The 54487-nt window shown below is 73.5% G+C and carries 53 protein-coding genes (2 of these 53 running past the window's edge); 28 read left to right on the top strand and 25 right to left on the bottom strand.

Going from position 1 to position 54487, the window contains the following annotated elements; genetic code table 11:
• The 5 genes from Q7A36_RS07425 to Q7A36_RS07405 form a co-directional block, all read left to right on the top strand.
• Window positions 1-452, top strand: the 3' portion of a protein-coding gene (locus Q7A36_RS07425) for a carbohydrate ABC transporter permease (protein WP_305103032.1). It extends 370 nt beyond the left edge of the window; only the last 452 of its 822 coding nucleotides appear in the window; the start codon falls outside the window, past its left edge; its stop codon occupies window positions 450-452.
• Window positions 453-462: 10 nt separating this feature from the next.
• Window positions 463-1560 carry an ABC transporter ATP-binding protein gene (locus tag Q7A36_RS07420; RefSeq protein WP_305103031.1) on the top strand — a complete coding sequence of 366 codons (1098 nt, stop codon included), beginning with the start codon at window positions 463-465 and terminating at the stop codon, window positions 1558-1560.
• 5 nt (window positions 1561-1565) lie between these two features.
• On the top strand, window positions 1566-2513 hold the full coding sequence (locus tag Q7A36_RS07415) for a carbohydrate kinase family protein (protein ID WP_305103030.1): 948 nt from the start codon (window positions 1566-1568) through the stop codon (window positions 2511-2513).
• Window positions 2514-2649: 136 nt separating this feature from the next.
• Window positions 2650-4122: a xylulokinase gene (gene xylB / locus Q7A36_RS07410; RefSeq protein WP_305103029.1), complete on the top strand. Its 1473-nt coding sequence runs from the start codon at window positions 2650-2652 to the stop codon at window positions 4120-4122.
• Window positions 4119-4889, top strand: a complete 771-nt coding sequence (locus tag Q7A36_RS07405) for an L-iditol 2-dehydrogenase (RefSeq protein ID WP_305103028.1) — start codon at window positions 4119-4121, stop codon at window positions 4887-4889. Before xylB ends, Q7A36_RS07405 begins: the two co-directional genes overlap by 4 nt.
• 61 nt (window positions 4890-4950) lie before the next feature.
• On the opposite strand, the gene Q7A36_RS07400 is transcribed toward Q7A36_RS07405, so the two are convergent.
• The 3 genes from Q7A36_RS07400 to Q7A36_RS07390 all read right to left on the bottom strand — a co-directional run bounded on the left by Q7A36_RS07400 (window position 4951) and on the right by Q7A36_RS07390 (window position 7362).
• On the bottom strand, window positions 4951-6288 hold the full coding sequence (locus Q7A36_RS07400) for a putative bifunctional diguanylate cyclase/phosphodiesterase (protein WP_305103027.1): 1338 nt from the start codon (window positions 6286-6288) through the stop codon (window positions 4951-4953).
• A gap of 64 nt (window positions 6289-6352) precedes the next feature.
• Window positions 6353-6661, bottom strand: a complete 309-nt coding sequence (locus tag Q7A36_RS07395) for an AzlD family protein (RefSeq protein ID WP_305103026.1) — start codon at window positions 6659-6661, stop codon at window positions 6353-6355.
• Complete coding sequence (locus Q7A36_RS07390; RefSeq protein WP_305103025.1) at window positions 6658-7362, bottom strand: AzlC family ABC transporter permease; 705 nt, start codon at window positions 7360-7362, stop codon at window positions 6658-6660. Before Q7A36_RS07390 ends, Q7A36_RS07395 begins: the two co-directional genes overlap by 4 nt.
• A 106-nt stretch (window positions 7363-7468) precedes the next feature.
• Between Q7A36_RS07390 and Q7A36_RS07385 the strand changes: the two genes are divergently transcribed.
• Window positions 7469-8290, top strand: coding sequence for an SDR family NAD(P)-dependent oxidoreductase (locus Q7A36_RS07385; RefSeq protein ID WP_305103024.1), 822 nt, complete (start codon window positions 7469-7471; stop codon window positions 8288-8290).
• 22 nt (window positions 8291-8312) lie between these two features.
• Here the strand turns inward: Q7A36_RS07385 and Q7A36_RS07380 are convergent, their stop codons facing one another.
• From Q7A36_RS07380 to Q7A36_RS07355, 6 genes are all read right to left on the bottom strand, one after another.
• Entirely contained in the window at window positions 8313-9953 is a 1641-nt protein-coding gene (locus tag Q7A36_RS07380) for an alpha-amylase family glycosyl hydrolase (RefSeq protein WP_305103023.1), read from the bottom strand.
• Window positions 9954-10112: 159 nt separating this feature from the next.
• On the bottom strand, window positions 10113-10679 hold the full coding sequence (locus tag Q7A36_RS07375; protein WP_305103022.1) for an EF-hand domain-containing protein: 567 nt from the start codon (window positions 10677-10679) through the stop codon (window positions 10113-10115).
• Window positions 10680-10790: 111 nt separating this feature from the next.
• Window positions 10791-10985 carry a heavy-metal-associated domain-containing protein gene (locus tag Q7A36_RS07370; RefSeq protein WP_305103021.1) on the bottom strand — a complete coding sequence of 65 codons (195 nt, stop codon included), beginning with the start codon at window positions 10983-10985 and terminating at the stop codon, window positions 10791-10793.
• A gap of 119 nt (window positions 10986-11104) precedes the next feature.
• Complete coding sequence (gene cueR, locus Q7A36_RS07365) at window positions 11105-11524, bottom strand: Cu(I)-responsive transcriptional regulator (RefSeq protein WP_305103020.1); 420 nt, start codon at window positions 11522-11524, stop codon at window positions 11105-11107.
• Window positions 11521-13944, bottom strand: a complete 2424-nt coding sequence (locus Q7A36_RS07360) for a heavy metal translocating P-type ATPase (protein ID WP_305103019.1) — start codon at window positions 13942-13944, stop codon at window positions 11521-11523. The genes cueR and Q7A36_RS07360 overlap by 4 nt, the downstream gene beginning before the upstream one ends.
• 249 nt (window positions 13945-14193) lie before the next feature.
• Entirely contained in the window at window positions 14194-16041 is a 1848-nt protein-coding gene (locus tag Q7A36_RS07355) for a multicopper oxidase family protein (RefSeq protein ID WP_305103018.1), read from the bottom strand.
• A gap of 262 nt (window positions 16042-16303) precedes the next feature.
• Between Q7A36_RS07355 and Q7A36_RS07350 the strand changes: the two genes are divergently transcribed.
• Both Q7A36_RS07350 and Q7A36_RS07345 read left to right on the top strand, forming a co-directional pair.
• Window positions 16304-17074 (top strand): hypothetical protein, encoded by a 771-nt coding sequence (locus tag Q7A36_RS07350; protein ID WP_305103017.1) that lies wholly within the window; start codon window positions 16304-16306, stop codon window positions 17072-17074.
• Between the two features lie 35 nt (window positions 17075-17109).
• Window positions 17110-18150, top strand: coding sequence for a trypsin-like peptidase domain-containing protein (locus Q7A36_RS07345; RefSeq protein WP_305103016.1), 1041 nt, complete (start codon window positions 17110-17112; stop codon window positions 18148-18150).
• A gap of 63 nt (window positions 18151-18213) precedes the next feature.
• Here the strand turns inward: Q7A36_RS07345 and Q7A36_RS07340 are convergent, their stop codons facing one another.
• Entirely contained in the window at window positions 18214-19329 is a 1116-nt protein-coding gene (locus Q7A36_RS07340; protein ID WP_305103015.1) for an MFS transporter, read from the bottom strand.
• A gap of 221 nt (window positions 19330-19550) precedes the next feature.
• On the opposite strand from Q7A36_RS07340, the gene Q7A36_RS07335 reads away from it, so the two are divergent.
• The 6 genes from Q7A36_RS07335 (at window position 19551) to Q7A36_RS07310 (ending at window position 24086) form a co-directional block, all read left to right on the top strand.
• A complete protein-coding gene (locus Q7A36_RS07335) occupies window positions 19551-20348 on the top strand; it encodes an enoyl-CoA hydratase-related protein (RefSeq protein ID WP_305103014.1) in 798 nt (265 codons plus the stop codon).
• Window positions 20345-20839 carry a hydroxyphenylacetyl-CoA thioesterase PaaI gene (gene paaI, locus Q7A36_RS07330; RefSeq protein WP_305103013.1) on the top strand — a complete coding sequence of 165 codons (495 nt, stop codon included), beginning with the start codon at window positions 20345-20347 and terminating at the stop codon, window positions 20837-20839. The genes Q7A36_RS07335 and paaI overlap by 4 nt, the downstream gene beginning before the upstream one ends.
• Window positions 20836-22176: a phenylacetate--CoA ligase PaaK gene (gene paaK / locus Q7A36_RS07325; RefSeq protein WP_305103012.1), complete on the top strand. Its 1341-nt coding sequence runs from the start codon at window positions 20836-20838 to the stop codon at window positions 22174-22176. Before paaI ends, paaK begins: the two co-directional genes overlap by 4 nt.
• Window positions 22176-22802, top strand: coding sequence for a TetR/AcrR family transcriptional regulator (locus Q7A36_RS07320; RefSeq protein WP_305103011.1), 627 nt, complete (start codon window positions 22176-22178; stop codon window positions 22800-22802). The genes paaK and Q7A36_RS07320 overlap by 1 nt, the downstream gene beginning before the upstream one ends.
• A gap of 141 nt (window positions 22803-22943) precedes the next feature.
• Window positions 22944-23525: a hypothetical protein gene (locus Q7A36_RS07315; protein ID WP_305103010.1), complete on the top strand. Its 582-nt coding sequence runs from the start codon at window positions 22944-22946 to the stop codon at window positions 23523-23525.
• A 228-nt stretch (window positions 23526-23753) separates the two neighbouring features.
• Window positions 23754-24086, top strand: coding sequence for a hypothetical protein (locus Q7A36_RS07310; RefSeq protein ID WP_305103009.1), 333 nt, complete (start codon window positions 23754-23756; stop codon window positions 24084-24086).
• A 100-nt stretch (window positions 24087-24186) separates the two neighbouring features.
• Here the strand turns inward: Q7A36_RS07310 and Q7A36_RS07305 are convergent, their stop codons facing one another.
• The 5 genes from Q7A36_RS07305 to Q7A36_RS07285 all read right to left on the bottom strand — a co-directional run bounded on the left by Q7A36_RS07305 (window position 24187) and on the right by Q7A36_RS07285 (window position 27184).
• Window positions 24187-24807: an HAD family hydrolase gene (locus tag Q7A36_RS07305; RefSeq protein ID WP_305103008.1), complete on the bottom strand. Its 621-nt coding sequence runs from the start codon at window positions 24805-24807 to the stop codon at window positions 24187-24189.
• A 160-nt stretch (window positions 24808-24967) separates the two neighbouring features.
• Window positions 24968-25546 (bottom strand): hypothetical protein, encoded by a 579-nt coding sequence (locus tag Q7A36_RS07300; protein ID WP_305103007.1) that lies wholly within the window; start codon window positions 25544-25546, stop codon window positions 24968-24970.
• A 98-nt stretch (window positions 25547-25644) separates the two neighbouring features.
• Window positions 25645-25986: a hypothetical protein gene (locus tag Q7A36_RS07295; RefSeq protein WP_305103006.1), complete on the bottom strand. Its 342-nt coding sequence runs from the start codon at window positions 25984-25986 to the stop codon at window positions 25645-25647.
• An 80-nt stretch (window positions 25987-26066) separates the two neighbouring features.
• Window positions 26067-26501, bottom strand: a complete 435-nt coding sequence (locus Q7A36_RS07290; RefSeq protein ID WP_305103005.1) for a hypothetical protein — start codon at window positions 26499-26501, stop codon at window positions 26067-26069.
• 65 nt (window positions 26502-26566) lie between these two features.
• Window positions 26567-27184 (bottom strand): hypothetical protein, encoded by a 618-nt coding sequence (locus Q7A36_RS07285; RefSeq protein ID WP_305103004.1) that lies wholly within the window; start codon window positions 27182-27184, stop codon window positions 26567-26569.
• A 182-nt stretch (window positions 27185-27366) separates the two neighbouring features.
• Here Q7A36_RS07285 and Q7A36_RS07280 point away from each other — a divergent pair, with 182 nt between their 5' ends.
• From Q7A36_RS07280 to Q7A36_RS07265, 4 genes are all read left to right on the top strand, one after another.
• Window positions 27367-28767 (top strand): mechanosensitive ion channel family protein, encoded by a 1401-nt coding sequence (locus Q7A36_RS07280; protein WP_305103003.1) that lies wholly within the window; start codon window positions 27367-27369, stop codon window positions 28765-28767.
• A gap of 110 nt (window positions 28768-28877) precedes the next feature.
• A complete protein-coding gene (locus Q7A36_RS07275; protein ID WP_305103002.1) occupies window positions 28878-29609 on the top strand; it encodes an OmpA family protein in 732 nt (243 codons plus the stop codon).
• A 6-nt stretch (window positions 29610-29615) separates the two neighbouring features.
• On the top strand, window positions 29616-29951 hold the full coding sequence (locus Q7A36_RS07270) for a hypothetical protein (protein WP_305103001.1): 336 nt from the start codon (window positions 29616-29618) through the stop codon (window positions 29949-29951).
• Window positions 29952-30014: 63 nt separating this feature from the next.
• Window positions 30015-31898 carry an adenylate/guanylate cyclase domain-containing protein gene (locus tag Q7A36_RS07265; RefSeq protein WP_305103000.1) on the top strand — a complete coding sequence of 628 codons (1884 nt, stop codon included), beginning with the start codon at window positions 30015-30017 and terminating at the stop codon, window positions 31896-31898.
• A 255-nt stretch (window positions 31899-32153) separates the two neighbouring features.
• On the opposite strand, the gene Q7A36_RS07260 is transcribed toward Q7A36_RS07265, so the two are convergent.
• Both Q7A36_RS07260 and Q7A36_RS07255 read right to left on the bottom strand, forming a co-directional pair.
• A complete protein-coding gene (locus Q7A36_RS07260; protein ID WP_305102999.1) occupies window positions 32154-32858 on the bottom strand; it encodes a Crp/Fnr family transcriptional regulator in 705 nt (234 codons plus the stop codon).
• 129 nt (window positions 32859-32987) lie between these two features.
• Window positions 32988-33605, bottom strand: a complete 618-nt coding sequence (locus Q7A36_RS07255) for a hypothetical protein (RefSeq protein ID WP_305102998.1) — start codon at window positions 33603-33605, stop codon at window positions 32988-32990.
• Window positions 33606-33923: 318 nt separating this feature from the next.
• Here Q7A36_RS07255 and Q7A36_RS07250 point away from each other — a divergent pair, with 318 nt between their 5' ends.
• Both Q7A36_RS07250 and Q7A36_RS07245 read left to right on the top strand, forming a co-directional pair.
• Window positions 33924-35444 carry a DUF4384 domain-containing protein gene (locus tag Q7A36_RS07250; RefSeq protein ID WP_305102997.1) on the top strand — a complete coding sequence of 507 codons (1521 nt, stop codon included), beginning with the start codon at window positions 33924-33926 and terminating at the stop codon, window positions 35442-35444.
• The gene (locus Q7A36_RS07245; RefSeq protein ID WP_305102996.1) at window positions 35441-38053 is read left to right on the top strand and encodes an SUMF1/EgtB/PvdO family nonheme iron enzyme; all 2613 of its coding nucleotides are present in this window, start codon (window positions 35441-35443) and stop codon (window positions 38051-38053) included. Before Q7A36_RS07250 ends, Q7A36_RS07245 begins: the two co-directional genes overlap by 4 nt.
• A gap of 56 nt (window positions 38054-38109) precedes the next feature.
• On the opposite strand, the gene Q7A36_RS07240 is transcribed toward Q7A36_RS07245, so the two are convergent.
• Together Q7A36_RS07240 and Q7A36_RS07235 are read right to left on the bottom strand one after the other, a co-directional pair.
• Window positions 38110-38649, bottom strand: a complete 540-nt coding sequence (locus Q7A36_RS07240) for a DUF4399 domain-containing protein (RefSeq protein ID WP_305102995.1) — start codon at window positions 38647-38649, stop codon at window positions 38110-38112.
• Between the two features lie 11 nt (window positions 38650-38660).
• The gene (locus tag Q7A36_RS07235) at window positions 38661-39095 is read right to left on the bottom strand and encodes a DUF4399 domain-containing protein (RefSeq protein WP_305102994.1); all 435 of its coding nucleotides are present in this window, start codon (window positions 39093-39095) and stop codon (window positions 38661-38663) included.
• A gap of 190 nt (window positions 39096-39285) precedes the next feature.
• Here Q7A36_RS07235 and Q7A36_RS07230 point away from each other — a divergent pair, with 190 nt between their 5' ends.
• Complete coding sequence (locus Q7A36_RS07230) at window positions 39286-40431, top strand: DUF4384 domain-containing protein (RefSeq protein ID WP_305102993.1); 1146 nt, start codon at window positions 39286-39288, stop codon at window positions 40429-40431.
• Between the two features lie 297 nt (window positions 40432-40728).
• Window positions 40729-41274 carry a PEP-CTERM sorting domain-containing protein gene (locus Q7A36_RS07225; RefSeq protein ID WP_305102992.1) on the top strand — a complete coding sequence of 182 codons (546 nt, stop codon included), beginning with the start codon at window positions 40729-40731 and terminating at the stop codon, window positions 41272-41274.
• Between the two features lie 120 nt (window positions 41275-41394).
• On the opposite strand, the gene Q7A36_RS07220 is transcribed toward Q7A36_RS07225, so the two are convergent.
• The 6 genes from Q7A36_RS07220 to Q7A36_RS07195 all read right to left on the bottom strand — a co-directional run bounded on the left by Q7A36_RS07220 (window position 41395) and on the right by Q7A36_RS07195 (window position 48300).
• A complete protein-coding gene (locus Q7A36_RS07220; RefSeq protein ID WP_305102991.1) occupies window positions 41395-42120 on the bottom strand; it encodes a hypothetical protein in 726 nt (241 codons plus the stop codon).
• A 79-nt stretch (window positions 42121-42199) separates the two neighbouring features.
• Window positions 42200-43456: an aminopeptidase gene (locus tag Q7A36_RS07215; protein ID WP_305102990.1), complete on the bottom strand. Its 1257-nt coding sequence runs from the start codon at window positions 43454-43456 to the stop codon at window positions 42200-42202.
• 34 nt (window positions 43457-43490) lie between these two features.
• Window positions 43491-44231 (bottom strand): ABC transporter ATP-binding protein, encoded by a 741-nt coding sequence (locus Q7A36_RS07210; protein ID WP_305102989.1) that lies wholly within the window; start codon window positions 44229-44231, stop codon window positions 43491-43493.
• Window positions 44224-45453, bottom strand: a complete 1230-nt coding sequence (locus Q7A36_RS07205; RefSeq protein WP_305102988.1) for an ABC transporter permease — start codon at window positions 45451-45453, stop codon at window positions 44224-44226. The genes Q7A36_RS07210 and Q7A36_RS07205 overlap by 8 nt, the downstream gene beginning before the upstream one ends.
• The gene (locus Q7A36_RS07200; RefSeq protein ID WP_305102987.1) at window positions 45450-46775 is read right to left on the bottom strand and encodes an efflux RND transporter periplasmic adaptor subunit; all 1326 of its coding nucleotides are present in this window, start codon (window positions 46773-46775) and stop codon (window positions 45450-45452) included. The genes Q7A36_RS07205 and Q7A36_RS07200 overlap by 4 nt, the downstream gene beginning before the upstream one ends.
• Window positions 46776-47016: 241 nt before the next feature.
• Complete coding sequence (locus Q7A36_RS07195) at window positions 47017-48300, bottom strand: thiolase family protein (protein ID WP_305102986.1); 1284 nt, start codon at window positions 48298-48300, stop codon at window positions 47017-47019.
• 392 nt (window positions 48301-48692) lie between these two features.
• On the opposite strand from Q7A36_RS07195, the gene Q7A36_RS07190 reads away from it, so the two are divergent.
• From Q7A36_RS07190 to boxB, 6 genes are all read left to right on the top strand, one after another.
• Window positions 48693-48890 (top strand): hypothetical protein, encoded by a 198-nt coding sequence (locus tag Q7A36_RS07190; RefSeq protein WP_305102985.1) that lies wholly within the window; start codon window positions 48693-48695, stop codon window positions 48888-48890.
• The gene (locus Q7A36_RS07185; protein ID WP_305102984.1) at window positions 48890-49147 is read left to right on the top strand and encodes an ATP-binding cassette domain-containing protein; all 258 of its coding nucleotides are present in this window, start codon (window positions 48890-48892) and stop codon (window positions 49145-49147) included. The genes Q7A36_RS07190 and Q7A36_RS07185 overlap by 1 nt, the downstream gene beginning before the upstream one ends.
• An 81-nt stretch (window positions 49148-49228) precedes the next feature.
• Complete coding sequence (locus Q7A36_RS07180; RefSeq protein ID WP_305102983.1) at window positions 49229-50797, top strand: benzoate-CoA ligase family protein; 1569 nt, start codon at window positions 49229-49231, stop codon at window positions 50795-50797.
• Window positions 50794-51582 carry an alpha/beta fold hydrolase gene (locus tag Q7A36_RS07175; RefSeq protein ID WP_305102982.1) on the top strand — a complete coding sequence of 263 codons (789 nt, stop codon included), beginning with the start codon at window positions 50794-50796 and terminating at the stop codon, window positions 51580-51582. Before Q7A36_RS07180 ends, Q7A36_RS07175 begins: the two co-directional genes overlap by 4 nt.
• 86 nt (window positions 51583-51668) lie before the next feature.
• Window positions 51669-53318: a 2,3-epoxybenzoyl-CoA dihydrolase gene (gene boxC / locus Q7A36_RS07170; RefSeq protein WP_305102981.1), complete on the top strand. Its 1650-nt coding sequence runs from the start codon at window positions 51669-51671 to the stop codon at window positions 53316-53318.
• 13 nt (window positions 53319-53331) lie between these two features.
• Window positions 53332-54487, top strand: partial view of a benzoyl-CoA 2,3-epoxidase subunit BoxB gene (gene boxB / locus Q7A36_RS07165; RefSeq protein WP_305102980.1) — the 5' portion only. Its footprint extends 296 nt past the window's final position; 1156 of the gene's 1452 nt are visible here — the first part of the coding sequence; the start codon lies at window positions 53332-53334; the stop codon falls past the right edge of the window.

Raw genomic sequence — 54487 nt, 5'->3', positions numbered from 1 at the left:
TCTACCTGCTCTTCCGCACCCTCGGCATCCTCGACACCCGCAGCGGCCTCGTCGTCATCTATGCGCTGATGAACCTGCCCATCGTGGTCTGGATGCTCTTCACCTTCTTCAAGGAGGTGCCGGGGGAGATCCTGGAGGCCGGCCGCATGGACGGCGCCCGCACCGGGTCGGAGTTCTGGCACCTGCTGCTGCCGCTCTCGGTGCCCGGCATCGCCTCCACCGGCCTGCTCTCCCTCATCCTCTGCTGGAACGAGGCCTTCTGGAGCCTGAACCTCACGTCGTCGGAGGCGGCGCCGCTGCCCGCCTTCATCGCCTCCTTCTCCTCGCCGCAGGGGCTGTTCTTCGCGAAGCTCTCCGCCGCCTCCACCATCGCGGTCGCGCCCATCCTGGTCTTCGGCTGGCTCAGCCAGCGCCAGCTCGTCCGCGGGCTGACCTTCGGCGCCGTGAAATAAGGGGACTGCCATGGCCACGCTCCAGCTCCGCAACATCCGCAAGAGCTACCTGGCGCATGAGGTCATCAAGGGCGTCGACCTCGATGTGGCGGACCGCGAGTTCGTCGTCTTCGTCGGCCCCTCCGGCTGCGGCAAATCGACCCTGCTGCGCATGATTGCGGGGCTGGAGGAGATCTCCTCGGGCGACCTGCTGATCGACGGCCAGCGGGTGAACGAGGTGGGGCCGGCCGATCGCGGCCTCGCCATGGTGTTCCAGTCCTATGCGCTCTACCCGCACATGACGGTGCGGCAGAACATGGCCTTCGCGCTGCGCATGGCAGGCGTGGCCAAGCCGGAGCGGGAGCGCAAGGTCGCCGAGGCCGCGCGCATCCTGCAGCTCGAGCCCTATCTCGACCGAAGGCCGAAGGAGCTCTCGGGCGGCCAGCGCCAGCGCGTCGCGATTGGCCGGGCCATCGTGCGCAACCCGCGCATCTTCCTCTTCGACGAGCCGCTCTCGAACCTCGATGCGGCGCTGCGCGGCCAGATGCGGATCGAGCTGGCGCGGCTGCACGAGGACCTGCAGGCCACCATGATCTACGTCACCCACGACCAGGTCGAGGCGATGACGCTCGCCGACAAGATCGTCGTGCTGCAGGCGGGCAAGGTGGAGCAGGTGGGCTCGCCGCTCGAGCTCTACCACCACCCCGCCAACCTCTTCGTCGCCGGCTTCATCGGCTCGCCGCGCATGAACTTCCTCAAGGCGCGCGTGCAGGGCGCCGATGGCGGCGGGGTGACGGTGGAGGCGGCGGGCGCGCGGCTGACGGTGCCCGCTGCCGGCACGGCGCGGCCGGGGGCGGAGGTCACGCTCGGCATTCGGCCGGAGGCGCTGCGGCCCGACCCGGCCGGCGCCTTCGCCGGGGAGGTGCGGCTGGTCGAGCGCCTCGGCGGCCTGACGCTGCTGCACGTCACGCTCGCGGGCGGCGAGGCGGCCATCGTGCAGATCGAGGGCAGCGACCCCACCCCGGCGCATGCGCCCATCCGCCTCACGGCCGATGCCGCGGCCTGCCACGTCTTCGACGCCGAGGGCCAGGCCCTGCCGGCGCTGGGGCGGCATCCGCTGGCGGCCTGACGCCGATGATCCTGGTCTGCGGCGAGGCGCTGATCGACCTCTTCGTCCAGGGGCCCGCCGCTGGCGCGACGCTGCCCGCGCTGGCCGCCGCCGGCGGCTCGCCCTTCAACCTCGCGGTCGGGCTGGCGCGGCTCGGCGTGCCGGCGGGCTTCCTCGGCGGGCTCTCGCAGGACGGGTTCGGGGATTTCCTGGCGGGGCGGCTGGCGGCGGAGGGCGTCGACACCGCGCTCGCCCGGCGCAGCCCGAAGCCGACGCCGCTGGTCGTCGTCTCGCCCGGGCCCGACGGGCACCCGCACTACACCTTCCACGCCCAGGACTGCGCCGAGCGCGACCTGAGCGCGGCCGACCTGCCGCCGGCGCTCGGCCCTGATGTGGAAGCGATCGCGCTTGGCTCCTATGTCCTCGCGGTCGAGCCGATCGGCAGCGCGCTGCTGGCGCTGGCCGAGCGCGAGGGGGCGCGGCGCGTGGTCAGCCTCGACCCCAATCTCCGCCCGGTGCTGGCGGGCGACCTCACCCGCTGGCGGGCGCGCTTCGACCGCTTCGTCGCCACCGCCGCCATCGTCAAGCTGAGCGAGGAGGACCTCGAGGCCGCCTATGGCGCCGGGGCCGATCCGGCGGCGCATGCCGCGCGCTGGCGCGCCGCGGGCGTCGGCCTGGTGGTGCTGACGCGCGGCGGCGCGGGCGCCACCGCCTTCCATGCCTGCGGCACCTTCGAGGAGGCGGGCCGCCCGGTCGCGGTCGCCGACACGGTCGGCGCCGGCGACACCTTCCATGCCGCGCTGCTCGCCCGCCTGCGCCACCACGGGCGGCTGACGCGGGAGGGCATTGCCGCGCTCGATGCCGACACCCTGCGGGACGTGCTGCGCTATGCCGGCGCCGCGGCCGCCATCACCTGCACGCGCCGCGGCGCCGACCTGCCGCGCGCGGCGGAGGTCGCGGCGGCGCTCGGCTGAGCGCGCCCTAAGCAGACTTTCGCGGGTTGGGCCACACTTCGTGCAGCCCAACCCTTTGCAGCGAAAGCCTGCTCAGGGTTTTGTTGCAGCGCAAACCCCGAGGGGTTTGCTTAGGCGGGCAGCAGAGGGAGGGCGCATGTTCCTCGGCTTCGATCTCGGCACCTCGGCGGTCAAGGCGCTGCTGGTGGATGGCGATCAGCGCGTGCTGGCCGAGGCCGCGGCGCCGCTCGCCGTCTCCCGCCCGCATCCCGGCTGGAGCGAGCAGGACCCGGAATCCTGGTGGCAGGCCGTGCTCGACTGCGTCGCGGCGCTGCGCGCGGCGCGGCCGGCGGACTGGGCGGCGGTGCGGGGCATCGGCCTCTCCGGCCAGATGCATGGCGCGGTGCTGCTGGACGAGCACGACACGGTGCTGCGGCCCTGCATCCTCTGGAACGACACCCGCAGCATGACGGAATGCCGCGCGCTGGAGGCCGCGGTGCCGGACCTGCACGCCATCGCCGGCAACCTCGCCATGCCCGGCTTCACCGCGCCGAAGCTGCTCTGGGTGCGGCGGCACGAGCCCGAAATCTTCGCCCGCACGCGCCATGTCCTGCTGCCCAAATCCTGGGTCGCGCAGCGCATGACGGGCGAGCGGGTGGAGGAGATGTCGGACGCCTCCGGCACCCTCTGGCTGGATGTCGGACAGCGCGACTGGTCGGAGGCGCTGCTGGCGGCGACCGGCCTGTCGCGCGCCGCCATGCCGCGGCTGGTGGAGGGCAGCGCGCCCGCCGGCCGGATGCGCGCGGCGCTGGCGGCGGAGTGGGGCTTCGCCGCGCCGCCGCTGCTGGCCGGCGGCGCCGGCGACAATGCGGCGGGCGCGGTCGGGCTCGGCGCCATCCGCGCCGGCGACGCCTTCGTCTCGCTCGGCACCTCCGGCGTGGTCTTCGCCACCACCGACCGCTACCGCCCCTGGCCGCAGGGGGCGGTGCACGCCTTCTGCCATGCCTTGCCCGGCACCTGGCACCAGATGGGCGTCACGCTCTCGGCCGCTGCCTCGCTGGCCTGGTGGGCGGGCGTCGCCGGCCTGCCGGAGGCCGCGCTGCTGCAGGAACTGCCGCCCCTGCGCGAACCCAGCCTGGCGCTCTTCCTTCCCTACCTGTCGGGTGAGCGGACGCCGCACAACGACGCCGCCATCCGCGGCGCCTTCGCCGGCCTGTCGCACGAGGCCGGGCGTGCCGCGCTGACCCAGGCGGTGCTGGAGGGCGTCGCCTTCTCCCTGCGCGACTGCGCCGATGCCCTCGCCGCCTCCGGCACCGCGCTGCGGGAGGCGACGGTGATCGGCGGCGGCGCCCGGTCCCGCGACTGGGTGGCGATCCTCGCCGCGGCGCTCGGCATCCCGCTGCACCGCCTCGCCGCGGGCGAGTTCGGCGGCGCCTTCGGCGCGGCGCGCCTGGCGCGGCTGGCCGTCACCGGCGAGGCCGCCGCGGCGGTCTGCACGCCCCCGGCCCGGGCGGAGACGGTCGAACCCGACCCCGCCCTCGCCGCCGCCTATGCCGCGCGCCTGCCGCGCTGGCGCGGGCTCTACCACGCCCTGTCCAAGGTTTCGTCCTCTGGGGAGACCACCGCATGATGCTCGCCGGCAAGTCGGCCCTGATCACCGGCGCGGCGCGCGGCATCGGCCGCGCCGTTGCCGAGCGCTATGTGCGGGAGGGCGCGCGGGTGATGATCGGCGACCTCAACGAGGCCGGCGCCGAGGAGGCCGCGGCCGCCATCGGGGAGGGCGCGCAGGCCATCCAACTCGACGTCACCCGCCAGGAGAGCATCGACGCCGCCATCGCCGGCACGGTCGCCGCCTTCGGCCGGCTCGACATCCTGGTCAACAATGCCGGCATTTTCGACCTCGCGCCGATCGTCGACATCACGCGGGAGAGCTACCAACGCGTCTTCGCGGTGAACGTGGAGGGGCTGCTCTTCACCCTGCAGGCCGCGGCGAAGCAGATGATCGCGCAGGGGCAGGGCGGGAAGATCATCAACTTTGCCTCCCAGGCCGGGCGGCGGGGGGAGGCGCTGGTCGCCGTCTACTGCGCCTCCAAGGCCGCGGTCATCAGCCTGACGCAGAGCGCGGGCCTCGACCTCATCCGGCACGGCATCAACGTCAATGCCATCGCGCCGGGCGTGGTGGACAACGAGCACTGGGACGACGTGGACAGGCGCTTCGCGCGCTACGAGAACCTGCCGCCCGGCGAGAAGAAGCGCCGCGTCGGCGCTGCGGTGCCCTTCGGCCGGATGGCGCGGCCGGAGGAGATCGGCGGCCTCGCCGCCTTCCTCGCCAGCGCTGATGCCGACTACATCGTCGCCCAGACCTACAACATCGACGGCGGCAATTGGATGAGCTGACCGCCGGCCGATCAGGCCGGCGCCCTGCGCCGGAGCGCGCCGCGCAACAGGCCGGTCTCCCTCATGCGGCCTCTCCCATGCCGGACGTGGGCGGCGCGCCGAGGCGGCCGATGATCTCCGGCAGGTCGGCGGCCGGCGCGGGACGGCCGAGCAGGTAGCCCTGCGCCTCCGTGCAGCCCTCGGCGCGGATGCGCTCGAGCTGCGCCGCCGTCTCCACCCCCTCCGCCGTCGTGCGCATGCCGAGGCTGGCGCCGAGCGCCGCGACGGCCCGCACCACCGCCGCGTCGTCGGCGAAGCTGCGGTCGATCTTCACACGGTCGAAGGGGAAGCTGCGGAGCTGCGAAAGCGAGGAATAGCCGGTGCCGAAATCGTCGAGCGAGATGCGCACGCCGAGCGCCTTCAGCGCCTGCAACTGCCCCATGGTGCCCCAGCCGCCATCCTCGAGCAGCGCGCTCTCCGTCACCTCGAGCTCCAGCCGCGCCCCGGCCAGGCCGGCGGAGGCGAGCGCCGCCTGCACCGTCCCGACCAGCCTGCCGTCCTGGAACTGCTGCGGCGCGACGTTCACCGCGACGCGCAGCGGCGCCGGCCAGCCCGCGGCCTCCCGCGTCGCCTCGCCCAGCACCCAGTCGCCGATCGGGCCGATCAGCCCGATTTCCTCGGCCAGCGGGATGAAGGCCCCCGGCGGGACCAGGCCGGCCCCCGGCCGGTGCCAGCGCAGCAGCGCCTCGAACCCCGCGAGGCGGCGGGTCCCGAGGTCGAGCTGCGGCTGGTAGTGCAGGGCGAATTCGCCGCGCGGCAGGGCGGCGCGCAGCCCGAGCTCGAGCGCCCGCCGCGCCTCCGCCCGCGCCTGCAATTCGGGGACGAAGAAGCTGCAGCGGCCGCGGCCCTGGCCCTTCGACTGATAGAGGGCGAGGTCGGCGCGCGACATCAGCGTGTCCGGATCGGTGCCGTCCGCCGGCGCGAGCGCCGCGCCGATGCTGGCGCCGACCATCGCCACCTGGCCGCGGACGACATAGGGGCGGGCCAGCAGCTCGACCAGCCGGTCCGCAACGCCGGCGACCGCCTCCCGCGCCGTGGGCGGGGCGAGCAGCACCGCGAACTCGTCGCCGCCGAGGCGCGCCGCGACATCGCCGGGCCGGAGGGCCGAGCGCAGCCGTCGCCCTGCCGCCTGCAGCAGCGCATCCCCCGCGGGATGTCCGAGCGCGTCGTTCACCGCCTTGAAGCGGTCGAGGTCGATCAGCAGGACGCCCGGCCCCTCGGCGGCATGCCCGGCCAGCGCCTCGGCCAGGCGGTCGCGGAACTGCCGCCGGTCGGCGAGGCCGGTCAGCGGGTCCGCCGCCACCCGCGCCGGGCATTGCGCGCAGATCCCCTCCTGCCCCGCGGTTCCGCCCTCTGCCAAGCCCGCCTCCATCGGTAGGGTTGGCAAGGATGGGCGGCAATCGTGAGGAAGCGGTGAAGACCGCTCAGCCGAGCCCGGCCGCGCGGAAGAGCCAGAGCGTGCCCACCCCGGCCAGGATGGAGAGCGCCAGCCTGCCCAGCCGCGCCTGCACCAGCAGCACCACGGCGCCGGCCGCGGCCATGCCCCAGCCGCCGCGGAGGAAGGCGGGGGCGAGGAAGGCGACGAAGATGCAGCCCGGCAGGTGCTGCAGCATGGCATGCACGAAGGGCGGCGGGCGGGTGACGCGCAGCACGGCATAGCCGCCGGCCCGGCACAGATAGGTCGCCAGCGCCATGCCGAGGATGGCCGCCAGCACGTCCCAGCGCAGGCTCATGCCGCGCGCCGCCCGTCGCGCCAGGCGCCGTAGCCCGCGCCGGCGAAGGCGCCGAGGAGCACCGGCCAGGGCGCGCCGAGCCCCGCGCCCTGCACCAGGAGGGCGATGCAGCCGGCGAGCAGCCAGGGCTGCAGGTCCGACCGCCCGCGCCAGAGCTGCACCAGCAGGGCCAGCACCGCGGCCGAGGCGGCGAAGAAGACGGGATGCCCGGGCGGTAGCCGCAGCGCCGCGCCGAAGAGGTGCCCGACCGCGCACATCGCCATCCAGTTCAGCCACATGCCCGCGCTGGCGCCGAAGAGGAAGCCGACATCGCGCCGCCCGGCCCGCATCTCGGCGATCGCCAGGGCGAAGGAGTTGTCCACCAGCAGCGCCAGCGTGCCCCAGAGCCGGATCCCGCGCGCCCGGTCCAGCACCGGGGCCAGCGCCGCGCCCATCGGCGTCATGCGCAGGTTGATCACCAGGCAGGCGAGGGTGGCGGCGAGGACCGGCGCCGGATCGGCCCAGAGCTGCAGCGCGACGAGCTGGCTGGTGCCGGCGAAGACGAGGCCGCTCATCAGCAGGGTCTCGGCCAGCGAGAGGCCGGCCTGGTCCGCCGTCATCCCGACGACCAGGCCGAAGGGCGAGAGGCCGAGGGTGATGGCCATCGCCGCCTTCAGCCCGCGCGCCACCCCGTCCCGCGTGAAGCCGCCCCGCTGGTCCACGATCCGCCCTCCGTCACCCCTGGCGCATAGCAGCCCCGCCGCCCCTTGACCCCCGCGCTGACGGCGAGGCTTGCTGGCGGGCAACGCATTCCTGGGGGAGGGGAGGATGCTCGACCTGACCGGCAAGACCGCCTTCATCGCCGGCGCCGGCTCGGTCGGCGAGGCCAAGGGGGGAGAGAACTGGGGGAACGGCAAGGCGACCGCGGTGCTGATGGCGCGGCAGGGCGCCAGGGTCTACGGGGTGGACCTGAACCCGGCGGCAGTCGCCGAGACGGCGCGGATCATCGAGGCCGAGGGCGGCACCTGCGCCACCCGCACCGTGAACATGACCGTCGCCGCGGAGGTGCAGGCGGCGGTCGAGGACTGCCTCGCCCGCTTCGGGCGCATTGACATCCTGGTCAACAATGTCGGCGGCTCCGCCCCCGGCGACCCGGTGACGATGAGCGAGGAGGTCTGGGACGCCCAGATGGACCACAACCTGAAGACCGCCTTCCTCGGCTGCAAATACGTCCTGCCAGTGATGGAGCGGCAAGGGAGCGGGGCGGTGGTGAACATCTCCTCGGTCGCCGCGCTGTCGCACCAGGTGGAGGGCCGGACCAACGTCGCCTATGCCGCGAGCAAGGCGGGGATCATCGCCTTCACCCGCTCGACCGCGATCGCCTTCGTGAAGAAGGGCATCCGGGTGAACTGCGTGGTGCCGGGGACCATGCACACGCCGCTGGTCGAGCATCGCCTGGCGAAGCAGCTCGGCGCCAACGACGCCGCGGCGCTGATCGCCAAGCGCCATGCCGGCGTGCCGATCGGCCGCATGGGCGATGCCTGGGACGTGGCGCATGCCGTGCTCTTCCTCGCCTCGGAGGAGGCGCGCTACGTCACCGCGGCGCATCTGGTGGTCGATGGCGGGCTGACGGCGGCGCGGCCGGGCTGATCCCGGCCGGCCGCCGCCGCCGTCACGCGATCTCCGGCACCCGCGCCATGGCCGGGACCAGCAGCGCGAAGCCGTAGGCCGGCAGCACGCCGCCCGACGCGCCGAAGCCGCCGAGGCCGGCCTGGCCCGCCTCCAGCTGTGCCGGCAGCGGCACCGGCTGGCCGGACAGGTTGAAGACCAGCGTCACCCGCTGTCCCGCCGCCTCCCGCGTGAAGCCGAAGAGCGGCTCCGGCAGGTCGAGCGGCGCCGCCGTGCCCTGGCGCAGCGCCGGCTCCGCCCTGCGCAGCGCGATCAGCCGGCGGGCGAAGCGCAGCGTGCTGTCGGGGTCGCGCTCCTGCCCGTCCACCGCCAGCGCCCGATGGCTCGCCGGGACCGGCAGCCAGGGCGAGGACCAGGCGGGGGTGAAGCCGGCGAAGCGCTCGCCCTCCGCCCAGGGCATGGGCGTGCGGCTGCCGTCGCGGCCCTTGAACTCCGGCCAGTAGGTGATGCCGAAGGGGTCGCGGATCTCGTCCTTTTGCAACTGCGCCTCGGGCAGGCCCAGCTCCTCGCCCTGGTAGAGGCAGGCGCTGCCCGGCAGGCTCAGCAGCAGGGCCAGCAGCAGCCGGGTGAAGCGGGTATCGGCCTGTCCCCCCTGCTCGGTGCGATGGGGCGCCCAGCGGGTCGCGGCGCGCTCCACGTCGTGGTTGGAGAAGGACCAGCAGGGCCAGCCGCGCGCGCAGGTGGCGATGGCGTCGCGCAGCAGCGCCTGCAGCGTCGGCCGGTCGAAGCCGTGCCGCAGCGGCCGCAGCGTATAGGCCATGTGCAGCAGGTCGGGCGCGCCGGTATAGGCCGCGATGCGGTCGAAGGCGCCGTCCTGCGAGGAGACCTCGCCGAGCGAGACCGCGCCGGGATACTCGTCGAGCAGCGCGCGGATGCGGCGCAGCACGGCCATGCTGGCCGGCTGGATCATGTCGTGGTCGTGCCGCTGCAGGGCAAAGAGCTTCGCCGGCACCTGGCCGCCGGCGGGCCGCGCCGCCGGGTTGCTGCGCAGGCGCTCGTCATGCGTCAGGAAGTCGATGGCATCCAGCCGGAAGCCGTCCACCCCGCGGTCGAGCCAGAAGCGTGCGACATCCAGCAGCGCCTCGAGGCAGGCGGGGTGCTGCAGGTTCAGCGTGGGCTGGCTGGGCAGGAAGTGGTGCAGGAAGTACTGCCGCCGCCGCGGCTCCCAGCACCAGGCGCTGCCGCCGAAGACGCTGAGCCAGTTGTTCGGCGGCGTGCCGTCCGGCGACGGATCGGCCCAGACATACCAGTCGGCGGTGGGCGCCGCCTTGCTGCGGCGGCTGGCGGCGAACCAGGGGTGCTGGTCCGAGGTATGGCCGCCGACCAGGTCTACCAGCACCTTCAGGCCGCGCTGGTGCGCCGCCTCCAGCACCCGGTCGAAATCCGCCAGCGAGCCGAAGCTCGGGTCGATGGCGCAGTGGTCGGCGACGTCGTAGCCGAAATCCCGCTGCGGCGAGGCATAGACGGGACAGAGCCAGATCCCGTCCACGCTCAGCGCCGCGATGTGATCGATCCGTTGCAGCAGCCCCGCCAGGTCGCCGATGCCGTCACCGTCGGAGTCCGCGAAGCTGCGGGGATAGACCTGATAGAGAACCGCACCGCGCCACCAATCTGCCTGCTGCACCCTGCGCCCCCCCCCGCCTTCTGGTAGAGAATGAGTGAGGGGCGTGAGTATCAATCGAATATCGCGGTTTCGTGAATGCGGCGTGAGGGATGGGCAGGGCAGCACCCTGCGCGGGGGCCCTGGCCCGGCGGACCGTGCCGCCGGGCCGCGGGCGCGTCCTCAGCCCGGCGGCGGGGGCGGCGGAGGCGCGCCGTGGTGGGGCGGCATGTGGTGCCGCCCATGCGCAGCGAAGGGCAGTTCGTCCAGCGTCACGCCGTTGTCGCCATTGGCATCCAGCGCGCGAAGCTGGGCCTCGACCGCCGGGCGGAGCTCCTCCGGCGTCACCTTCCCGTCGCGGTTGGCGTCGATGGCGCGGAATATGGCGGCGGCCATGCGGGCCCGCATCGGGCTCGGCCCCGGTTGCGGCGCGCCGTCGGGCGCCGGCATCAGCCGGATGGCGAGCCATTCCTCCAGCACCAGGGCGCCGTCGCGGTTGCGGTCGGCCTCGGCGAAGCGCGCCTGGGCGAAGCTCCAGGCCTCCTCCGCCGTGACGCGGCCGTCGTGATTAGCGTCCACCCGCGCGAAGACCGCGGCCGGGCCGTGCATCATCGGGCCGCGCGGCCCGGGGGGCTGCGGCGCCGCGGCGCCGGGCGGAGGAGCGGCCGGCGGCGCGGGCTGCGCCAGCGCCGGCAGGGCGGCGCCGGCCAGCATGAGGGCCCCGAGGAGGGCCGGTCGGACATGTCGCATGGGGAGCGCACCTCTCGGTCTGCTGCGATGCTCCCGAGGATGGACGCGGCCTGTAACGCCGGGATGACGTGCTGCCGCCGATGCCGTAATGAAACGTAACGCAGCGCGGGCTCAGGCCGCGACCTTGTAGCCCTCCTCCTCGACCAGCGCCGCGACCTTCTCGCGGGGCAGCGAGGTCTCGGCCCGGACCGTCCCGGCGGCGAGGTCCACCTGCACCGCCGCGTCAGGGTCCTCGCCCTGGATCGCCTGGGTCACCGCCCGCACGCAGTGCTGGCAGCTCATGCCTTCGACCTTCAGCTCGATCATGTCAGTGCTGTCCTTCCGTTCGTGAGATTCCGTCGCGGATCAGGGTCACGCCTGCGGGCTTCCGGCGGCAGCGCCGCCGATGCCCCCGGCGATCTGATCGGTGGTGTGGTGGATCAGATTCACGCCTGCGGGCCGTCGACGGCGGTGCCGCCGACGCCCTCGGCGATCTGATCCAGGATGGGGCAGTCCGGGCGGGCATCGCCGTGGCAATGCGCCGCCAGGTGCTTCAGGCTGTTCGCCATGGCCTGCAGCGCCCGCGCCTTCTCCTCCAGCGCCGCGACATGCCGGAGCGCCAGGCTGCGCACCTCCGCGCTGGTCCGCCCGCGGTCGCGCCAGAGGGCGAGCAGCCTCCGCACGTCCTCGAGCGGGAAGGCGAGGTCGCGCGCGTGGCGGATGAAGCGCAGCACGGCGATGTCGGGCTCGGCATAGGCGCGGTAGCCGTTCGCCCGGCGCGCCGGGTGCAGCAGGCCGATGGATTCGTAGTGGCGGATCATCTTCTCCGACACGCCGGAGGCGCGCGAGGCCTCGCCGATGTTCATGCGCCCCTCCTTGCCTCGCCCTGTGGCCTCCACCGCGCCAGCAGCAGGGCATTCGCCAGCACGGAGACGGAGGAGAGCGCCATGGCCGCGCCTGCCATGGGCGGCGACAGCAGCCCGAAGGCCGCGAGCGGCAGGCCGACCAGGTTGTAGCCGAAGGCCCAGCCCAGGTTCTGCCGGATCTTCCCGAGCGTCCGCCGGGTGACGTCGAGCGCGGCCGGCACCAGGGCCGGATCGCCGCGCAGCAGCGTGATGCCGGCGGCCTGGATCGCCACATCCGTCCCCGTGCCCATGGCGATGCCGAGATCGGCGGCGGCCAGCGCCGGCGCGTCGTTCACGCCGTCGCCGACCATGGCGACGCGCTCGCCGCCGGCCTGCCAGGCGGCGACGCGCGCCGCCTTGCCGTCCGGCAGCACCTCGGCCGCGACGTCGTCGAGGCCGAGCCGGGCGGCGACGGCGCCGGCTGCGGCGCGGCTGTCGCCGCTGATCATGGCGGCCCTGACGCCGAGCGCCCGGAGGCCCGCAACCGCCGCCGCGGCGCCGGGCTTCTCGGAATCCTCGAAGGCCAGCAGCGCCAGGACGCGCGGCGCCGGCGCCGTCTCGACCAGCCAGGCCAGGGTGCGGCCCGCGGCGCCCTCGGCCCCGGCCGCCGCGGCGAGCGGGCCGGGATCGGCGCCCGCCTCGGCCAGCGCCCGCGGGCTGCCGAGCAGCAGCGCGCGACCCTCCACCCGGCCGCTGACGCCGCGGCCGGGCAGGGCGCGGAAGTCCTGCACCGGCGGCAGGTCGGGACCGGCCGCGGCGAGCACGGCGCGGGCCAGCGGATGCTCGCTGCCCGCCTGCAGCGCGGCGGCGAGGCGGAGCGCCGCCGCCTCCTCCGCCGCATGGATGGCGGCCAGCCGCGGCCGCCCCTCCGTCAGCGTGCCGGTCTTGTCGAAGGCGACCAGCGTGACGCCCTGCGCCCGCTCGATCGCCTCGGCATCGCGGACCAGGATGCCGGCCCGCGCCGCCGCACCCGTCCCGGCCATGATCGCCGCCGGCGTCGCCAGGCCGAGGGCGCAGGGGCAGGCGATGACCAGCACCGCGACCGCGCGCAGCACCGCCGCCTCGGCGCCCGCGCCGGCCAGTAGCCAGCCGAGCAGCGTCAGCGCCGCGATCCCGACCACGACAGGCACGAAGACGGCACTCACCCGGTCCACCAGCTTCTGCACCGGCGCCCGGCTGGCCTGCGCCGCGGCGACCAGGGCGGCGACGCGGGCCAGCACCGTCTCGGTGCCCACGGCCTTCGCCTCGATCACCAGCCGCCCGTCGAGGGCGATGGTGCCGGTGGAGACGGCGGCGCCCGGGTCCTTCTCGACCGGCCGGCTCTCGCCGGTCAGCGCGCTCTCGTCCACCCCGGCGCGGCCTTCCAGCACCGTGCCGTCCGCCGGGATGCGCTCGCCCGGCCGGACCACGAGGCGGTCGCCGACGGCCAGCGCGATGGCCGGCACCTCCTCCTCCGCCCCCGCCGCGGTCAGCCGCCGCGCGGTGCGCGGGCGCAGGTCCAGCAGGGCGCGGATGGCGGCGCCGGTCGCGCGCCGCGCCCGCGCCTCCAGCCACTTGCCCAGCAGGATGAAGAGGATGACGGTCGCGCTCGCCTCGAAATAGAGGTGGTGCTTCGCCTGCGCGCCGTGCGTCGCCAGCATGACGAGCGAGAGGCCGAAGGCGGCCGAGGTGCCGAGCGCGACCAGCAGGTCCATGTTGCCGGTGCCGGCCCGGAGCGCCGCCCAGCCCGCCCGGTAGAAGCGGGCGCCGAGCCAGAGCTGCACCGGCGCCGCCAGCGCGAGCTGGACCCAGGGATGCGGCATCCAGTCCCGGCCGAGGGCCATCCCGAGCATGCCGGCGAGGAAAGGCGCGGTCAGCAGCGCGGCGAGGATGAGGTCCCGCCGCTCCCGCCCGCCCTGTGCGGCGGCGGTATCGGCCTCCGCCTCGGGCGTCGCGGCGCGCACCGTGTAGCCGGCGCGGGCGATGGCAGCGGCCAGCGCCGCCTCCTCCGTCCCCGCCAGCATCGTCACCCCCGCGGTCTCGGTCGCGAGGTTCACCCGCGCCTCGAGCACCCCCGGCACCTTCGCCAACGCCTTCTCGACCCTGAGCGCGCAGGTGGCGCAGGTCATGCCGCCGATGCCGAGCTCGATGCGCTGTTCCGGCACCGCATAGCCGGCCTTCGCCACCGCCCCGAGCAGCACCGGCAGCGGCGCGGTGCCGCGCACCTCCGCGCGCTCGGTGGCGAGGTTCACCGAGGCCTCCGTCACGCCCGGCACCTTGCCCAGCGCGCGCTGCACCCGCCCGGCGCAGGCGGTGCAGGTCATGCCGGCGACCGGCAGGCTGAGGGTCGAGCCAAGGGGTTGGGAGGGGGTGAGGGGGGCTTCGGGCATGACCTGCCGCATGTGGTGCCTCCCACCATGGGAGGGTCAAGGGGCGGCCCTGTCCTTGCGCTGGATCAGGCGGCGGCACTTCGCGCGGGCGGCGGCCGGCGGATCGGGCGGAAAGCCGACCTGACGAAGACGCCGCCCGACGGTCTCGCCCGCTCCGGGCCGCTACCCCAGGCTGCGACTGCCATGGAGAGCCATGGCCGATCCGCCGGGAAGGATGGGATCCGAGGAGGCATGCCCGGGCCTGGGCAGCCCGGGCATGGATCAAGCCTGCCAGGGATCGTCGGTGACGACGTAAGGCCGCATCATCTCGTTGTCCTCGTGCGAGAGGATGTGGCAGTGCCAGACGAATTCGCCGGCGCGGTCGAAATGCGCGACGATGTCGACAGACTGGTGCGCGCCGACCCAGATCGTGTCCTGCCGGCCGGTATCCTCCGGCGCGATCGGCAATGCCTCGCCAAGCGACCAGGCGCCGCCATCCGGGATGCCGTCCGGCTGGACATCGTCGCCGCCATCGCCTCCATCCGCGAAGTCGATGGCATTGCGCGCGAGAAGCTGGAACTCCACCAGGTGGAGGTGGACCGGATGCGCATCGTCGGTGAAGTTGGCGATGCGCCACATCTCCGTCGCGCCGCGATGGATCACCTCGGTCACCGGTGCGTCCCAGCCCAGCGGGCCGAAGGGCACCGGGTTGCCGCCGATGTCGGTCCCCGCTTCCGCCAGCCCGAGCTGCGGCATCGGCCGGCCAAAATCGTCCTCCGTCTCGAACAGGCCGAGCTGGCGGATGCGGTCGGGCAGGGCCTGCGACAGGTCCGCGAAATGCGGGTCCAGCACCGTGCCGTCCTCGACCGAGGCGGCCGGCGCCGGGCCGCAGGATGCGACATCGAAGCGCATCAGGGCACCCATGCTGGTGCCGGTGGCCGTCTCGATCTCCTCCCCCTCGCCCGAGGCCAGCGAGCCGTCCGGGTTCAGCCCGACGAAGGGCGCGAAGGCGGGGCCGACATTCTCCAGCGTCACCGCATGCCCGGCCGCATGCGAGAAATCGACCACGAGGTCGACGCGGTCCGCCGGTGCCAGCACGATCTGCTCGCCCGCCTGCTGCACGCCGTCGCCGTCCATCACCGTGACGGCCTTCGGCAGCAGCCCGCCATCGGTGCCGACCAGCATGGCCTTCACCGAAGGGTCGTCGAAGCGCAGCACGTAGAAGCGGGAATCGGAGGCATTGAGGAGGTGCAGGAGGTATTGGCCCGGCCCCACCGCCTGCATCGGCCAGGCCATGCCGTTCACCAGCGGCACGTCGCCGAAGAATTCGGGCAGCACGCTCGGCAGCGGGCCGGCATAGTCGGGCGGCAATTCATCGGCGACCGTCCCCTCCCCGCCCGGCATCGGGTCGTCCGGAAAGGCCGGCAGGTAGAGCTGCCCATCGGCGGTGAAGGCGCGGTCCTGCAGGATGAGCGGCAGCGCCGTCTCGGCCTCCGGCAGCACGCCGGCCTGCACCAGTGCCGCCTCGGTCGCGTCCTGCAGCAGCACCATGCCGACGAGGCCCGAGCCGGCATGGATGCGTGTCAGGCCCAGCACGTGGTCATGGTACCACAGCGTCGCCGCCGGCTGGTCGTTGGGGTAGTCGTAGAGCTCGGTGGCGAATTGCCGCCCCGTCTCGGCGAAGTCCTGGGTGAACCAGGCCTCCGGCAGCCCGTCGCTTTCGGAGAGATTGTGCCCGCCATGCAGATGCACGACGGTCGGCACATAGCCATCCTCCAGTGTCGTCTCGGTCGGCATGGCCATGTGGATGCTGTCGTCGATTGGCAGCAGGTGCCCGGCGACCGGCAGTGCATTCTCCCACAGCACCTGCATCGGCTGGTCGCTGCGTGCGAGGATGGTCGGCCCGGGTGTCGTCACCGGTCCGTCCGGCGTGCCGAAGCCCCAGACGGTGGTCAGCAGCGGCTTGCCGGCCTCGTCGACCAGCCCCAGCCATTGCTCCGACTGCCGCATCTGCAGGACGAGATACGGCGTCGCCGCCGCATCGATCACCGGCGGCATGGGCAGCGGATGGACGAAGCGGGGCTGCGTTGCCAGGTCCAGCAGGACGGGTGCGTCCGGCGCAGTCTGCATGGCCGTCTCCTTCCCTCCCCCGGGGAAGAACGGGACGATGCTCGTGCTCCATTCACGGATGCGGAACGGGAATGGTGTGAATCGTCATCACGAATCGAATCAGGACAGATCGGAGCGTGGGCCGTGGGCGCGCCGGCTGCGGTCATGGCGGAGTCTTGCCCAGACCGCCGGTTCGGGCCGCAAGCAGCCGTCCCGGGCCAACGCCAGTTCGGCACCCCCCGCGCGCGGCTGCGCCCCGGCCGTTCCCGCCCATCTTCCGGCCATGCAAGCCGCCGCCCTCGCCGCCGCCCTCCGCGCCCTCTCGGCCCGCCTGCCGATGGCCGAGCCGCCGGAGGCCGCCCTCGCGGCCGAGGCCTGGCGGCAGTCCTGGCGGCCGGCGCGGGTCAGGCTGCTGCTGCTGGCCGAGAGCCACATGGCGACCTCCGCCGCCGAGCTTGCCATGCCCCTGCGCCTGCCCGTGGCGCTGGACTGGCCCGTCCCGGCCGGCTTCGTCCGCCACGTCTACTGCCCGGCCTATGGCGAGCCGGCGCTGGTCCCGGGCCTGCCGGTGCGCAATGCGGGCACGCCGCAATACTGGCGACTGCTGGCGGCGCTGGAGGGAAGCGCGCCGCCGACCCGCGCCAGCCATCCGGCACTGGCCGCCCGCCTCGCTGCCCGGGCGGCGCTGCTGCACCGGCTGCGGCGGCGGGGCATCTGGCTGACCGATGCCGCGCTGGCCGCCGTCGCCGGGCCGGGCGGGCAGCGGGCCGGCGCCGCCGCGCATGCCGAGGCGATCCGGGAAAGCTGGCGGCTGCATCACGGGACGATGCTGCCCGCGCTGGACCCGGCCGGGGTGGTGGTGATCGGCCGGGCCGTCGCCGCGGTGCTCCGCCCGGCGCTGGACGCCGCCTTTCCCGGCCGCTGGCAGGCGGTGCCGCAGCCCATGGGCGCCCGCGGCCGCGCCGCCACCGCCGCGCTGCATGCGACCCTCGCCGAGGCCGCGCGCCGCCACGCCCCGGCGGCCGCCGGGATGACCGGCACGGGCACTGATTGACAGGCCGGCACGGTCCCGCCGACATGCGCCTCGCCATGCCGCGCCCCCTGCTCCTCGCCCTCGCCCTGCTGGTCCAGGCCGTCCCGGCCCTGGCCGAGACGCAGCCCTTCCACGTCATCAACCGCACCGGGGCGGATGCCACCGTGCTGAACGCGGTGCGCAGCCCGCGCGGCGCGGCGAACGACTGGGGCGGCAACCTGCTGCGGCCGGACCGGCCGCTGACCCCGGGCGGCGGCTTCCGCGTGCGGCCTGCCGAGGATGCGGGCTGCCGCTTCGACCTCCGCCTGGTGCTGGCCGACGGGCGGGAGAGCGTGCTGCGCGACCAGGACATCTGCGCCGCGCGGGAGATCGAGATGGCCGCCGCTGCGCGCCCGGCCGCGCCGCTGCCGGTGCCCGTGACGCCGCCGCCGCAGGTGGAGCAGCAGCGGCCCAATACGCAGGCGCGGCGCATCTCCACCGGCACCGGCTTCCTGGTGGCGCCCGACCGGGTCATGACCAACCACCATGTCGTCGATGGCTGCGACCGCATCATCCTGAAGACGCCGGACGGCCGCTGGCTGGGCGCGGTGCCGCCGGCACGGGTGGACGAGAAGCTCGATCTCGCGCTGCTGGCCGTGCCGGGCGCCCCCGGGCCGGTGCTCCCCTTCCGCAGCGGCCCGCCGGTCCGGCGCGGGGAGGGGGTGGTGGTCTATGGCTTCCCGCTCGCCGGCATCCTCTCGGACGCGGTGCTGACGCGGGGCGAGATCAACGGCCTCGCCGGCCTCGCCGACAACCGCAGCCAGTTCCAGATCAGCGCGCCGGTGCAGCCCGGCAATTCCGGCGGGCCGATGCTCGACATGCAGGGCCACCTAGTCGGCGTCATCGTCTCCAAGCTGAATGCCCAGCGGATCGCGCAGCAGATCGGCGACATCCCGCAGAACATCAATTTCGCGGTGAAGGGCGAGGCGGCGCTGAGCTTCCTGCAGCGCGCCGGCCTGCAGCCCCGGCTGGCCGAGAGCACGGGGCCGGAGCGCGGCGCCGCCGATATCGGCGAGGTGGCCGGGCGGAGCGCGCTGTTCATCCGCTGCGAGCGCTGAGGCCGCGCCATAGGGACGTGGGCGCGTCCGGCGGAGACGGGCGCGGGACGGCCATGGCCGCCCTCAGCGGAGACGCGCGAGGAGCAGCGCGGCGGAGAGGGCGAGCGCCACCCAGGCCAAGCCGAAGGCCAGCGGCGCGCCCAGCGCATCCACCAGCAGCCCGACCGCCAGCGGCCCGGCGCTGAAGCCGACATGGGCGATGACGAAATAGCCCGCGACGGCCCTCGCCCGCTCCTCCCCCGTCGCGGCGGCGGAGGCCGCGGCCAGCCCGCCCGGATAGATCATGGCATAGACCGCGACGCCGACCGCGGTGCCGCCCAGCAGCAGCGGCCAGAGCGCCCGCGCCGCCGTGCCCCAGAAGGCCAGCGCCGCCCCCGCCACCAGGAGCATCAGCCCGGTCGCCACCGCCCGCCGCGGCGCCAGGACGCGCATCGGCCGCTGCGCCAGCACGCCGATGGCCATCATGGCGCAGGCCGCCGCCGGCCCGGCGCGCGGCAGCCCCGCCGCCGCCAGCACCGCCGGCACGGCGGTCAGCACCGTGCCGGTCGTCCCCCAGCCCGGGATGATGGCGAGCGTCGTCGGCCAGGTCCCGGCCGGGAAGGCCGGCCGGCGCAGCCAGGCGCCGCGCGGCCCGCCATTCCCCTTCGGCACCGTCTCCGGCAGCCGCGCGGCGAGCACCAGCAGCAGCGCGCAGGCGCCGAGATGCAGCGCGAAGGTGACGGGCGGATAGGCCTCCGGCGCCGCCAGCAGGGCGAGCAGCGTCAGCAGCCCGCCCGCGGCGAAGCTGCCGATCGTCGCCGCGGCGATGACGCCGGCGGCGCGCCGGCCGGCCTCCGCCCCGCCGCCGGCAAGCTCCGCCGCCCAGGCCGCCGCGGCGCCGGTGGCGCAGCCCATGGCGAGCCCCTGCGCGGTGCGCGCGACGGCGAGCGCCGGCAGCCCCGGCAGCAGGCCCAGCAGCAGGGTGGAGAGGGCGGCGAGCGCGAGGCCGAGCAGGAGGCAGGGCTTCCGCCCGATCCGGTCCGGCAGCGGGCCGAAGAAAGGTGTGGTAACCACGGCAGTGGCCGCATAGCAGGCGAAGGCGAGGGCAAGCGCCCCCGCCCCGTAGCCCCCTGCGGCCGCATAGGCGCCGTAGAGCGGCAGCGGCACGGTGGTGGCGAGGCCGATGGCGGCGACCGCCATCCCGATCGTGGGCACCGCATGGCGGGGCGGGGCAGCGGTCAGCCGCGCCTCGCTTGCGCCGCCCGGTCGGCCCCTGCGTGCGCGAATCCCGTCATGCCCCGAGGATCGCACGCCGCCGCGCCCCGGCGAAGCCGGCGGCCCGGGCCGGCTGCCGCAAATTCATTGACCACGCGGTCAGCGAATGCGCAAGGATGCCGCCAAAGGACAGGGAGGACGCCCGCATGAGCGAGGCCGAGACGCCGCTGCTGGTCGAGACGCGCCCGGGCTACCGGGTGCTGACGCTCAACCGCCCCGCCAAGCTCAACGCCTTCGATGCCGGTCTGCACGCGGCGCTCGGCGCGGCGCTGGAGGAGGCCGCCGCCGATCCCGCCTGCCGCGCCGTGCTGCTGGCCGGGGCCGGCCGCGCCTTCTGCGCCGGGCAGGACCTGGCCGAGCCGGGCCTGACCGGCCCCGAGGCCGACCTCGAGGCGGTGCTGGAGCGCGGCTGGAACCGGCTGGTCCGCCGGATCCGGTCCCTGCCCAAGCCGGTGGTCTGCGCCGTGCAGGGCATGGCGGCGGGCGCCGGCGCCTCCATCGCCCTGGCCTGCGACATCACCCTCGCCGCCGAGGATGCGCGCTTCGCCCAGGCCTTCATAAAGATCGGCCTGGTGCCGGACAGCGGCGCCACCTGGACCCTGCCGCGCCTCGCCGGGCCGCAGCGCGCCCGGGCGCTGGCCATGCTGGGCGACCCCATCAGCGGCGCCGAGGCCGCGCAGTACGGCCTGGTCTGGCGCGCCGTGCCGGCCGCCGCGCTGGCGGAGGAGGCGCATGCCCTCTGCGCCCGCCTCGCCCGGCTGCCGGCGCAGGCGCTCGCCGCCATCAAGCAGGCGCTGGAGGCGGCGGAGGGCAATACGCTGGACGCCCAGCTCGGGCTCGAGGCGCGGCTGCAGAAGGATCTCGGCCGCAGCCGCGACTTCGCCGAGGGCGTCGCCGCTTTCCAGCAGAAGCGCCCCGCGCGCTTCGAGGGGGCGCCGGAATGACTCGACACGGGGAGGCGGGCGGCGCCGGGCCGCGGGCCGGCGCGGCGCGGCCGCGGACGCCGCAGCAACTGGCCGAGGCCTGCGCCGCGGCGATGTGGGCGGAGGACCAGGCCTCGCAGGGCCTCGGCATGCGCATCGCGCGCGTCGCGCCGGGCGAGGCGGAGGTCACCATGACGGTCGAGCCTCGCATGGCGAATGGCCATGGCATCGGCCATGGCGGCTTCGTCTTCACCCTCGCCGACAGCGCCTTCGCCTTCGCCTGCAACAGCTTCAACCGCCGCACGGTCGCGCAGAGCAACAGCATCACCTATCTGCGGCCCGCCAGGGTCGGCCAGGTGCTGACCGCCCGCGCCGCGCGCGTCGCCGAGGCCGGGCGGAGCGGCGTCTACGACGTGCTCGTGACCGACGAGTCCGGGGCGGCCATCGCCAGCTTCCGCGGCCTCTCCCGCAGCATCGAAGGCCAGCTCGTCGCCGAGGAGGACATGCCATGAGCGCCACCACGCGCCGCCTGGGCGAGGCCCCGCCGCCCGGGCTGCTGGAACCGATCGAGCGCGCCCCGGCCGCGGAGCTCCGCGGCCTGCAGCGCGAGCGCCTCGCCTGGTCGCTGCGGCATGCCTATGAGAACGTGCCGCATTACCGCCGCGCCTTCGACCATGCCGGGGTGACGCCGGCGGATTTCCGCGACCTGCCGGACCTGGCGCGCTTCCCCTTCATCGCCAAGGCCGATCTCCGCGCCAACTATCCCTTCGGCATGTTCGCCGTGCCGGAGGAGAAGGTCGCGCGCATCCATGCCTCCTCCGGCACCACGGGCAAGCCGACCGTGGTCGGCTACACGAAGGAGGACATCGACACCTGGGCGGCGCTGGTCGCGCGCAGCATCCGCGCCGCCGGCGGCCGGCCGGGGATGAAGGTGCATGTCGCCTATGGCTACGGCCTCTTCACCGGGGGGCTCGGCGCGCATTACGGGGCGGAGGCGATGGGCTGCACCGTCATCCCCGTCTCGGGCGGGATGACGGAGCGGCAGGTCCAGCTCATCGAGGATTTCCGCCCCGACATCATCATGGTGACGCCGAGCTACATGCTGGCGCTGCTGGACGCCTTCCGCAAGCAGGGCAAGGACCCGCGGCGCACCTCGCTCAGGATCGGCATCTTCGGCGCCGAGCCCTGGACCGAGGCGATGCGCGCCGAGATCGAGCAGGCCTTCGACCTGCACGCCGTCGACATCTACGGCCTGTCGGAGGTGATGGGGCCGGGCGTCGCCAACGAATGCGTCGAGACCAAGGACGGCCTGCATGTCTGGGAAGACCATTTCTACCCGGAGGTGGTGGACCCCGAGACCGGCACGCCGCTGCCCGAGGGCGAGAAGGGCGAGCTGGTCTTCACCTCGCTGACCAAGCAGGCGATGCCGGTCATCCGCTACCGCACCCGCGACCTGACCCGCCTGCTGCCCGGCACCGCCCGCCCCGGCTTCCGGCGGATGGAGAAGATCACCGGCCGCAGCGACGACATGATCATCCTGCGCGGCGTCAATGTCTTCCCGAGCCAGGTGGAGGAGCAGATCCTGCGGGTCCGGGCGCTGTCGCCGCACTACCAGCTCGTGCTGACGAAGGACGGGCCGCTCGACTGCATGACGGTGCTGGTCGAATCCGACTACGGCGCGACCGGCGCCGAGCGCGAGACGGCGGTGCGCGAACTGGAGCACCACGTGAAGGAGATGATCGGCGTCTCCGTCACGGTCGAGGTGCGCGACCCCGGCGCGGTGGAGCGCAGCCTGGGCAAGGCGCAGCGCGTGGTGGACCGGAGGGCGCCCAAGGGGACGCCGTCCTGATGGCCCGCCCGCGCGCCGCGGACCACGAGGACAAGCGCCAGCTCATCCTGGACCAGGCGGCGAGGCTCTTCGCCGCGCATGGCTACGACCGCACCAGCACGGCGATGATCGCCGAGGCCTGCGGCGTCTCCAAGGCGCTGCTCTACCACTACCACGCCGACAAGCAGGAACTGCTCTTCGACGTGCTGGCGCAGCACCTGCAGCACCTGCTGGTCGTGGTGCGCGGCGCGGCGGACGAGCGCTTCACCCCGCGCGAGCGGCTCGAGAACGTCGCGGTCGCGCTGCTGGAGGCCTATCGCGATGCTGATGCGGTGCACCAGGTGCAGATCGGCTGCCTCGGCCTGCTGCCGCCGGAGCGGCAGGAGAACCTGCGCACGCTCGAGCGCGCCATCGTCGGCGAGGTGGCGGTGGTGATCGAGGACCTCTCGCCCGAGGTGCGGCGCGACCGCCGCCTGCTGAAGCCGGCGACGATGAGCGTCTTCGCCATGCTGAACTGGCACTACTTCTGGCATCGGGAGGACGGGCCGGTCAGCCGCGCCGGGTACGCCCGCATGGCCGCGGCGCTGGTGGCGGAGGGGCTGCCCGGCGCGGCGGCGGCGCTGCGGGAGGATGCGGCGGCGGGGTAGAGCCGATCGCCGCAGAGTGGAAACGCCCGGAGGCGTGATCTGCTCTGCACATCAAGAGCCTGGAGCATTCTCACGCCGCACGGTCGGCGCGAGAATGCTCCAGCGGCGCATCCGGGACGCTTGCCCATCGTTATGGCGGGCATGGGATTGCATGGTACCCCGCCCGTTTCCGCCACCCGTCGGTGGCGCCTGCTCTGGCCCTGGCTCCTGCTTCTGCCGGGCTGCGAGGCGCTGTACCAGCCGACCCCCTTCGACCGGCTCTTCGATCCGGCGCGCTATGCCGCGCCGGCGCCCGCCCCCGCGCCGCCGGCCCCGCCCGAACCCGCCGCGGCACCGCCGGAGACGGTGGTCGCCATGGCGCCGATCCCGGACCCGCCCGAGGCCACGCCGGCCGCCGCACGCGCCGCCGGGCCGGAGCCCGCCGCGGCGCCGGCGGAGAGCGAGGAGACCCGCCTGCGCCACGCCTTGCGGCGCAACCCCTGGCTGACCCGCTTCTGGTCGGAACTGACCGCGGCGCAGCAGGTGCGCGTGGAGCGCGGGCTGCGCCGCGCCGGCACGCCGCCGGCGGAGCCGGTCGGCACGCCACCGGAGGGGCCGGCCGGCGCCTGGGACTCCATGGGCCTCGCCGACCGCGCCCGGCTGGTCCTCGGCCCCGCCGGCGCGCCCGAGGCGCCCGGCCCGGCCGAGCGCCGAGAGGGGTCGAGCTGGGCGAGCCGGCCCTAGGTTAGGGCGCATCTCTAATCAACACGCATGGGATGCGCGACTACTGCGACCGGCTCAGCCGACCGCTCTGATGATGTTCCTCAACCCCGCCCTGGCGTTTTTGATTTGAGAACGATATAGTTCCCTTGAGCACTGAGGCGTGGCGTCAGCTTTGCTTAAACGCAGGCCCATTCTGCTGGATGAGGTTCACTGCGGCCACCACGCAGCCAGAGGCGACAAGGAGGAGCTATGTCGGATAGAGGTGTCCTGAAAAGCGCAACAATGTTCAGCTATTTTCCTGGCGAGGAAGTGGTTGATGAATGTCCATGTACGATTCGGCTCGACCCACAGGAAAAGACTCTAGCGGTTCTTTACTGTGATCATAACGGTGCAGAGATCAGCTACGTGGGCGTTGAGCAAGGGATAGGCCATTGGAGATTGCGAAATGCCTTCAATCAAGGAGAAGCAAGTCTTCATGCTTTCGAAGGTTCTAAAATCTATGAAGGGTATTGGAAAGAAAAGAAGGATTCGGGAGTTTGGGAGACAGGCATGTGGCGCATCGAAATCGAAGCTGATGAATAAGGCTCAGAGCACAGCATAATTCCATTTTTTGCACAACCTAATTCATCACTTTGCCGCGAAAAATGGCGGCCGACCAATGCTCTTTGTATTGCGTCGCCGCCTATAAAAGACCCAGCGCCGCCAAGTCCACCCGCAGCCGCTCCGGCGTGGTGAAGGTGAGGCCATGCATGCCGAGCGCCGTCGCCGCCTCGGCATTGCGGGGCTTGTCGTCGATGAAGACGATCTCCTCCGGCCGCAGCCCGTGCCGGTCCACCAGCAGGTGATAGATGCGCGGGTCGGGCTTCACCAGCCGCTCCGCGCCGGAGACGATGATGCCGCGGAACCAGGCCATGAAGTCGAAGCGCTCGAGCGCGACGGGGAAGGTCTCCTGCGACCAGTTGGTCAGCGCATAGAGCGGCACGCCGCGGTCGCGCAGGTCGCGCAGGACCTCGACCGTGCCCTCGATCGGGCCGGCCAGCATCTCCGGCCAGCGGCGGTGGTAGGCATCGATGAGCTCGGCCATCTCCGGGTGCTGCGCCTTCAGCAGCGCGGTGCCCTCCGTCCAGCTCCGGCCGGCATCCTGCTCCAGGTTCCAGGCGCCGGTGCAGACCTCGGCGAGGAAGCGCTCCATCCCCGCCTCGTCGCCGGGGAAGAGCTTGCGGTAGAGGTGGCGCGGGTCCCAGTCCACCAGCACGCCGCCGAGATCGAAGACCACGGTGGTCCGGGCGGGCGCTGCTGGCATCTGGGGGTCCTCCGCGGGTGGCGTCGCGCGCCAGCCTAAGCAGGCTCTGCCGGGTCGGGCCACACTTCGTGCGGCCCAAATCCTTGAGGCGAAAGCCTGCTTAGGATTTTGTTGCGGCGCAAACCCCGAGGGGTTTGCCTGGCGGTTATCCGGGCCCGGGCTACCGCGCCCGGCGCCCGCCGCCGCCGCCCGTGCTCTGCACGATCGAGCCGTCGCCGTCGATCACGTTGACCGCGCCGCCGCCGTTGCGGATGGAGCGGCCGCCGATATTCGTCACCTGCTGCTGCGCCGTCGGGCCCTGGCCGCCCGCGCCCTGCAATTGCACGACGTTGTTGCTGCCGCTGGTGATCGCCACCGGCGCGTCGAACTGGTTGAAGACCTTCACCCGCTGGTCGAAGATCACGGCGCCGATGCTCGGCTCGGGCGGCGGGGGCGGCGGCTGGCGGCTCGCCGCGCGCGGCTGGCCGAAGGCGAAGCCCTCGAGGAAGCCGGCATCGCCGCGCAGCTTGGCGATGCGGTCCTGGTGCTGCGCGCGGCGCTCGGCCGGCGTCGGGCCGCCCTGCAGGTCGCCGGCGGTGATGCCGGGGAAGGTGAAGGGCAGCGGCCGCGCCAGGCCACGCGGTCCGCCGACCGCCAGCGCCTGGGGCGAGAGCTCGAGCCCGCCGCTCTCCTGCGCCAGCGCCGGCAGCGCGGCGGTGGCGGCGAGCAGGGCGAGGGCAGGGATCAGTCGGCGGGTCATGGCGGGTCTCCTCGTCTGTGGCGGGGACTCTGCCCGCGGGCCCTGCGCGCGGCTGTGGAGCGCGCCACATCCGGCGTGGATCCGCTCACCAGGCGTCGTCAGTCATCCAGGTCGAGGTCGAGCCGGTCCGAGCGCAGGCGGAGCCGCCCGCCCTCGCGCTCGATGGAGAGGTTGCCCGCCGGCCCCTGCCGCTCGACCTGCAGGCGGCGCTGCATGCGCTGGCGCAGCGCCTCGGCATCCGGGCGCTGGCCGCCGAATTCCTGCACCACGCCGCCATCGCCCGAGACGCAGACGGTGCGCCCGTCCACCCGCTGGCAGCTCGCCCCGCCGGAGCCGGCGCAGGTGACGTTGCCGTTGACCGACTGGCAGCGCAGCGACTCCGCGAAGGCGGGCGCGGTGCAGAGCAGCGCGAGGGTGGCGAGCCGGATGGCGCGGGTCATGGCGGGCTCCTCTCTGATGGCGAAGCGCGGGGCGGCGGAATTGCTCCGCCCCGGCAGCGCGCTGCCGGGGCGGTCGCGTCTCAGCGGATGGTCTGTGCGGTCACGCGCTGGCTGGCGGCGCCGCGGGCGCCGGCGGCGATGTTGACGCCGCGGGCGAGCGTGTTGGTCGCCAGGATGCCCGCCGGGCCGACCGCCTCGACCGACTGCTCGGCGCTGGCGCGGCGGCCGATCGAGAGGTTCACCCCGACCGCGGCCTGGGTGCTGACCAGCGGCCGGCAGCCGCCGGAGCCATCGGTGGCGACCTGCTGCCGCGCCCGGCTGTCATTGGCGGTGGCCTTGTTGACACCGAGCGTGACGCTGGTCGTCGACAGGCGGCAGCCGCTGCGGTCGAAGCTCTCGACCTTGTCCAGCACCGACTCCGGCCCCCGCAGCCGCACGCCGCCGAAATCCTGCGCCGCGGCGGGCAGGGCGGCGCAGAGGGCGAGCGCCGCGGCGGCAATCATGGAACGCGTCATGGCGCATGCCTCCGTCCGGGGCGTCCCGGCGCCGTCCATGGCACCGGGACGCGGGTTGCTCGGGCTTACTGCGCGCCGATGGTGACGACGGACTGGTCGGCGAAGCTGCCCTTGCCGGTGGCGGCATTGAGGTTCTTGCCGCCGAAGACCTGGTCGCGGCTGTGCTTGCCGGCGGTGCCGCCGAGGGTGAGGACCTGCTGCTGGGCGGTGCTGTCGCGGCCGGTGGCGAAGTTCTGGTTCAGCCCGCCGAAGGTCTGCGAGGAGGCGCCGCGGCCGAGCGCCTGGCCGCCGATGGTGGTGACGGACTGGCCGGCGAAGCTGTTCTTGCCATAGGCCGCGTTCAGGTTGCCGCCGCCGAAGGTCTGGCTGTTGGCGAAGCGGCCGCGGGCGATGCCGCCCACCGTCGTGGTGTCCTGCAGCGCGGTGCTGTTCTTGCCGTAGGCGGTGTTGAAGTTGTGCCCGCCGAGCGTCTCGCTGCGCGCGCCGAAGCCGCTGGCCCGCGCCCCGATGGTGGTGTTCGACTGGCCGGCGAAGCTGTTCTTGCCGAGCGCCTCGTTCACGTTGCCGCCGCCGCGGGTGATCGAGACGCCGCCGCGCTCGAGTTCGCCGGCCGAGGCGAGGGAGGGCAGGGCGGCCGCACCGGCCAGCAGGGCGAGGGCGGCGGGGAGGATCATCTTGCGCATGGCCTGGGTCCTTGTCTCTCTCTGGGTTGGCACCGGGCCTCTGTCTCGCCGCGGTGGTCGTCATCGACACAGGCAACCTACCCAGCCACGGCGCCGGGGCCTGTGAAGCGCGCCACAAGGACCGCCCCTTTTTCGATCCGCCCGTCGCGGGCAGGGTTTCGTTCCGCCGAACGGGAGTTTCCATGGTGCCTTCGCCGGGCCTTCTGCCCCTGATCCTGCCGGCCGCCCTCGCGCTCGGCGGACTGCTGCTGCAGGCCGCGGCGCCGGGCCTCGCCGCCGAAGGCATGCCGGCCGAGGCGCTGCGCATCCTGGGCGGCGTCGCGGGCTGGCTCGGCCTCGCCTGGACGGGCGCGCGGATCTTCGACCGGGTGCTGCAGCGCGCCGCCCGCGTGACCCGCCGCGCCACGCCCTATCCGCGCCTGCTCTCCGACATGCTGCGCGCCGTGCTCTTCGCCGCGGCGATCGCCGTCATCGTCACGCAGGTCCTCGGCCAGCCCGCGCTCGGCCTCGTCACCACCTCCTCCGTCGCGGTCGCGGTCATCGGCTTCGCGCTGCGCAACATCATCAGCGACCTCTTCTCCGGCCTCGCGCTCGGCATCGACGCGCCCTATCGCATCGGCGACTGGATCGAGACGGCGGAGGGCTGCGCCGGCCGGGTGACGGAGATGGGCTGGCGCACCACGCACCTGGTCACGCGGGAGGGCATCGCGCTGACCGTGCCGAATGGCCTGGTCGCGGCGCATCGCCTGGCCAATTACGGCGCCCGCTCGCGCTACCGCGTCGCGCTGCGCCTGCCGCTCGATCCCGCGCTGCCGGTCGAGCGCGCCAAGCGCATCCTGCTGGCCGCCGCGCTGGATGCCGAGCGGCGCTTCCCCGGCCTCGCCCCCGATGTCCTGCTGGGCGAGGTCACGGATGGTGTCGCGAGCTACCTGCTGCGCTTCCACGTGCCGGATTACGGGCAGGAGGTGCCCTGCCGCGACGCCGTCGCCAGCGCCGCGCTGCGTGCGCTCCAGCACGCCGGGCTCCTGCCCGGCCGGCCGCCGCAGCGCCTGCTGATCGAGCGCGCGGCGGCGCCGAGCGCCGGCGGCGCCGCGCTGCTCCGGCGCATCCCGCTCTTCGCCGGCTTCCCGGCGGAGGAGCGCGCGGCGCTCGAGGCCGCGCTGCAGGAGCGGCTGGTGCCGCGCGGCGCCGTGGTGGTCCGGCAGGGGGAGGCCGGCGACAGCCTCTTCCTGCTGGCCGAGGGCGCGCTGGAGGTCCGGGCCGTGCGCGAGGGCACGGAGATGGCGCCGGACCGCCTGGTGCCGGGCGAGGTCTTCGGCGAGATGTCGCTGCTGACCGGCCAGCCGCGCAGCGCCACGGTGACGGCGGCGACCGAGGCGGTGGTCTTCGAGCTGCGGCGGGAGGACCTGGACCCGGTGCTGCGCCGCCGGCCCGAGCTGGCGGAGAAGCTCGCCGCCATCATGGCCGGGCGGCAGACGCGCAATGCCGGCGCCCCGGCCCCCGGCGGGCGCCTGCCGGCGGCCGAGGTGCCGGTGCCGGAAGACCTGCTGGGCCGGCTGCGGGCCTTCTTCCGCCTGGGGTGAGCGGCATCTGGCCGTCCCTGTGACCTGCCTCACAGGCGGCCGCCGCGCCGCCGCATAGCCTCCTCTCATCGGCGCAGGACGCCACCCAGGACCGAGAGAGGATGACCGCCATGTCCCAGACCCGCGATCGCATTGCCGGCCTCGCCACCCTGGCCTCGCTGCTGCTCGGCGGCCCGGCCATGGCCCAGACCGTCCATATCTTCGAGGAGGCGCCGCCCCTCGAGATGCTCCGCAACATCATGGTGCCGGAATCCCGCCCCGGCCTGACCCGCCGCATCGTGCTGGGCCAGCCCACCATGCCGGCGCCGGCGCAGATCCAGGCGCCGGTCTCGGCACCCGCCCCTGCCCCCGCCCCGGCGCCCGAGGCGATGGCGGCGGCCGAGCCGGAGCCGGAGCGGACCGCCGAGCCCGCGCCGCGCCGCCCGCGCCGCCCGGCGCCGGCCGCCGTGCTCGCCGCCAACGGCAATACCCTGCCCATCCCGGCCCCCGCCCAGCCGCAGGCGGAGGCGCCCGGCACGATCGGATATCGCATCAACTTCGCGCTCAACTCGGACGCCATCCCGGCCAGCGCGCAGGGCTTCCTCGACCGGCTCGGCGAGCTGATGCGGGAGCAGCCGCAGGTGAAGCTGCAGGTGGAGGGCCATACCGACGCGCTCGGCCCGGACGAGTACAACCTGCAGCTCTCGCAGCGCCGCGCCGCCTCGGTCGCCAACTACCTGATGCAGCGCCACGGCGTGGAGCTGCCCCGGCTGGTCGTGCTGGGCCTCGGCGAGGGCCAGCCGCTCTACGAGAACGGCTACGACCCGCGCAACCGCCGCGTCCAGTTCGTCCGGGTGGACTGAGCGGCCATGTCCGCTCCGCCCCTCCGCGCGGCGCCGCTGCTGGTCCTCCTCCTGCTGGCGCCGCCCGCCCTCGCCAGGGTCGAGGTCCCGGCCGGGACCCAGGCAGAGGCGGGCGGCACCACGGCGAAGAACAAGACCGAGGCCGGTCCCGGCGCCTTTACCCTGCCGATGATCGCGCTCGGCCTGCCCGGCCTCTTCGAGGCCGAGCTGCTGGCCCGCTGGGCGGCGCCGATCCGCGGCGCCCTCGCGGCCGAGCGGGCGCGCTGGCGGGTCGAGCGGATCTCCAGCCGGCCCCGCCGCGGCCAGGTCCCGCCGCCGCTGCGCCCCAAGGCGCCGAAGTGAGGCCGGCCCCAGGCGGGCCGGCCTCCCGCGTCCCCGGGCCATGACGGCCCTGCTCCGGAGGGCGTGACCGGCCGCGCCATTGCCGGCCATCCCGGCCGGACCCGAGACTATCGCACCGTGGACCTGATGCCGATGGCCCGGCCCCGCTGGAGGATGCTGGCCGGCGCTGCGCTGCTGCTCGGCGCCGCGACCGGGCTCGCCCTGCTGCTCGCCACCCCGCCCTCCCCGCTGGCGGCGGCGGAGCGGCTGTTCCAGGGCGCCGCCTGGCGCTGGCTGGCGCCGGTGCGGCCGCCGCATCCGCGCATCGCCGTCATCGGCATCACCGAGGAGACGCTCGGGCAATTCCCCTACCGCTCCCCGGTCGATCGCGGCTTCCTCGCCGCCGCGATCGACCGGCTGGCGGCGGCGGGGGTTGCCGCCATCGGCCTCGACATCCTGCTGGACCGGGAGACGGAGGCGGCGAAGGACGCGGCGCTGCGCGCGGCGATCGCGCGGCAGGCGGTGCCGGTGGTGGTCATCGCCCTCGGGCCCGAGACGCCGCTGCCGCCGGAGCGCGCGGCGGTGCTGGCGGGCTTTACGGCCGGAGCGCCGACCGGCACCGCCAACCTGGCGCGCGACCGCTTCGACGGGCTGGTGCGCCTGCACCTGCCGCGCCACCCCGCGACCGGCGCGCCGAGCTTCCCGGCGGCGCTGGCACGGGCGGTGGGCGCGCCGGTGCCGGAGGCGCCCTTCGCGCTGGACTGGCAGCGCAGCGCCGCCGGGACCGTCGCGCCGGTCTACCCGGCGGAGGCCCTGCCGCTGCTGCCGGACGATTGGCTGGCGGGGCGCATCGCGCTGATCGGCACGCTGCTGCCGGGGACGGACGAGCATCGCAGCCCGGCCTCGGTCTTCACCGCGCCGAGCTTCGGCGTGGAGTTCCACGCCCAGGCGCTGGCGCAGATCCTGGACGGCCGCACCGGCGCCGGCGTGACGCCGCGGCAGGAGGTGCTGGCGGCGGCCGGCCTCGGGCTGCTCGGCCTGCTGGCGGGGCTCTTCCTGGCGGGGCGATGGCTGGCGCTGGCAGCGGGCCTCGTGCTCTCCGGCTGGCTGGCGGCGGTGCTGCTGCTGACGGCGGCGGGGCAGGGCGGCTGGCCGCTGGTCGCGCCCATGCTCGCCGCGCTGCTGGCCGGCGGCGCGGCGCGTGCCCGGGTGGGGGCTGCGGAGCGGCGCGACCGGGCGGTGCTGCGGAGCCTCTTCGCCCGCTTCATGAGCGCGCCGGTCGCCGAGGCGCTGCTGCGCGACCGCGCGCTCTTCATGGCCGGCGGGCGGCCGAAGCCGCAGGAGCTGACGGCGACGGTGCTCTTCTCCGACATCGCCCGCTTCACCTCCATCTGCGAGGCGCTGCCGCCGGAGCCGCTGGTGGCCTGGCTGGACCGCTACATGGACACCATGGTGGCGGTGGTCTCGGCGCATGGCGGGGCGGTGCTGCGCTTCGTCGGCGACGGCATGCTGGTGGCCTTCGGCGTGCCGGTGCCGCGGCGCGACGCGGCGGGGATCGCCGCGGATGCGCGGGCGGCGGCGCATTGCGCGCGGGCGATGGAGGCGGCGATGGACGGGCTGAACGCCGCCTGGCGGGCGGAGGGGCTGCCGGAGGCGGGGTTCCGCGTCGGCATCCATACCGGGCCGCTGGTGGTGGGCAGCCTCGGCCATGGCGAGCGGATGGATTTCTGCCTGCTGGGCGACACGGCGAATGTCGGCGCGCGGCTGGAGCAGCTCGGCAAGCAGCATGGCGGCGAGGCCGTGGGGCGCTGCACGATCATCATCAGCGAGGTGAGCTGGCGGCTGCTGGAGGGCGCGCTGCCCGGCCGGCGGATCGGCGAGTTCGCGCTGCGCAACCGGCAGGCGCGCATGGCGGCCTGGCGGATCGACAGCCGGGCGCTGCGCGAGATCCCGGACGCGGCGGAGTAGGCAATGCGTGTTGCAGAGGGCGCGCCATGAGCGCTCGACCCCGTCGAGCGCACTTCCAGCCCAGGCCATGGGGCCGTTGGCGAGTCAATGGCGAAGCCGCGCTCCGCGCGGTCCGGCTACGCCGGACCCTTGACTCGCCAACGGCCCCATGGCGTCCCGCATTGGTCGCCTTCGACAGCGTCGAAGGCGCCTGTGGGCGCCTCCGCTGCCGCGCTGCACCTCCGCTGCCGCGCTGCACCTCCGATGCGAGGGGAGCTACGCCTCCGCCGCGGCGATCTCCTCGAGCATCGCGCGGTTGCGGATGATGATGTAGCCGCCCTCCAGCACGAGGTGCCCGGCGCGCGCCCAGTCGTTCAGCGCCTTGTTCACGCTCTCGCGCGAGGCGCCGATCAGGTTGCCGATCTGCTGCTGCGACAGCTTGATGTTGAGCTTCAGCCCCTCCGGCCCCGGCCGGCCGAAGGTGTCGGCCAGGCGCAGCAGGCCGCTCGCCAGGCGCGAGGGCGCCTCGCGCAGCAGCGCGTCCTCCAGATGCGCGCTGGTCTGGCGCAGCTTCTGGCAGAGCGCGGCGAGCAGGCGCGACAGCGCCTCCGGATTGCCGGCGAGGAAGGGGAGGAACTGGTTGCGCTCGAGCACGAGGAGGTCGGTCTCCTCCAGCGCCACCGCATCGGCGGTGCGCGGGCGTCCGTCGAGGATCGCGATCTCGCCGAAGACGCCGCCATGGTCGATGATGTTCAGCAGCACCTCGCGGCCTTCGGGGGAGACGGTGCAGATCTTCACCCGGCCGCGGATGACGGCCATCATGCTGCTGCCCGGGTCGCCCTTCTGGAAGATCACCGCATTGCGCGGATGGCGCGTCAGGCGCGCCGTCGCGGCCAGGCGCTTCAGGTCGTCGCGCTGCAGGTGCCGCAGGAGGGGGTGGCCCGCGAGGACCGCTTCCCGGTGCTGCTCGGCCAGCGCCATTCTCGCCTCCTCGCCTTCATGCCGGGCGCGAGATTGAGCGGCGCGCCGGCATGAAACAAGTCGCGCGGTCGGGAGTGGAGGAAGCGATCGCCTCTGTGCAACCTACGGGCGATCGCTCCCGTCCCGTCCTTACTGCGCGCCGATGGTGACGACGGACTGGTCGGCGAAGGCGCCCTTGCCGGTGGCGGCATTGAGGTTCTTGCCGCCGAAGACCTGGTCGCGGCTGTGCTTGCCGGCGGTGCCGCCGAGGGTGAGGACCTGCTGCTGGGCGGTGCTGTCGCGGCCGGTGGCGAAGTTCTGGTTCAGCCCGCCGAAGGTCTGCGAGGAGGCGCCGCGGCCGAGCGCCTGGCCGCCGATGGTGGTGACGGACTGGCCGGCGAAGCTGTTCTTGCCATAGGCCGCGTTCAGGTTGCCGCCGCCGAAGGTCTGGCTGTTGGCGAAGCGGCCGCGGGCGATGCCGCCGACCGTCGTCGTGTCCTGCAGCGCGGTGCTGTTCTTGCCGTAGGCGGTGTTGAAGTTGTGCCCGCCGAGCGTCTCGCTGCGCGCGCCGAAGCCGCTGGCCCGCGCCCCGATGGTGGTGTTCGACTGGCCGGCGAAGCTGTTCTTGCCGAGCGCCTCGTTCACGTTGCCGCCGCCGCGGGTGATCGAGACGCCGCCGCGCTCGAGCGGCTGGGCCGAGGCGAGGGAGGGCAGGGCGGCCGCACCGGCCAGCAGGGCGAGGGCGGCGGGGAGGATCATCTTGCGCATGGCCTGGGTCCTTGTCTCTCTCTGGGTTGGCACCGGGCCTCTGTCTCGCCGCGGTGGTCGTCATCGACACAGGCAACCTACCCAGCCACGGCGCCGGGGCCTGTGAAGCGCGCCACATCCGGCCCGACTTTCGTCGTTTCGCGTATCCGGCAAGATCGCCGCCGTAATTTCGCCTTTCGCGCACCGAAGCGGCTTCACCCAGATTTGCGTCGGTCCTGCGACGCAGGGCACAGCGCGCCATTCAGCATCGTGGCCTTTCTGGTATCGGTTCGGGAAGCGACGCGGCGTGGTGCCGCTCCGGGCGCAAGGGAGCGGACGATGACGCGGAGGAAAGGCTGGTTCATGCGGCGGAAACTGACGGGATGTGCGACCGCGGCGCTGCTGCTGCTCGGCGCCTGTCATCCGCGGCCGGAGACGAGCTTCGACGCGCAGCAGACGCGCACCGCCGCGGTGCGCAACATCGGCAATTTCTCCGAGGCGCTGCGCTGCATGGACGACCTGCTGGCCGCCAACGGCAAGCAGGACATCTACATCACCACGGCCGGCATCCCCGACGCCACCGGGCTGATCGCCACCGGCACTAAGGAGATGTTCATCAGCGCCGTCTCCCGGATGTCGGCCAAGAGCGGCGCCTTCCGCTTCGTCGACTACGACATCACCCAGCTCGACGTGCAGATCCTCTCGGAGCTGGTCGGCCTGCGGCAGGATTTCGTCGCGCCCAGCTACTACATCCGCGGCGCCATCACCCAGCTCGACAGCAACGTCCTGGCCTCCTCGCAGAGCGCCGGCCTGTCGCTGGCGAAGGTCGATATCGGCGTCTCCAGCGACCAGGTCGTCTCGGTGGTCTCCATGGACCTCAACGTGGCCAAGCTGACGACGCGGCAGATCCTGCCCGGCATCTCCGCCAGCAACTCCATTGCCGTCGTCCGCACCGGCAAGGGCGCCGATGTCGGCGGGCTGATCGGCAAGGCCGGCCTCTCCTTCAGCGTCTCCCTCGACAAGTCGGAGGGCTTCGCCCAGGCGGTCCGCAACCTTGTCGACCTCTCGACCATCGAGGTGCTCGGCAAGCTCGCCCGCGTGCCGTATTGGGAATGCCTCTCGATCGAGCCGACCAACCCCGCCTTCCGCACCGAGGCGCGGCAGTGGTTCGACCTGATGGGGACGGAGGAGCGCCGGCGCTTCACCGAGACGGCGCTGATCCGCACCGGCTACCTCTCCTCGCCCGGCGGCGAGATCGGGCCCGCGGTCGCGCGCTACCAGGCGGAGCACGATCTTGTGCCGAGCGGGCGGGTGGATTTCGAGCTCTACTACCGCCTGCTCGCCACTGATCCCGACCGTGCCCGCGGCACCCGCCCCGCCGTCGCGGCGGTGCCGGTGGCGGAGCCGGTCGCGGTGGCGGCGACGACCGCGGCGCCGCGCCTCGCGCTCACCACCGCGCGCGGGCCGCAGCCGCGCTTCCGCATCGGCGACGCGATGGTGGTGCAGGCGCGGCCCGTCGCGGATGCCTATGTCTATTGCTACTACCAGGATGGCGGCGGCGAGATCTCCCGCATCTATCCGAACCGCTTCCAGCCGGACCCGCTGGTGCCGGCGGGGCGGACGGTCGCGATGCCGCCGGAGAGCGGCGCCTTCGCTATCCGCTTCGACCGCCCGGGACACGAGCAGGTGGCTTGCCTCGCCGCCGACCGGGAGGTCGGGCTGCTGCTGCCCGATGCGCTGAAGCGCCAGGACCTGGAACCGCTGCCGGTGCAGTCGCTGGACGAGATCGCCTCGCGCTTCCGCGGCATCGCGGGCGTGCGTGTCGAGGATGCCAGGCTGCCGATCGAGGTGACGCGATGACCGCTGTGCCGCGCCGTCGCCCGCCGCTATGGCGGTGGGCCCTTCTGATCCTGGTGCTGGTCGCGCCGGCCGCAGGGCCGGCGCAGCCGCAACCGCCGCCCGAGAAGCGGGTGGCGCTGGTCATCGGCATCGGCACCTACCAGAGCGCGCCGAACCTGGCCAACCCCGTGAACGACGCGCGCGCGATCGGGGAGGCGCTGCGCCGCCTCAATTTCGAGGTGGACGAGGTCTACGACGCCGATTTCCGCAAGCTGACCCGCGCGGTGCGGGAGTTCGGCATCAAGGCGCAGCGCGCCGACGCTGCCGTGGTCTACTATGCCGGCCATGGCGTGCAGGTGGGGCGGGAGAACTACCTGCTGCCCGCCGATGCGCGGCTCGAGCGCGAGCGCGACCTGCTGTACGAGGCGCTGCCGCTGGAACTGCTGCTCGGCGAGGCCTCGCAGGCGAGGAAGATCGGCATCGTCCTGCTCGATGCCTGCCGCAACAACCCCTTCGTCGACCGCATGTCGCGCTCCATGACCATCGCCGGCCGCGGCCCGGCCGCGCCCGGCCTCGCGCGCGTCGACAACGTGCCGCGCAACACCATGGTGGTGCTGGCGACCAAGGCCGACCAGATCGCCGAGGACGGCAGCGGCGACAACAGCCCCTTCGCGGCCGCGCTGCTGGCGCATTTCCAGATCCCGGGCCTCGAGCTCAGCCTCTTCTTCCGCAGCGTGCGCGACACCGTGCTGCGCTCCACCGGCAACCGGCAGGAGCCCTTCATCTTCAGCTCCCTCGGCGCCGAGCCCTTCTACTTCTACCCCCGCCCGCCGAACCGGCCGCCGCAGCTCGCCTCCATCCCGGCGCTCGAGGTCCGCGACACCGCCGGGCCGACGCCGCTGCCGATCCCGCGCCCGGTGGATCCCGACCAGGACCCGCTCTCGGTCCGCATCACCGGCCTGCCGCGCTCGGGCGAGGTGCGGGTGGAGGGACGGCCGGTCACGCCCGGCGCGGTCTATGCCGCCGACCGCTTCGCCGCCGCCACCTACAAGCCGGACGGCACCGCCACCGGACCGGTCGGCACGCTCGACATCCTGGTCGAGGACGGGCGCGGCGGCAGCGCGATGGGCAGCCTGGCCATCGCGGTGCTGCCGAGCAACCGCCCGCCACTGGTCGAGGCGGCGCGCACGCTGCGCATCTATACCGGCGGGCTCGACATCGCCCGGCCGGAGGACCCGGACGGCGACGCCATGACGGTGACGATCCGCGGCCTGCCGCGCGGCCTCGTCCGCAATGGCGGGACGGTGCTGCGCGGCGGCGAGCGGCTGCGGCCGGAGGAGCTGGCCGCGCTGGTCTATGTGCCGGAGCCGGGCTTCACCGGCAGCGCCGGGCGGCTGCTCTACAGCGTGGAGGATGCCAAGGGCGCCCGCGTCGACAGCAGCCTGGAGGTCGAGGTGATGGACGCGGCCGAGGCCGCCGCGCAGCTCGCCGAGACCGCGCTGTGGGAGCGGCTGCGCAGCAGCGGACGGGCGGAGGACATCGACGCCTTCCTGCGCTTCTACCCGAACAGCCGGCACATCGCCGCGGCGCAGCGCCGGCTGGCCGAGCTGCGCGGGCCGGCCGCGGGGGCGACCGCCGCCGCGCCGCCCGCCGCCCATGCCGCGCCGGGCCCCGCGGCGCAGGCCGCGCCGCGTCCGGCGCCCGCCGCCCCGCCGGTCGCAGCCGCGCCGGCCTCGCCGGTCGCGGCCGCGCCGGCCTCGCCGGTCGCGACCGCGTCGCCCCCGGCCGCCGCGCCGCAGCCCGCCCCGGCGCAGTCCCGGCCGGGGCAGGAGCAGCTTGCCCTCGCCCAGCCGCCGCGCCCGCCGGCGCCGGAGCCGCGCGCCATGCCCTCTGTGCCGCGGCCGGCCGGCCCCTCCGAGCGCTACTTCCAGGACTGCGCCACCTGCCCCTGGATGGTGCGCCTGCCCGGCGGCACGCTGATGATGGGCCAGGGCTCCTCCGACAGCGCGGCGCGCCCGGTGCGCCACGTCACCATCCGCGGCTTCGCCATGGGCCAGTTCCCGGTGACGGTCGCGGAGTGGAAGGCCTGCACCGCAGCCGGCGGCTGCGGCCCGCTGCCGCGGCTCTCGATCGCCGAGGACACGACGCCGCTGCACAATGTGAGCTGGGACGATGCGCAGCAGTATGTCGCCTGGCTGTCGAAGGCGACCGGCCAGCCCTACCGCCTGCCGAGCGAGGCGGAATGGGAATATGCCGCCCGCGCCGGCACGACGACGCGCTACTGGTGGGGCGACCTGGTCGGCACCGGCCTGGCGAATTGCGCGGATTGCGGCGGCGCCCAGGATGTGCGCGGGCCGATGACGGTGGATGCCTTCCAGCCCAATGCCTTCGGCCTGCACGACATGCTGGGCGGCGTCGCCGAATGGGTGCAGGACTGCTGGGTGCCGAACTACCAGGGCGCGCCCAGCGATGGCAGCGCGCGCGACTCCCGCGCCTGCATGCGGCGCGTGCTGCGCGGCGGCTCCTTCCGCTCGGGGCGGGAGGAGATCCTGCCCGTGGCGCGCAATTTCTACGACGCGCCGGTGCGCTACCAGGCGAATGGCTTCCGCGTGGCGCGCAACCTGGAGTGAGCGGGCCTCGGTGAGGTGGCGGCGCGGGCCGGGCCCGCGCTTCCGGCGCGGCGGCGCTACTGCGCCTGCGTCGCCGCGACGGTCTGCGGCCGGCCGGCCCGCACCGTGATGGTGATGCGCTTCGACATGACGGGCGGGTCGTGCGGCACATGGTCCGCATCGCCCATCAGCAATTGCAGGGTATGCGTGCCGGGCGGCAGTTCCAGCATGGTCTCGGTCTGGCCCAGGCCGAAATGCAGGTGGTTGCGGTCGTTCGGGATCGGCCGGTCCATGGGCGGCAGCGGCGCGTCGACGATGATGTGGTGGTGGCCGGTATTCACCTTGGTGACGCCGGCCGGCGCCACGCCGAAATTGCGCGTGCCGAACCAGACCTTGAAGCGGGTGCCGTAGATCACCTGCCCGTCCTGCGGCCAGCCGATATAGACATAGGCGTCCTTCGGCGCCGGCTGGCGCTGCCGTGGCGCGTCCGCCGGCGCCGCGGCGGGCGCATCATGCGCATGGCCCTGGTCCGGGGCGGATTGCGCCAGCGCGGCGCCGCCCGGCAGCGCCGGCGCGGCGGCGGAGCCGAGCAGCAGGAGGCGTCGGGTGATGGTCATGCGCGGCTCCCTCAGGGCACGACGGTGACGGTGATCTTCTTGCTCATCAGCGGCGGGTCGTGCGGCACGTGGTTCTCGTCGGCCAGCAGCATCTGCAGCGTGTGCTTCCCCGGCGGCAGGTCCAGCCGCGCCTCGGTCTGGCCCAGGCCGAAATGCAGGTGGTTGCGGTCGTTCGGGATCTCCCGGTCGAGCGGCGGCAGGTCCGTATCCACCAGCAGGTGGTGATGGCCGGTCAGCGCCTTGTCGACGCCGGCCGGCGCGATGCCGCCCTCGCTGAGGCCCATGCGCACCCAGAAGCCGCCGCGGACCACGGCTCCGTCCGGCGGCCAGATGATGTAGACCCGCGCATTCTCCGGCATCGGGCGCCGCTGCTGCTGCGCCTCGGCCGCGGCGCCGGCGACGAGCAGCGCGGCCGCGAGGCCGGCGAGGAGTTTCGCGCGGGTCATCGAGAGTCCTCCATCTCCCACAGGCGCGGCGGCGCCGCGGGTCACCGTGTGTTGCGGCGACTGCATATCGGGCTCAGGGCAAGTTCAAGGAACGTTTGCGACATCGTGCGATCCGCTTTCGCTGTGAGCCACGCCACAGCCGCGCCGCGCGGCGCGGCGCAGTCTGCGCGGAGGAGATTGGAGACGGGCCATGCGGAGACCCACGCTTCCCGCGCTCGCGGCGGCCCTGGTCCTGTGCTGGGCCACGCCGCGCGCCGATGCCGCCGACAGCGCCGTGCTGCTGAGCGCGACCGCGCCGGGCTATGCGCCCGGCATGGTGATCGGGCCGCAGGAGCGGCTGCGCGTTCCCGACGGCGCGAGCCTGACGCTGCTGCTGCGATCGGGACAGATGCTGAAGCTGCGCGGGCCGGTCGAGACCTCGCTCGACCGGGCGGAGCCGTTGCGGCAGGACGGCTCGGCGCTGTCGCTGGCCGAGGCCTTCCGGTTGCGCGGCGTCGATGCCTCGGCCATTGGCGGTACGCGGGCGGCGGCGCCGGAGCGTCGCCTGGCGCGCGGCGGCGACGTGCCGGTGGAGATCGAGCGCTCCGGCACCTGGTGCATCGGCGCCGCCGACACCGTCTGGCTGATGCGCCCGGCGCAGGAACCCTCGGAGCTCGGCCTGCGGCGCCGCGGTAGCACGCGGCGGCTCGCCTGGCCGGCGGGTGCGGCGCGGCTGGAATGGCCGGGCGAGCTGCCGATCGAGGATGGCGACCGCTTCGAGGTGCTGGCCGATGGCCAGGCGGTGGCCTCGCTGACCTTCCGGCTGACGGAGGGCACCGCGCGCAGCGAGGCGGCGATGGTGGCACAGGGCCTGCTGCTCGGCTGCCGCGACCAGTACGCGCCGGCGCTGCGCCGCCTCGCGCGCGGCAGCCTGCCGCCGGAGCTCTGGCTCAGCACCGATCGCGGCCGGCAGCCGGTGCAGAAGCCGGGCGAGCGCATCAACCTGCAGGTCATGGCGGATGCCGAGGGCTGGCTCTACTGCGTCACCACGCGCAGCGACGGCAGCGCCGTCGCGGTCTTCCCGGCGGGTGCGATCGGCGGCGCGGCGCTGCCGGCGGCGACCCCCGCCTCGCTGCACGGCCAGCGGCAGAGCGTGGCGCTGACCGCGGGGCCGCCCGGCACCCAGCATGTGCAGTGCTGGCTGGCCGACCGCGACATCGGGCCGGAACTGCCGCATGCGCTGCTCGATGCCTCAGGCGCACGGCTGCCGGACCGGCTGGCGGGAGAGCTGGACGCGATCTTCGCCGGCACCGGCGGGCGGATCACCCGCGCCGCCCTGGATATCCGGGTGGAGTGATCCCGCCCGGCAGGGCGCGCGAGTCCGGCTGGCCGGCATCGCGCGCAGTCCGGCGCAGGGCTTCGACGGCATGGCGGCCGGGTGCAGGCATGGGCCGAAGGTTGCCGCCCCCGACCGGACGCATGCGGCCGGGCACCCCATCGGCCCCTGCAGCAACCGGCACCCGCGGCATTCGGCGTCTCGACGCCGGATGCCAGCCAAAAATCTTAAAGTTTTGCAATTCAGAAACCAATGCGTTATCAAACTGAGAAAAGTATAAGAACATCTCGGCCTTGCAAGAAAGGCGAGGCAGACTCCATGCGTTCATTCACGAAGACGATGCGTGCCATGCGGCACCGAGGCTGGCTCGCCGGCCTTGCCCTCTCGCTCGCGCTGCTCGGCGCCGTGCCGGCCGCCCGGGCCGGGACGATCACCTGGATCCTGTCGAATGTCAGCATCTACGGGACCTCGGTGACCGGCTCCTTCACCGTCGATTCAAGCACCGGCGCACTGGTCTCGCAGGACCTCGCGCTGCACGTCTCGACACCGCCGGCCACCTTCACCCACATCGACTTCGCCGATTACTACACGTTCGCGGTCAGCAACACCGTGCAGTATATGGAACTGGCCGTGGACCCGGGGCTCTATCCGCTCGGCTTCGCCGACACGACCCATGCCACCCTGGACGTCTGGAACGACACCAACACCCTCTTCGGCGGCCCCGGCTGCTGCGCCTATGGCGCCGATCCCGGGTCCCTCTTCGTGCGGGCTAGCACGGCGGTGCCGGAGCCGGCCTCGCTCGCCCTGCTCGGCACGGCCATCGGCATGGCCGGGGCGTTCCATCGGCGCCAGCCAAGGGCGTAAGCGCAAGAGGCCCGGGCGGATCGCTCGCAGCGGGCAGGGGAGCAGACGGCGCCCCAGCAGGGCGTCGTCATTTGCCTGATCTGGAAGAAGGCCGGATCGCCTGACGCGCGCCGGGCGGGCCTAGAACAGCCCGCCCTGCGCCTGCGGCCGGCGCATGGCCGGCGCGGGCGCCTTCCGCCGCGGCAGCGGCGCCGGCATGGGCGGCGCCGGCGCGGTCTGCTCCGGCGGGCCGGCATAGCCGTCATCGGCGATCAGGCGAAGCTGCTCCGCCGTGCCCGCCGCGGCCGGCGGCAGCTCGAGCGGCACGGGCCAGAAGCACTCGACGCGTTCCTCGCCGCGCAGCGCGAGGAAGACGACGCGGTCGACGCGGCCGCCCTCCCCGGTCTCGACCGCGAAGCGGAACATCAGCCCGTCCGCCGCGGCCTCGCCGAGGGCGAGGGAGAGCTGCTCCGCCTCGACCTCCTGCTGCTTCAGCGTGCGGTTGGTGGGGTCGTCGGCCGCGCCGCGGTAGAAGCGCACCGGCACGCCCTGGCCGTTGGAGCCGATGACGAAGACGAAATGCGCGCTGTCGTCCAGCACCTCAAGCCAGGGGTACTCGCCGGATTCGGCGGCGCGGCGCAGGCGGTGGCGACCGAAGGCGAAGGCGCGGCAGCCGACGGACCAGGGATCGTCGCCGAGCTCGTAGCTCGCCATGGCCAGCGCGTCCCGCCGCGCATTGGCCAGCATGCGCGCACAGATGCGCAGGCGCTCCTCGGTCAGGGCGGGGTGGAAGTCCCAGGGCAGGCGGGCAGGGGCCTTGGCGTCGGCCTGGGGCGTGGCGGGCGGCGACTCGGCGGCGGGATCCATGCCTTGACCATAGCACCGATTCGCGCCGAGTCGTCGCGTATTGTGGAGCAGGCTCCGCCGAAGGCGCCTCGCCTTCCGGCTAGGCCACCCATTCGCCCGCGCGCATCAGCGGCTCCGCCCCGCCCGCGGCATCGATGCCGTCCACCTCCGCCGCGGCGGAGCCGATCATCCAGTCCACATGGATCAGGCTCTCGTTCGCCCCGCGGCGGCGCAGCTCCTCCTTCGGCAGCGCCTTGTCCTCGAAGCAGCGGGAATAGGACTGGCCGAGCGCGATGTGGCTCGCCGCGTTCTCGTCGAAGAGCGTGTTGTAGAACAGCAGCCCGCTCCGCGAGATCGGGTTGCCGTTCGGCACCAGCGCCACCTCGCCCAGCATCCGCGCGCCCTCGTCGGTGCCGATCATCCTCTCCAGCACCGCCTGGCCGGTGCGCGCCTCTGCCTCGACGATCCGCCCCGCCTCGAAGCGCACGCGGATGTCCTGGATCAGCGTGCCCTGGTAGGAGAGCGGCTTGGTGGCGGCGACCACGCCCTCGGTCACGCGCGCATCCGGCGTGGTGAAGACCTCCTCCGTCGGGATGTTCGGGTTGCCGGTGATGCCGTTCCGCGCGGTGGACAGCCCGCCCATCCAGGCATGCCCCTCCGCCAGGCCCACCAGCAGGTCGGTGCCCGGGCCGCGGAAGCGCAGCGCGCGGTAGCGCTTGCCGTTCATCCGCTGCCGCCGCGCCATCAGCCCGGCATTGTGCGCCTGCCAGGCCGCGACCGGGTCCGGCGCATCGACGCGCGAGGCGGCGAAGATCGCGTCCCACAGCCTCGCCATCGCCTGCTCCTCCTCCAGGTCGGGGAAGACGGTGCGCGCCCAGGCCGGGTTGGCGGCGGCGACGATGGTCCAGTTGATCGCGGTGTCGGTGATCAGCTCCAGCGCCGGGCGATAGGCCGTGCTGCGGGCGCGATTGGCGCGCGCCACCTTCTCCGTGTCCTGGCCCGCCAGCAGCGACGGGTCCTCGCCCGAGATCGCCAGCCGCGCCGCGCCGCCGCGGAAGGCCGCCGCCATGCCCTCGTAGAGCCAGCCCGCGGTCTTGTCGAAGCTGTCATCCGGCGCATGGCGGAAGCGCGCGAGCGTCGCCTGGTCGTCCGAGAGCAGGCAGGTGACCAGCGAGGCGCCGGCCCTGTAGGCCTGCTCGGTGATGCGGCGGGAGAGCGCGAGCGCCTCGATCGGCGCGGTCATCACCAGCTCCTGCCCCGGGGCGAGGTTCAGCCCGACCCGCACCGCGAGCTCCGCCAGCCGGTCCAGCCGTTCCGCATGCGAGAGGCCAGCCTTGTCCGCGATCCCGGTATCCATGCGCCCTGTCCTTCGCTGAAGACGAGAGTGTAGCTCAGCCGGCCGCCTGCGGCACGGGTGCCGGCACCGCCGCATCCGCGACGATCCGCCCGTCCACCACCTCCACGATGCGGTCGCAGCGCCGGGCGAGGCGCGGGTCGTGCGTCACGATCAGGAAGGTGGTGCCGCGCATCCGGTTGAACTCGCGCATCAGGTCGAAGGCGGCATCGGCCGATGCCGTGTCGAGGTTCCCGGTCGGCTCGTCCGCCAGCACCAGCGCCGGGTCCATCGCCAGGGCACGGGCGATCGCGACGCGCTGCTGCTGCCCGCCCGAGAGCCGCCCGACCGGGTTGTCGCGCCAGGGCGCGAGGCCGACCCGCCCCAGCAATGCCTCCGCTACCCCGCGCATCGCCGCATCCGGCCAGCCGCGGTCCAGCAGCAGCGGCATCATCACGTTCTCCGCGGCGCTGAAGGCCCCGATCAGGTGGTGGTGCTGGAAGACGAAGCCGATGCTGCGGCCGCGCAGCCGCGTCAGCGTCGCGTCGTCCAACTCGGCCGTGTCCTCGCCCTCGATCAGCAGCCGGCCCGCGGTCGGCCGGTCCAACAGGCCGATCAGGTTCAGCAGCGTGCTCTTGCCGCTGCCGCTCGGGCCGACCAGGGCGCAGAACTCGCCGCGCCGCAGCGTCAGGTCGATCCCGTGCAGCACCTCCACCTCGTTCGGCTGGCCGAGGTTGAAGGCCTTCCGCACGCCCGCCAGCGCCAGGACCGCCGGGACCTGAACCGGCGGCTCAGCCACGGATCGCCACCACCGGGTCGAGCCGCGCCGCCCGCACCGCCGGCGCCACGGCGGCCAGCACGCCCGTCAGCATCGCCAGCAGCGAGGCCGCGACGAAGAGCACAGGGCCGAGCACGAGGGGGAAGAGCTCGCTGCCATCCGCCTGCCGCGCCAGGCCGTGCCAGGCGATCACCGTCCCCGCCCCGACCGCCGAGCCGGAGAGCGAGCCGAGCAGCCCGAGCACCCCGCCCTGGATCAGGAAGATCCGCAGCACCTGGCCGCGCCGCGCCCCCATGGCGCGCAGGATGCCGATCTCCCGCGAGCGCTGCACGACCGAGACGACGAGCACGCTGGCGATGCCGAGCGCGACCGAGATGCCGACGAAGATGCGGATCAGCGTATTGGTCATCTGCTGCGCGTTCACCGCGGTGAAGAATTGGATGTTGGTGGCGATCCAGCTATCGGCCCTGACGCCGGTCATGCGGTGGATCGCCTGCGCCACCCGCTCCGCTGCCCAGACGTCCTTCACCGTCAGCTCCAGGCTGGTCACGCCGCCTTCCAGCCCCAGAAGGCTCTGCGCCGTGCGCAGGGCGACATAGACGTTGCGCTCGTTCACCGCCTTGTTGCCGAAGTCGAAGAGGCCGGTGACGGTCAGCACCGCGTCGCGGCCATTGGCGGCCGAGAGGCGGATGCGCGCCCCGACCTCGAGCCCGATCAGCCGCCCGAGTTCCGTGCCGATGACGACGTCCTGGCTGGTCAGCCGCGGCGTGCCGGCCGCCATGTTGGCGGGCAGGTGGACCACCTGGAACCAGGGGTCCGGCTCCACGCCGATGACGCCGACCGACCGGCTCGCCTCTCCCCGCAGGGCGAGCGCCGAGCCGCTGGCGACCGGGGCGGCGACGCCGATCTCCGGCATGCCGCGGAGCGTGCCGAGGATCGCCTGCCACTGGTCGATGGAGCGCAGCCGCTGCGCCGGCCGCTGCACCAGCGGATCCGCCACCAGGTCCGGTCCATCGGCCCGCTGCGGCCGCGCCACCTCCTCCGGCGGCAGCAGCACGATCTGCGCTTGGGAGGTGAGGACGCGCCGGATGAAATTGGCCTGCAGCCCGGCCAGCAGGCCGGAGAGGAAGACGATGACGGCGACGCCGATGGTCACGCCGGCCAGGATGAAGCCCGTCTGCATCCGTCCCTCCCGCAGGAAGCGGAGCGCCGCGATCGCCTCGAAGGGCAGCCAGCGCTTCATGGCGTCCTTGGCCGCACCCGGGCGCCGTCCTGCAGCCCGGCGGCGAGGCTCGCGGGCAGGACCAGGTCGCCCTCCTGCAGCCCGTCCAGCACCTCGACGCCGCGGCGGCCCTGCAGGCCGAGGCGCAGCGGCCGGCGATGGACATGGCCGTCCCGCACCACGAGGGTGGCGGGACCGGGCAGCAGCGCCTCCGCCGGCAGGATCAGCGCCCCGGCACGCTCCGCCACCAGGATATCGGCCGAGACGGTCATGTCCTGGCGCATGAAGGCGGGCGGCGCCGGCACGCGCAGCCGCACCTCTACCGAGGCGCGCGTCGCATCCACGCCCGGGTTGACGTAGCCGAGCAGGGCGGGGAAGGGCCGGTCCGGATAGGCATCCGCGGCGACCGTCGCGGTCTGGCCGACCCGGACCAGGCCCAGGTTCCGCTCGTCGAGCTGGAGGACGATCTCGGTCGGCTCGGCCGGGGAGAGCAGCATCAGCACGCGGCCCGGCTGCACCGCGTCGCCCGGCTCCACGTCCCGCCGGATCAGCGTGCCGGCGACCGGCGCGGCGATGCGCGTGTAGTCGAGCCGCGTCCGGGCGACCCCGAGCGTCGCCTTCGCCTGGCGCAGCGTGGTCTCGGCCAGCCCGGTCTCCGTCCCGCCGGGGCGGTTGTTCTCCACCTGCAGCCGGGCGCCGCGCGCCACCGCCTCGGCGACGAAGAGGGCGCGCCGCGCCTCGTCGAGCTGGGCGGGGGTGGCGAAGCCGCCGGCCTGCAGCCGCTCCGTCCGGCCATAGGCCTGCCGCGCGGCGTCCAGCACCGCATCGGCCTGGCGGAGCGACTGCTCCGCGGCGGGCAGCGTCAGGTCGCGGATCTGCCGGATCCGCGCCTCGGCCTGGGACAGCGCCGCCTCGGCCTGCTCGGCCGTGGCCCGCGCCTCCCGGTCGTCGAGCTGGATGAGGAGCTGGCCGGCCGCGACGGACTGCCCGCGCTCCACCGGAATGGCGGCGACGGTGCCGGCGATCTGGGTGCCGACACTGACCCGGTGCGGGTTCTCCACCCGGCCGGTGGCGACCACGCTCTGCACCAGATGGCCGCGCAGGACCGGCATCGCCGGCACCTCCGGCCCCAGCAGGCGCGGCATGGCGAGGTAGCCGGCGCCGGCGAGCAGCAGCAGGCCGAGCAGCGCCGCGCGCCAGGGCCGCCGGTGCGGGACCGGATGCGGGGCAGGCAGGCTGGGCGGCCCGGCGGCGACGGGCACGGGCAGATGCGCCTCCGCCGCCGGGGCCTGCCCGGACCTGGGCTCCGTCTCCGGAGGCGGCTGCGCCTCGGGTGCTGGCATGCTTGCGCGACCTGACCTGTCCCGCCTTCCTTGGACCCCCTGGGTGGGCGCGTGGCCATGACCGGGGTCAAACGGCGCCCGCGCCCGGCCGTCCCGGCAGGAAACGCGGCGGGCGCACCGCCGGCGCAGCGGGGCCTGGCAGCCTTCGGGTGGCGGCGAGGGGGACGCCGTCCCCCTCGCGCTCCCCCTGCCAAGGGCTTAAGGCCCTTGGAACCCATGAGTCGGCGTCATCGCCAGTCGCTCAGGCGACCTCGACCAGCACCGCCATGCCCTGGCCGCCACCGGCGCAGGCGCCGGCGATGCCGCGCTTCAACCCGCGCCGGCGCAGTTCCAGCATCACCGAGAGCACGCAGCGCAGGCCCGTCGCCGCCAGCGGATGGCCGAAGGCAATGGCCCCGCCATTCACGTTGAAGCGGTCGTGCGGCACGCCGAGCGCGCGCCGCACGCTCTCGGCCTGCGCCCCGAAGGCCTCGTTGATCTCGAAGAGGTCCACGTCCTCCGTCCGGAGGCCGAGATGGCGCAGCAGCGCGATGGTCGCCGGCACCGGGCCGATGCCCATCACCTCCGCCGGCACGCCCGCGGCGGAGGCCGCGACCACGCGCCCGAGCGGCGCCGCGCCGCCGCCGAGGCTCGCCGCCACCCTGCCCGTCGTCACCACGACGGCCGCCGCGCCATCCACGATGGCGCTGCTGTTGCCGCCGGTCTGCACCCCGCCGAAGACCGGCTTCAGCTTCGCCAGCGCCTCGATCGGCGTCGGGCGGATATGCGTGTCCTGCGCCACCTGCGCCACCTTCCGGGGCAGGGAGAGCTTGCGCGGCTTCAGGCCCTTGCCCTCGAAGACCTGCTCGGTGACGGGCGCAATCTCCTCGGCGAAGCGGCCCGCTTCCACGGCCGCGATCGCGCGGGAGAAACTCGCCGCGGCATAGGCATCCGTCTCCTCCCGCGTCACGCCGTGCAGCCGCGCCAGGTTCTCCGCCGTGCCGCCCATCGCCGTGGCGCAGCCGGTGTCGTAGAGCGCCTCCCACAGGAAATCCTTGAACTCCACCTGCCCCAACGCGAAGCCGCCGCGGGAGGTGTAGGAGGCGACCGGGGCGCGGCTCATGCTCTCCGTGCCGACGCAGAGCGCCGCCTCCACCTGGCCGGCGCTGGTCGCGCGCGCGCCTTGCGCGATCGCCTCGAATCCCGTGGTGCAGAGCCGCTGCACGCCATGCGCCGGCCGGTCGTCCGGCATCCCGGCATAGAGCCCGATATGGCGGGCAAAGAAGAGCGCGTCGAAGCTCGCCTGGGTGCAGTTGCCGGCGATGGTGGTGCCGATCCGTGCCGGGTCGATCCCGGCCCGCGCGATCGCCGCCCGCGCCGCATGGATGCCGAGATCGGTCGGCGAGACCAGGGCCAGCGCGCCGTTGTAGTCGACGAAGGGCGTGCGCGCGCCGGCGACCAGCGTCGCATCGGCGAAGCGCTCGACGATCGCGCCCTCGGCATAACGGGTCCAGTCGGGGGCTTCGGCAGTGAGCGCGACGTTCATGGCGTCATGACCTCCGGATCTGTATTGTCGTAGAGCCGCGCGAGCGCCGCCGCCCGCCGCGCCTGGACCGCCCGCAGCTTGCGCGGGCCCCTGTCCGTCACCTCCCCCCGCATCGGGGAAAGGCGGCTCGAGCAGCAGCATCGCATGGGCGACGCTGCGGGAGGAGCCTCCGCCCGCCGCGGCCGCGCGAGCAGCGGCGCATGCGCCTGCGCGGTCATCGGACCCTCCATGCCGGCGCCGGCTGCGGACGCCTTGTGTCATGAAACATAATGCAGGATCATGCGGCAAGGACCGAAATGACCCGCCGATGCCTGCAAAATGTTGCAGCTTCGCCGGGCATTGGCCATGCTGCGGCACGCCCCGGGACAGGGGCGGTGGGGGAGGCAAACACAATGCGCGACCGGGGCAGTCTGATCACCCGCCAGAACCTGGGCGGGCTCGTGCCGGGTGGCCTGGCCGCGCTCGCCCCATCGGCCTCGGCGCAGGACGGCGCGCTCCGCCTAGGCCTGAGGCTGCCCTTCTCCGGCACCTGTGCCGCACTCGGCGAGAACATCGCCGCCACGGTCGATCTGCACCTGGCCGCGCGCTGATGACGAGCCCCCGCCTGCTGATCCTGGACGAGGCGACGGAGGGCCTCGCGCCGATCGTGCGCGACGGCATCTGGGCGGTGCTCCGCACGGTGCGGGAGGCGGGCGTCGCGGTGATCGTGGTGGACAAGACTGTCGCGGCGATCCTGTCGCTGATCGACCGTGCGGAGATCCTGGTGAAGGGCGTGGTCGCCTGGCGCGGCCCTCCCGACGCTCTGCGTGCGGAGGAAGGGACGATGCATCGGTTGCTCGGCGTGTAACTCAGGCCGGTCCAGGGGTCGCTTGACCCCTGGTGGGGGTGGCTTGGAGGGGGCAAAGCCCCCTCCAATCGGGAGGCGAAGATGAGCGTAACGCAGGACGGCAACGCGGTCTCCTGGCTGCTGGACCGCCACGTCGCCGAGGGCCGCGGCGCGCGGGCGGCCTTCCTCGACCCGCATCGCAGCCTGACCTACGCGGCCCTGGCCGAGGCAAGCGCGCGCTTCGCCGGCGCGCTCTCCGCCGCCGGCATCGGGCGGGAGCGGCGGATGCTGATGCTCATGCTCGACACCGTGGATTTTCCCGTGGCCTTCCTGGGCGCCATGCGGGCGGGCGTGGTGCCGGTGCCGGTGAACACGCTGCTGACCCCGGAACAGGTGGCCTATATGCTGGCCGACAGCCGGGCGGAGGTGCTGTGCGTCTCGGCGCCGTGCTTCGCCGCGCTGCGCGATGTCGTCGCCGCCGCGCCCGATCTGCGGCTGGTGCTGGTGGCGGGGCTGGACGGCGCGCCGCAGACGGGCCTGCCGGCCGGCGCGCGCGACTTCGCCGGCTTCGTTGCCGCGGGTCCCGCCGCGCCGCGGCCGGTGCCGGCGAGCCCCGACGAGGTGGCCTTCTGGCTCTATTCTTCCGGCTCCACCGGCGCGCCGAAGGGCGCGAAGCATGTCCATGGCAGCCTGCGCGCGACGGCCGAGACCTATGCCTCTGACGTGCTCGGCATCCGCGCCGGGGACCTGGTCTATTCCGCGGCCAAGCTGTTCTTCGCCTATGGCCTGGGCAATGCGCTGACCTTCCCGATGTCGGTCGGCGCCACCGCGGTGCTGCTGCCGGACCGGCCGACGCCCGATGCGGTGATCGGCGTGATGCGGGACCGGCAGCCGACGATCTTCTGCGGCGTGCCGACGCTCTATGCCGCCATGCTGGCGAGCCCGGCGCTCGGTCGCGGGGCGGGGTCGGAGCGCCTGCGCCTCTGCATCTCGGCCGGGGAGGCGCTGCCGGAGCATGTCGGCCTGCGCTGGGAGGAGGTGGTCGGCGCCGCGATCCTTGACGGGATCGGCAGCACGGAGATGCTGCACATCTTCCTGAGTAACCGGCCCGACCTGCTGCGTTACGGCACCAGCGGCGTGGCGGTGCCGGGCTATGAGTTGCGGATCGTGGACGAGCATGAGCGGGAGGTGGCGCCTGGCGAGATCGGCGAGCTGCTGGTCCGCGGCCCCTCCGCCGCCGAGGGCTACTGGAACCAGCGGGAGAAGTCCCGCCGCACCTTCCTGGGCGAATGGACGCGCACCGGCGACAAATACGTGCGGGAGGCGGACGGCTTCTACCGCTACCAGGGCCGCGCCGACGACATGTTCAAGGTCAGCGGCATCTGGGTCTCTCCCTTCGAGGTGGAGGCGGCGCTGATGACCCATCCGGCGGTGCAGGAGGCGGCGGTGGTGGGGCGCGAGGATGCCGACGGGCTGGTGAAGCCCATGGCCTTCCTGGTGCTGAAGCCGGGCGTCGCGGCCGATACGGCGCTGCTGGAGGCGATGAAGGAGACGGTGAAGGCCCGGGCCGGCGCCTGGAAATACCCGCGCTGGGTGGAGGTGGTGGAGGAATTGCCGAAGACCGCGACCGGCAAGATCCAGCGCTTCCGGCTGCGGGCGGCGCTGGGATGACGCCGGGCGAGATCCTGCTGGCGGAGGGACGGCTGGAGACGGGCTGGTGGGGGCCGGGGCCGGAGGCGGCGCCGACCATCGTGCTGCTGCATGAGGGGCTGGGCAGCCTCGGCCTCTGGCGCGACTTCCCGGCGCGGCTGCAGGCGGCGACGGGCTGCGGCGTCTTCGCCTTCTCCCGCTTCGGCTATGGCGGCTCCGACCCGGTGCCGCTGCCGCGGCCGCTGGACTACATGCAGCGGGAGGCGCGGGAGGTGCTGCCGCAGGTGCTGGACACCATCGGGCTTCGCCGCGGCCTGCTGCTGGGGCATTCCGATGGCGGCTCCATCGCCGCCATCCATGCCGGCTCCGTCCAGGATTTCCGCGTGCAGGGGCTGGTGCTGCTGGCGCCGCATTTCTTCACCGAGACCGCCGGGCTGGCGGCGATCGCCGAGGCGCGACGGCGCTACGAGGAGGGCGACCTGCGTGCCCGCCTCGCGCGCCACCACCGCGACGTGGACGTCGCCTTCCGCGGCTGGAACGGCGCCTGGCTGGATCCCGGCTTCCCCGCCGCCTTCGACCTGCTGCCGGACATCGCGCATATCCGCGTGCCGGTCCTGGCGATCCAGGGCGAGGCCGACCCCTACGGCACCGCGGCGCAACTGCAGGTGCTGGAGCGCGAGGCCTATTGCCCCGTGGAGGTGCTGCTGCTGCCCGGCATCGGCCACACGCCGCAGGCCGAGGCGCCGGAGGCCGTGCTGGCGGCGGTGCGGGAATTTTCGGACCGGCTCTTCCGCCCCGCCGAATAGGAACAATATTGCATGTCGGCTTGCCGTGCGACGGCGAAATGCATTATAAATCATAACCCAAGGACGACGCCCCGGGAGGACGCCGCATGCCCGAGATCGATTTCCGCACCGAGCCTGCGCTCTACCGGCACTGGCGCCTCGAGTTCCATGGCCCGGTCGCGCATCTCGTCATGGATGTCGATGCCAATGCCAGGCTGTTCGAAGGCTATGAGCTGAAGCTCAATTCCTACGACCTGGGCGTCGATATTGAGCTGGCCGATGCCATCCAGCGGCTGCGCTTCGAGCATCCCGAAGTGGGCGCGGTCGTGCTGCGCTCGGGCAAGGACAACGTCTTCTGCGCCGGCGCGAATATCCGCATGCTCGGCAAGGCCAGCCACGGCCACAAGGTGAATTTCTGCAAATTCACCAACGAGACGCGCTGCGCCATCGAGGACGCGACGGAGCATTCCCGGCAGACCTGGCTCTGCGCGGTGAACGGCCCGGCGGCCGGCGGCGGCTATGAACTGGCTGTCGCCTGCGAGCACATCATGCTGATCGACGACCGCCGCTCCTCGGTCGCGTTGCCGGAGACGCCGCTGCTGGCGGTGCTGCCCGGCACCGGCGGGCTGACGCGCGTGACCGACAAGCGCCGCGTGCGGCGCGACCTGGCGGATGTCTTCTGCTCGGTCGAGGAAGGCGTGCGCGGGAAGCGCGCGGTGGAGTGGCGGCTGGTGGACGAGGTGGTGCCGCCCTCCGCCTGGGAGAGGCGCGTCGCCGAGCGCGCCGCCGAGCTCGCCGCCCGCAGCGACCGGCCGCGCGACGCGCGCGGCGTGGCGATGACGCCGCTCGAGCGCAGCCGCGACGGCGACACCATCCGCTGGAGCACGGTGACCGCGGAGCTCGACCGCGCCGGCCGCCGCGCCACCATCACCGTCCATGGCCCGGCATCCGCGCCACCGGCGACGCTGGAAGCCGCGAAGGACGCCGGCTTCTGGCCCCTGCGCATGGCGCGGGAACTGGACGATGCCATCCTGCACCTCCGGCTGAACGAGCCGGAGCTCGGCCTCTGGCTGCTGAAGACCGAGGGCGATGCGGCGCAGGTGCTGGCGCATGATGCCTTCCTCGAGACGCACGCGACGGATTGGTTCATCCGCGAGGTGCGGCTCTACCTGAAGCGCCTGTTCAAGCGGGTGGACGTGACCAGCCGCAGCCTCGTCGCGCTGCTCGAGCCCGGAAGCTGCTTCGCCGGCACCCTGGCGGAGCTGGCCTTCGCCGCCGACCGCGGCATCATGCTGATCGGCACCCGCGGCGGCGACAACCGGCCGCCGGCGAGGCTGACGCTCTCGCCATTGAACTTCGGCGCCTATCCCATGGCGAACGGCCTGACCCGGCTGCAGGCGCGCTTCTACGGCGAGCCCGAGAGCGTCGGCACGGCACAGGCGAGGATCGGCGAGGCGATCGAGGCGGAAGAGGCCGAAGCGCTCGGCCTGGTCACGATCGCCTATGACGAGACCGACTGGGACGACGAGGTGCGCATCCTGCTGGAGGAGCGCGCCAGCTTCTCGCCCGACGCGCTGACGGGGATGGAGGCCAATCTCCGTTTCGTCGGGCCGGAGACGATGGAGACCCGCATCTTCGGCCGCCTCACCGCCTGGCAGAACTGGATCTTCCAGCGATCGAACTCGGTCGGGGAGACCGGGGCGTTGAAGCTCTACGGCACCGGCATCCAGCCCACTTTCGACCGCGCCCGCGTCTAGAGGAGACGACCAGATGCCCGACGGCATGAACGTCAACTATGACGGCCTGATCCCGAACAACGTGGACCTCAACGCCGATGCGCGCGTGCGCAAGGCGCTGGAAACCTGGCATCCCGGCTATATCGACTGGTGGAAGGACATGGGGCCGGAGGGCTTCCAGGAGAGCCTGGTGTACCTCCGCACCGCCATCTCCGTGGACCCGAAGGGCTGGGCGAAGTTCGACTACGTCCGGATGCCCGAATACAAATGGGGCATCCTGCTGGCGCCCGCCGTGCCCGATCGGAAGATCGGCTTCGGCCAGCACAAGGGCGAGCCTGCCTGGCAGGAGGTGCCGGGCGAGTACCGCGGCATGCTCCGCCGCCTGATGGTGATCCAGGGCGATACCGAGCCGGCCTCGGTCGAGCAGCAGCGCTTCCTCGGCAAGACCGCGCCCAGCCTCTACGACATGCGCAACCTGTTCCAGGTGAATGTCGAGGAAGGCCGGCACCTCTGGGCCATGGTCTACCTGCTGCAGAAATACATGGGCAAGGACGGGCGCGAGGAGGCGGAGGAGCTGCTCCGCCGCCGCAGCGGGAACGAGGACAGCCCGCGCATGCTCGGCGCCTTCAACGAGGAGACGCCGGACTGGGTGAGCTTCTTCATGTTCACCTTCTTCACCGACCGCGACGGCAAGATGCAGCTCGAGGCGCTGGCGCAGTCGGGCTTCGACCCGCTGTCGCGCACCTGCCGCTTCATGCTGACCGAGGAAGCGCACCACATGTTCGTCGGCGAGACCGGCGTGCAGCGCATCGTGGAACGCACCTGCCAGGCGATGAAGGAGGCCGGCATCGGCGACCCCTACGACGTGGAGCGCATCCGCGTCCTCGGTGTGGTCGACCTGCCGGCGCTGCAGCGCAAGCTGAACCTGCACTTCACCCTGACGCTCGACCTCTTCGGCAGCGAGGTCTCCACCAACGCGGCGAATGCCTACAATGCCGGCCTCAAGGGCCGCTACCGCGAGGACAAGATCGACGACGACCACCGCCTGCTGGACGCGACCTATCCGGTGCTGCGCTGCAAGGACGGCGCGATCGTGAACGAGGCGGTCCCGGCGCTCTCGGCACTGAACATGCGGCTGCGCGACGACTACGTGCAGGACTGCCAGGGCGGCGTCGGCCGCTGGAACAAGG

It is taken from the genome of Paracraurococcus lichenis (assembly GCF_030657435.1).
In the GTDB taxonomy this organism is placed as follows: domain Bacteria; phylum Pseudomonadota; class Alphaproteobacteria; order Acetobacterales; family Acetobacteraceae; genus Paracraurococcus; species Paracraurococcus lichenis.
This window is presented reverse-complemented; position numbering and strand designations above follow the sequence as displayed.

What these genes read in the sequence shown, in the direction of transcription:
- Q7A36_RS07420 (WP_305103031.1), top strand. Translation starts at nt 463, where the DNA reads ATGGCCACGCTCCAGCTCCGCAACATCCGCAAGAGCTACCTGGCGCAT.
- Q7A36_RS07415 (WP_305103030.1), top strand. Translation starts at nt 1,566, where the DNA reads ATGATCCTGGTCTGCGGCGAGGCGCTGATCGACCTCTTCGTCCAGGGG.
- xylB (WP_305103029.1), top strand. Translation starts at nt 2,650, where the DNA reads ATGTTCCTCGGCTTCGATCTCGGCACCTCGGCGGTCAAGGCGCTGCTG.
- Q7A36_RS07405 (WP_305103028.1), top strand. Translation starts at nt 4,119, where the DNA reads ATGATGCTCGCCGGCAAGTCGGCCCTGATCACCGGCGCGGCGCGCGGC.
- Q7A36_RS07395 (WP_305103026.1), bottom strand. Translation starts at nt 6,661, where the DNA reads ATGAGCCTGCGCTGGGACGTGCTGGCGGCCATCCTCGGCATGGCGCTG.
- Q7A36_RS07385 (WP_305103024.1), top strand. Translation starts at nt 7,469, where the DNA reads ATGCTCGACCTGACCGGCAAGACCGCCTTCATCGCCGGCGCCGGCTCG.
- Q7A36_RS07375 (WP_305103022.1), bottom strand. Translation starts at nt 10,679, where the DNA reads ATGCGACATGTCCGACCGGCCCTCCTCGGGGCCCTCATGCTGGCCGGC.
- Q7A36_RS07370 (WP_305103021.1), bottom strand. Translation starts at nt 10,985, where the DNA reads ATGATCGAGCTGAAGGTCGAAGGCATGAGCTGCCAGCACTGCGTGCGG.
- cueR (WP_305103020.1), bottom strand. Translation starts at nt 11,524, where the DNA reads ATGAACATCGGCGAGGCCTCGCGCGCCTCCGGCGTGTCGGAGAAGATG.
- Q7A36_RS07360 (WP_305103019.1), bottom strand. Translation starts at nt 13,944, where the DNA reads ATGCGGCAGGTCATGCCCGAAGCCCCCCTCACCCCCTCCCAACCCCTT.
- Q7A36_RS07355 (WP_305103018.1), bottom strand. Translation starts at nt 16,041, where the DNA reads ATGCAGACTGCGCCGGACGCACCCGTCCTGCTGGACCTGGCAACGCAG.
- Q7A36_RS07350 (WP_305103017.1), top strand. Translation starts at nt 16,304, where the DNA reads ATGCAAGCCGCCGCCCTCGCCGCCGCCCTCCGCGCCCTCTCGGCCCGC.
- Q7A36_RS07345 (WP_305103016.1), top strand. Translation starts at nt 17,110, where the DNA reads ATGCCGCGCCCCCTGCTCCTCGCCCTCGCCCTGCTGGTCCAGGCCGTC.
- Q7A36_RS07340 (WP_305103015.1), bottom strand. Translation starts at nt 19,329, where the DNA reads ATGGCGGTCGCCGCCATCGGCCTCGCCACCACCGTGCCGCTGCCGCTC.
- Q7A36_RS07335 (WP_305103014.1), top strand. Translation starts at nt 19,551, where the DNA reads ATGAGCGAGGCCGAGACGCCGCTGCTGGTCGAGACGCGCCCGGGCTAC.
- paaI (WP_305103013.1), top strand. Translation starts at nt 20,345, where the DNA reads ATGACTCGACACGGGGAGGCGGGCGGCGCCGGGCCGCGGGCCGGCGCG.
- paaK (WP_305103012.1), top strand. Translation starts at nt 20,836, where the DNA reads ATGAGCGCCACCACGCGCCGCCTGGGCGAGGCCCCGCCGCCCGGGCTG.
- Q7A36_RS07320 (WP_305103011.1), top strand. Translation starts at nt 22,176, where the DNA reads ATGGCCCGCCCGCGCGCCGCGGACCACGAGGACAAGCGCCAGCTCATC.
- Q7A36_RS07315 (WP_305103010.1), top strand. Translation starts at nt 22,944, where the DNA reads ATGGGATTGCATGGTACCCCGCCCGTTTCCGCCACCCGTCGGTGGCGC.
- Q7A36_RS07310 (WP_305103009.1), top strand. Translation starts at nt 23,754, where the DNA reads ATGTCGGATAGAGGTGTCCTGAAAAGCGCAACAATGTTCAGCTATTTT.
- Q7A36_RS07305 (WP_305103008.1), bottom strand. Translation starts at nt 24,807, where the DNA reads ATGCCAGCAGCGCCCGCCCGGACCACCGTGGTCTTCGATCTCGGCGGC.
- Q7A36_RS07300 (WP_305103007.1), bottom strand. Translation starts at nt 25,546, where the DNA reads ATGACCCGCCGACTGATCCCTGCCCTCGCCCTGCTCGCCGCCACCGCC.
- Q7A36_RS07295 (WP_305103006.1), bottom strand. Translation starts at nt 25,986, where the DNA reads ATGACCCGCGCCATCCGGCTCGCCACCCTCGCGCTGCTCTGCACCGCG.
- Q7A36_RS07290 (WP_305103005.1), bottom strand. Translation starts at nt 26,501, where the DNA reads ATGACGCGTTCCATGATTGCCGCCGCGGCGCTCGCCCTCTGCGCCGCC.
- Q7A36_RS07285 (WP_305103004.1), bottom strand. Translation starts at nt 27,184, where the DNA reads ATGCGCAAGATGATCCTCCCCGCCGCCCTCGCCCTGCTGGCCGGTGCG.
- Q7A36_RS07280 (WP_305103003.1), top strand. Translation starts at nt 27,367, where the DNA reads ATGGTGCCTTCGCCGGGCCTTCTGCCCCTGATCCTGCCGGCCGCCCTC.
- Q7A36_RS07275 (WP_305103002.1), top strand. Translation starts at nt 28,878, where the DNA reads ATGTCCCAGACCCGCGATCGCATTGCCGGCCTCGCCACCCTGGCCTCG.
- Q7A36_RS07270 (WP_305103001.1), top strand. Translation starts at nt 29,616, where the DNA reads ATGTCCGCTCCGCCCCTCCGCGCGGCGCCGCTGCTGGTCCTCCTCCTG.
- Q7A36_RS07260 (WP_305102999.1), bottom strand. Translation starts at nt 32,858, where the DNA reads ATGGCGCTGGCCGAGCAGCACCGGGAAGCGGTCCTCGCGGGCCACCCC.
- Q7A36_RS07255 (WP_305102998.1), bottom strand. Translation starts at nt 33,605, where the DNA reads ATGCGCAAGATGATCCTCCCCGCCGCCCTCGCCCTGCTGGCCGGTGCG.
- Q7A36_RS07250 (WP_305102997.1), top strand. Translation starts at nt 33,924, where the DNA reads ATGACGCGGAGGAAAGGCTGGTTCATGCGGCGGAAACTGACGGGATGT.
- Q7A36_RS07245 (WP_305102996.1), top strand. Translation starts at nt 35,441, where the DNA reads ATGACCGCTGTGCCGCGCCGTCGCCCGCCGCTATGGCGGTGGGCCCTT.
- Q7A36_RS07240 (WP_305102995.1), bottom strand. Translation starts at nt 38,649, where the DNA reads ATGACCATCACCCGACGCCTCCTGCTGCTCGGCTCCGCCGCCGCGCCG.
- Q7A36_RS07235 (WP_305102994.1), bottom strand. Translation starts at nt 39,095, where the DNA reads ATGACCCGCGCGAAACTCCTCGCCGGCCTCGCGGCCGCGCTGCTCGTC.
- Q7A36_RS07230 (WP_305102993.1), top strand. Translation starts at nt 39,286, where the DNA reads ATGCGGAGACCCACGCTTCCCGCGCTCGCGGCGGCCCTGGTCCTGTGC.
- Q7A36_RS07225 (WP_305102992.1), top strand. Translation starts at nt 40,729, where the DNA reads ATGCGTTCATTCACGAAGACGATGCGTGCCATGCGGCACCGAGGCTGG.
- Q7A36_RS07220 (WP_305102991.1), bottom strand. Translation starts at nt 42,120, where the DNA reads ATGGATCCCGCCGCCGAGTCGCCGCCCGCCACGCCCCAGGCCGACGCC.
- Q7A36_RS07215 (WP_305102990.1), bottom strand. Translation starts at nt 43,456, where the DNA reads ATGGATACCGGGATCGCGGACAAGGCTGGCCTCTCGCATGCGGAACGG.
- Q7A36_RS07205 (WP_305102988.1), bottom strand. Translation starts at nt 45,453, where the DNA reads ATGAAGCGCTGGCTGCCCTTCGAGGCGATCGCGGCGCTCCGCTTCCTG.
- Q7A36_RS07200 (WP_305102987.1), bottom strand. Translation starts at nt 46,775, where the DNA reads ATGCCAGCACCCGAGGCGCAGCCGCCTCCGGAGACGGAGCCCAGGTCC.
- Q7A36_RS07195 (WP_305102986.1), bottom strand. Translation starts at nt 48,300, where the DNA reads ATGAACGTCGCGCTCACTGCCGAAGCCCCCGACTGGACCCGTTATGCC.
- Q7A36_RS07190 (WP_305102985.1), top strand. Translation starts at nt 48,693, where the DNA reads ATGCGCGACCGGGGCAGTCTGATCACCCGCCAGAACCTGGGCGGGCTC.
- Q7A36_RS07185 (WP_305102984.1), top strand. Translation starts at nt 48,890, where the DNA reads ATGACGAGCCCCCGCCTGCTGATCCTGGACGAGGCGACGGAGGGCCTC.
- Q7A36_RS07180 (WP_305102983.1), top strand. Translation starts at nt 49,229, where the DNA reads ATGAGCGTAACGCAGGACGGCAACGCGGTCTCCTGGCTGCTGGACCGC.
- Q7A36_RS07175 (WP_305102982.1), top strand. Translation starts at nt 50,794, where the DNA reads ATGACGCCGGGCGAGATCCTGCTGGCGGAGGGACGGCTGGAGACGGGC.
- boxC (WP_305102981.1), top strand. Translation starts at nt 51,669, where the DNA reads ATGCCCGAGATCGATTTCCGCACCGAGCCTGCGCTCTACCGGCACTGG.